At 53.7% G+C, this 57,671-nt stretch carries 49 protein-coding genes, 2 pseudogenes and 2 riboswitches (1 of these 53 running past the window's edge); of the genes and pseudogenes, 24 read left to right on the top strand and 27 right to left on the bottom strand.

Annotated features, from left to right (window positions below; genetic code table 11):
- Window positions 1-786: the end of a DHA2 family efflux MFS transporter permease subunit gene (locus IWX87_RS10830; protein ID WP_196863536.1), read on the top strand. It extends 789 nt beyond the left edge of the window; only the last 786 of its 1,575 coding nucleotides appear in the window; its start codon lies off the left edge, out of view; its stop codon occupies window positions 784-786.
- A gap of 118 nt (window positions 787-904) precedes the next feature.
- Here the strand turns inward: IWX87_RS10830 and IWX87_RS10825 are convergent, their stop codons facing one another.
- Both IWX87_RS10825 and IWX87_RS10820 read right to left on the bottom strand, forming a co-directional pair.
- Window positions 905-1,915 (bottom strand): LLM class flavin-dependent oxidoreductase, encoded by a 1,011-nt coding sequence (locus IWX87_RS10825; RefSeq protein ID WP_196863535.1) that lies wholly within the window; start codon window positions 1,913-1,915, stop codon window positions 905-907.
- A gap of 417 nt (window positions 1,916-2,332) precedes the next feature.
- Complete coding sequence (locus IWX87_RS10820; protein ID WP_196863534.1) at window positions 2,333-3,757, bottom strand: FAD-binding oxidoreductase; 1,425 nt, start codon at window positions 3,755-3,757, stop codon at window positions 2,333-2,335.
- A gap of 374 nt (window positions 3,758-4,131) precedes the next feature.
- Here IWX87_RS10820 and IWX87_RS10815 point away from each other — a divergent pair, with 374 nt between their 5' ends.
- The 4 genes from IWX87_RS10815 (at window position 4,132) to IWX87_RS10800 (ending at window position 7,699) form a co-directional block, all read left to right on the top strand.
- Window positions 4,132-4,527, top strand: a complete 396-nt coding sequence (locus IWX87_RS10815) for a nuclear transport factor 2 family protein (RefSeq protein WP_196863533.1) — start codon at window positions 4,132-4,134, stop codon at window positions 4,525-4,527.
- Window positions 4,528-4,669: 142 nt separating this feature from the next.
- Window positions 4,670-5,665: a TRAP transporter substrate-binding protein gene (locus tag IWX87_RS10810; RefSeq protein ID WP_196863532.1), complete on the top strand. Its 996-nt coding sequence runs from the start codon at window positions 4,670-4,672 to the stop codon at window positions 5,663-5,665.
- A gap of 120 nt (window positions 5,666-5,785) precedes the next feature.
- Window positions 5,786-6,337, top strand: a complete 552-nt coding sequence (locus IWX87_RS10805; RefSeq protein ID WP_196863531.1) for a TRAP transporter small permease — start codon at window positions 5,786-5,788, stop codon at window positions 6,335-6,337.
- A gap of 21 nt (window positions 6,338-6,358) precedes the next feature.
- A complete protein-coding gene (locus IWX87_RS10800; protein ID WP_196863530.1) occupies window positions 6,359-7,699 on the top strand; it encodes a TRAP transporter large permease in 1,341 nt (446 codons plus the stop codon).
- 15 nt (window positions 7,700-7,714) lie between these two features.
- Here IWX87_RS10800 and IWX87_RS10795 read toward each other — a convergent pair.
- A pseudogene (locus IWX87_RS10795) lies at window positions 7,715-8,476 on the bottom strand (PLP-dependent aminotransferase family protein); the annotation flags it as partial.
- Window positions 8,477-8,538: 62 nt separating this feature from the next.
- Between IWX87_RS10795 and IWX87_RS10790 the strand changes: the two are divergent.
- Window positions 8,539-9,066 carry a transposase gene (locus tag IWX87_RS10790; RefSeq protein ID WP_196863529.1) on the top strand — a complete coding sequence of 176 codons (528 nt, stop codon included), beginning with the start codon at window positions 8,539-8,541 and terminating at the stop codon, window positions 9,064-9,066.
- Entirely contained in the window at window positions 9,063-10,136 is a 1,074-nt protein-coding gene (locus tag IWX87_RS10785) for an IS3 family transposase (RefSeq protein ID WP_196863528.1), read from the top strand. Before IWX87_RS10790 ends, IWX87_RS10785 begins: the two co-directional genes overlap by 4 nt.
- A 42-nt stretch (window positions 10,137-10,178) precedes the next feature.
- Here IWX87_RS10785 and IWX87_RS10780 read toward each other — a convergent pair.
- Window positions 10,179-10,955: pseudogene (locus tag IWX87_RS10780) on the bottom strand (GntR family transcriptional regulator); the annotation flags it as partial.
- Window positions 10,956-11,098: 143 nt separating this feature from the next.
- Window positions 11,099-12,595, bottom strand: coding sequence for a PLP-dependent aminotransferase family protein (locus IWX87_RS10775; protein WP_196863527.1), 1,497 nt, complete (start codon window positions 12,593-12,595; stop codon window positions 11,099-11,101).
- Between the two features lie 131 nt (window positions 12,596-12,726).
- On the opposite strand from IWX87_RS10775, the gene hisD reads away from it, so the two are divergent.
- Genes hisD through IWX87_RS10760 form a run of 3 tightly spaced genes read left to right on the top strand, consistent with a single transcriptional unit; the run spans window position 12,727 to window position 16,794 of the window.
- The gene (hisD, locus tag IWX87_RS10770) at window positions 12,727-14,046 is read left to right on the top strand and encodes a histidinol dehydrogenase (RefSeq protein ID WP_196863526.1); all 1,320 of its coding nucleotides are present in this window, start codon (window positions 12,727-12,729) and stop codon (window positions 14,044-14,046) included.
- A 1-nt stretch (window position 14,047) separates the two neighbouring features.
- Window positions 14,048-15,307 carry a DegT/DnrJ/EryC1/StrS aminotransferase family protein gene (locus tag IWX87_RS10765; RefSeq protein ID WP_196863525.1) on the top strand — a complete coding sequence of 420 codons (1,260 nt, stop codon included), beginning with the start codon at window positions 14,048-14,050 and terminating at the stop codon, window positions 15,305-15,307.
- Window positions 15,304-16,794: a pyridoxal-dependent decarboxylase gene (locus IWX87_RS10760; RefSeq protein ID WP_231374736.1), complete on the top strand. Its 1,491-nt coding sequence runs from the start codon at window positions 15,304-15,306 to the stop codon at window positions 16,792-16,794. Before IWX87_RS10765 ends, IWX87_RS10760 begins: the two co-directional genes overlap by 4 nt.
- Window positions 16,795-16,958: 164 nt before the next feature.
- Here IWX87_RS10760 and IWX87_RS10755 read toward each other — a convergent pair whose 3' ends face one another.
- The 4 genes from IWX87_RS10755 to IWX87_RS10740 are packed head-to-tail and all read right to left on the bottom strand — an operon-like array spanning window position 16,959 to window position 21,363.
- Window positions 16,959-17,750 carry a sulfite exporter TauE/SafE family protein gene (locus IWX87_RS10755; protein WP_196863524.1) on the bottom strand — a complete coding sequence of 264 codons (792 nt, stop codon included), beginning with the start codon at window positions 17,748-17,750 and terminating at the stop codon, window positions 16,959-16,961.
- Window positions 17,751-17,780: 30 nt separating this feature from the next.
- Window positions 17,781-19,526, bottom strand: a complete 1,746-nt coding sequence (locus IWX87_RS10750; RefSeq protein ID WP_196863523.1) for a cobalt chelatase — start codon at window positions 19,524-19,526, stop codon at window positions 17,781-17,783.
- The gene (locus IWX87_RS10745; protein ID WP_196863522.1) at window positions 19,523-20,515 is read right to left on the bottom strand and encodes an AAA family ATPase; all 993 of its coding nucleotides are present in this window, start codon (window positions 20,513-20,515) and stop codon (window positions 19,523-19,525) included. The genes IWX87_RS10750 and IWX87_RS10745 overlap by 4 nt, the downstream gene beginning before the upstream one ends.
- Before the next feature lie 23 nt (window positions 20,516-20,538).
- Complete coding sequence (locus IWX87_RS10740) at window positions 20,539-21,363, bottom strand: IclR family transcriptional regulator (protein WP_196863521.1); 825 nt, start codon at window positions 21,361-21,363, stop codon at window positions 20,539-20,541.
- A 169-nt stretch (window positions 21,364-21,532) separates the two neighbouring features.
- On the opposite strand from IWX87_RS10740, the gene xsc reads away from it, so the two are divergent.
- From xsc to IWX87_RS10710, 6 genes are all read left to right on the top strand, one after another.
- Window positions 21,533-23,347 (top strand): sulfoacetaldehyde acetyltransferase, encoded by a 1,815-nt coding sequence (gene xsc, locus IWX87_RS10735; protein ID WP_196863520.1) that lies wholly within the window; start codon window positions 21,533-21,535, stop codon window positions 23,345-23,347.
- 79 nt (window positions 23,348-23,426) lie between these two features.
- The gene (locus tag IWX87_RS10730; protein ID WP_196863519.1) at window positions 23,427-24,413 is read left to right on the top strand and encodes a bifunctional enoyl-CoA hydratase/phosphate acetyltransferase; all 987 of its coding nucleotides are present in this window, start codon (window positions 23,427-23,429) and stop codon (window positions 24,411-24,413) included.
- Complete coding sequence (locus IWX87_RS10725) at window positions 24,410-25,450, top strand: YeiH family protein (RefSeq protein ID WP_196863518.1); 1,041 nt, start codon at window positions 24,410-24,412, stop codon at window positions 25,448-25,450. Before IWX87_RS10730 ends, IWX87_RS10725 begins: the two co-directional genes overlap by 4 nt.
- A gap of 357 nt (window positions 25,451-25,807) precedes the next feature.
- Window positions 25,808-26,260, top strand: coding sequence for a DUF302 domain-containing protein (locus tag IWX87_RS10720; RefSeq protein WP_196863517.1), 453 nt, complete (start codon window positions 25,808-25,810; stop codon window positions 26,258-26,260).
- A gap of 361 nt (window positions 26,261-26,621) precedes the next feature.
- Complete coding sequence (locus tag IWX87_RS10715) at window positions 26,622-27,509, top strand: NUDIX hydrolase (RefSeq protein ID WP_196863516.1); 888 nt, start codon at window positions 26,622-26,624, stop codon at window positions 27,507-27,509.
- A 36-nt stretch (window positions 27,510-27,545) separates the two neighbouring features.
- Complete coding sequence (locus IWX87_RS10710) at window positions 27,546-28,421, top strand: alpha/beta fold hydrolase (protein WP_196863515.1); 876 nt, start codon at window positions 27,546-27,548, stop codon at window positions 28,419-28,421.
- A gap of 12 nt (window positions 28,422-28,433) precedes the next feature.
- On the opposite strand, the gene IWX87_RS10705 is transcribed toward IWX87_RS10710, so the two are convergent.
- The 7 genes from IWX87_RS10705 to IWX87_RS10675 all read right to left on the bottom strand — a co-directional run bounded on the left by IWX87_RS10705 (window position 28,434) and on the right by IWX87_RS10675 (window position 36,657).
- A complete protein-coding gene (locus IWX87_RS10705) occupies window positions 28,434-28,835 on the bottom strand; it encodes an FKBP-type peptidyl-prolyl cis-trans isomerase (RefSeq protein WP_196863514.1) in 402 nt (133 codons plus the stop codon).
- 143 nt (window positions 28,836-28,978) lie between these two features.
- Window positions 28,979-31,873, bottom strand: a complete 2,895-nt coding sequence (gene gcvP / locus IWX87_RS10700) for an aminomethyl-transferring glycine dehydrogenase (RefSeq protein WP_196863513.1) — start codon at window positions 31,871-31,873, stop codon at window positions 28,979-28,981.
- A gap of 32 nt (window positions 31,874-31,905) precedes the next feature.
- Window positions 31,906-32,274, bottom strand: coding sequence for a glycine cleavage system protein GcvH (gcvH, locus tag IWX87_RS10695; protein WP_196863512.1), 369 nt, complete (start codon window positions 32,272-32,274; stop codon window positions 31,906-31,908).
- Window positions 32,275-32,330: 56 nt separating this feature from the next.
- Window positions 32,331-33,485, bottom strand: coding sequence for a glycine cleavage system aminomethyltransferase GcvT (gene gcvT / locus IWX87_RS10690; RefSeq protein ID WP_196863511.1), 1,155 nt, complete (start codon window positions 33,483-33,485; stop codon window positions 32,331-32,333).
- A gap of 47 nt (window positions 33,486-33,532) precedes the next feature.
- Window positions 33,533-33,634, bottom strand: a riboswitch (glycine riboswitch).
- 23 nt (window positions 33,635-33,657) lie between these two features.
- Window positions 33,658-33,761, bottom strand: a riboswitch (glycine riboswitch).
- Window positions 33,762-33,825: 64 nt separating this feature from the next.
- Entirely contained in the window at window positions 33,826-35,103 is a 1,278-nt protein-coding gene (locus tag IWX87_RS10685; protein ID WP_196863510.1) for a TRAP transporter large permease, read from the bottom strand.
- Complete coding sequence (locus tag IWX87_RS10680) at window positions 35,100-35,594, bottom strand: TRAP transporter small permease (RefSeq protein WP_196863509.1); 495 nt, start codon at window positions 35,592-35,594, stop codon at window positions 35,100-35,102. The genes IWX87_RS10685 and IWX87_RS10680 overlap by 4 nt, the downstream gene beginning before the upstream one ends.
- 91 nt (window positions 35,595-35,685) lie before the next feature.
- Window positions 35,686-36,657 carry a TRAP transporter substrate-binding protein gene (locus tag IWX87_RS10675; protein ID WP_196863508.1) on the bottom strand — a complete coding sequence of 324 codons (972 nt, stop codon included), beginning with the start codon at window positions 36,655-36,657 and terminating at the stop codon, window positions 35,686-35,688.
- A 378-nt stretch (window positions 36,658-37,035) separates the two neighbouring features.
- On the opposite strand from IWX87_RS10675, the gene epsA reads away from it, so the two are divergent.
- The 8 genes from epsA (at window position 37,036) to IWX87_RS10635 (ending at window position 45,781) form a co-directional block, all read left to right on the top strand.
- Entirely contained in the window at window positions 37,036-37,824 is a 789-nt protein-coding gene (gene epsA / locus IWX87_RS10670; protein WP_196863507.1) for an XrtB/PEP-CTERM-associated transcriptional regulator EpsA, read from the top strand.
- Window positions 37,817-39,241, top strand: coding sequence for an undecaprenyl-phosphate glucose phosphotransferase (locus IWX87_RS10665; protein WP_196863506.1), 1,425 nt, complete (start codon window positions 37,817-37,819; stop codon window positions 39,239-39,241). Before epsA ends, IWX87_RS10665 begins: the two co-directional genes overlap by 8 nt.
- 136 nt (window positions 39,242-39,377) lie before the next feature.
- Window positions 39,378-40,568, top strand: coding sequence for an XrtB/PEP-CTERM-associated polysaccharide biosynthesis outer membrane protein EpsL (epsL, locus tag IWX87_RS10660; protein ID WP_196863505.1), 1,191 nt, complete (start codon window positions 39,378-39,380; stop codon window positions 40,566-40,568).
- A gap of 187 nt (window positions 40,569-40,755) precedes the next feature.
- On the top strand, window positions 40,756-41,568 hold the full coding sequence (locus IWX87_RS10655; protein WP_196863504.1) for a glycosyltransferase: 813 nt from the start codon (window positions 40,756-40,758) through the stop codon (window positions 41,566-41,568).
- 258 nt (window positions 41,569-41,826) lie between these two features.
- Window positions 41,827-42,678, top strand: a complete 852-nt coding sequence (epsE, locus tag IWX87_RS10650) for a polysaccharide export protein EpsE (protein ID WP_196863503.1) — start codon at window positions 41,827-41,829, stop codon at window positions 42,676-42,678.
- A 6-nt stretch (window positions 42,679-42,684) separates the two neighbouring features.
- Window positions 42,685-44,082, top strand: a complete 1,398-nt coding sequence (gene epsF, locus IWX87_RS10645) for a chain length determinant protein EpsF (protein ID WP_196863502.1) — start codon at window positions 42,685-42,687, stop codon at window positions 44,080-44,082.
- Window positions 44,079-44,987 carry a chain length determinant protein tyrosine kinase EpsG gene (gene epsG / locus IWX87_RS10640; protein ID WP_196863501.1) on the top strand — a complete coding sequence of 303 codons (909 nt, stop codon included), beginning with the start codon at window positions 44,079-44,081 and terminating at the stop codon, window positions 44,985-44,987. Before epsF ends, epsG begins: the two co-directional genes overlap by 4 nt.
- A gap of 23 nt (window positions 44,988-45,010) precedes the next feature.
- Window positions 45,011-45,781, top strand: coding sequence for a WecB/TagA/CpsF family glycosyltransferase (locus IWX87_RS10635; RefSeq protein ID WP_196863500.1), 771 nt, complete (start codon window positions 45,011-45,013; stop codon window positions 45,779-45,781).
- 101 nt (window positions 45,782-45,882) lie between these two features.
- On the opposite strand, the gene IWX87_RS10630 is transcribed toward IWX87_RS10635, so the two are convergent.
- From IWX87_RS10630 to IWX87_RS10580, 11 genes are all read right to left on the bottom strand, one after another.
- Window positions 45,883-46,458 (bottom strand): serine O-acetyltransferase, encoded by a 576-nt coding sequence (locus IWX87_RS10630; RefSeq protein ID WP_196863499.1) that lies wholly within the window; start codon window positions 46,456-46,458, stop codon window positions 45,883-45,885.
- Complete coding sequence (locus IWX87_RS10625; protein ID WP_196863498.1) at window positions 46,446-47,462, bottom strand: NAD(P)-dependent oxidoreductase; 1,017 nt, start codon at window positions 47,460-47,462, stop codon at window positions 46,446-46,448. Before IWX87_RS10625 ends, IWX87_RS10630 begins: the two co-directional genes overlap by 13 nt.
- Entirely contained in the window at window positions 47,459-49,156 is a 1,698-nt protein-coding gene (locus tag IWX87_RS20035) for an FAD-dependent oxidoreductase (protein ID WP_196863497.1), read from the bottom strand. The genes IWX87_RS10625 and IWX87_RS20035 overlap by 4 nt, the downstream gene beginning before the upstream one ends.
- Window positions 49,153-50,325, bottom strand: a complete 1,173-nt coding sequence (locus tag IWX87_RS10615) for a glycosyltransferase family 4 protein (protein ID WP_196863496.1) — start codon at window positions 50,323-50,325, stop codon at window positions 49,153-49,155. The genes IWX87_RS20035 and IWX87_RS10615 overlap by 4 nt, the downstream gene beginning before the upstream one ends.
- 16 nt (window positions 50,326-50,341) lie before the next feature.
- Window positions 50,342-51,397, bottom strand: a complete 1,056-nt coding sequence (locus IWX87_RS10610; RefSeq protein ID WP_196863495.1) for an acyltransferase — start codon at window positions 51,395-51,397, stop codon at window positions 50,342-50,344.
- Between the two features lie 29 nt (window positions 51,398-51,426).
- Window positions 51,427-52,503 (bottom strand): glycosyltransferase, encoded by a 1,077-nt coding sequence (locus tag IWX87_RS10605; protein ID WP_196863494.1) that lies wholly within the window; start codon window positions 52,501-52,503, stop codon window positions 51,427-51,429.
- Between the two features lies 1 nt (window position 52,504).
- Window positions 52,505-53,479 carry a glycosyltransferase family A protein gene (locus IWX87_RS10600; RefSeq protein WP_196863493.1) on the bottom strand — a complete coding sequence of 325 codons (975 nt, stop codon included), beginning with the start codon at window positions 53,477-53,479 and terminating at the stop codon, window positions 52,505-52,507.
- On the bottom strand, window positions 53,476-54,963 hold the full coding sequence (locus IWX87_RS10595) for an O-antigen ligase (protein ID WP_196863492.1): 1,488 nt from the start codon (window positions 54,961-54,963) through the stop codon (window positions 53,476-53,478). The genes IWX87_RS10600 and IWX87_RS10595 overlap by 4 nt, the downstream gene beginning before the upstream one ends.
- An 11-nt stretch (window positions 54,964-54,974) precedes the next feature.
- Window positions 54,975-56,504 carry a lipopolysaccharide biosynthesis protein gene (locus IWX87_RS10590; RefSeq protein WP_196863491.1) on the bottom strand — a complete coding sequence of 510 codons (1,530 nt, stop codon included), beginning with the start codon at window positions 56,502-56,504 and terminating at the stop codon, window positions 54,975-54,977.
- Entirely contained in the window at window positions 56,501-56,893 is a 393-nt protein-coding gene (locus IWX87_RS10585; RefSeq protein WP_196863490.1) for a hypothetical protein, read from the bottom strand. Before IWX87_RS10585 ends, IWX87_RS10590 begins: the two co-directional genes overlap by 4 nt.
- Before the next feature lie 683 nt (window positions 56,894-57,576).
- Window positions 57,577-57,671, bottom strand: a 95-nt coding sequence (locus IWX87_RS10580) for a 4Fe-4S dicluster domain-containing protein (RefSeq protein ID WP_139347019.1), incomplete at its 5' end; no start/stop codon positions are given.

The following is a 57,671-nucleotide window of genomic DNA, read 5'->3' as shown; positions in this document are numbered from 1 at the left end:
ACTGAAGAGCATCCGATTGTGGACCTCAGCCTGTTCAAAAGGCGCAACTTCTGGGCCGGTGCGCTCGCGCTTTCCGTCGGTTATGGCCTGTTTTTCGGCAATGTGGTGCTGCTGCCGCTGTGGCTGCAGCAATACATGGGCTACACCGCCACGCAGGCCGGCATGGTCTTGGCGCCTGTCGGGGTGTTGGCCTTGCTGCTGTCACCGCTGGTTGGCAAGAACATCGGCAAGACCGACCCGCGCCACTTTGCCACCGTGGCGTTCGCCGTGTTTGCGCTGGTGCTGTGGATGCGCTCGAACTTCAACACCCAGGCCGACATGGGCACCATCTTGATTCCGACCGTTATCCAGGGTGTGGCGATGGCCTGCTTTTTCATTCCACTGGTGACCATCACGCTGTCGGGCCTGCCGTATGACAGGATTCCTGCCGCTTCGGGGCTGTCCAACTTCGTGCGTATCCTGGCCGGCTCGTTCGGCACCTCGATTGCCACCACGGTCTGGCAAAACCGTGCCGCCATGCACCATTCGCAACTCAGCGAGTATGTCAACCCGGGCAGCGTGGCTGCCAACACTGCACTTTCCGGTCTGGCCAGCGCCGGGCTGTCAGCCGAGCAGGCGCTGGGCGCCATCAACCGGCTGGTTGATCAGCAGGCTTACATGCTGGCCGCCAACGACGTGTTTTATGCGTCAGCGCTGATCTTTTTGCTCTTGATTCCGCTGATCTATCTGACGCGGCCGACACACGCAGGCGCGGGCAGTGCCGACGCAGCGGCCGGTGCGCACTGAAGAGAGCTTTTTCAGTCAGTCAAGCATCAAACAGGCCGCTTGCGCACAGTGGGTATGCGCGAGCAGCTATTTATTAAATAGCAACACTGCACGACGCCTTGAAAACCTTGGTTGAAAGTCAGGCCGTTTGGGCCTGCAGCGCGGCAGCGGCAATGTCCAGCGAGCGCAGCCGCAAAGCCGGATCGTAGATGTCGCAAACCAGCATGAACTCGTCGGCGTTCGTGGCCTCGGCCAGTGCGCTCAGTCCTTCATGCACCGTGTCGGGGCCGCCAATCACGGCGGCGGCCAGAAAATCGCTGATGGCTGCGCGCTCCTGCGGATGCCGCTGGGACAGGAAATTGGCCGTCGGCGGCAGCAGGCCGCGCCGCTCGCCCGTCAGGATGCCGAGCACGCGCTGATAGGTGCTGCTGGCCAGGTAATCTGCTTCCTCGTCGGTGGGGGCGGCGATCAGCGGCACGCCAATTGCCACGTAAGGCTTGGCCAGTGTGGACGACGGGCGGAAGTGCTGGCGGTACAGGGCAATTGCCTGCAGCAGCATGCGTGGCGCGAAATGCGAGGCAAACGCATAAGGCAGGCCACGCTCGGCAGCCAGTTGCGCTGAAAACAGGCTCGAACCCAACAGCCAGATCGGCACATTGGTGCCGGCCCCGGGCATGGCGATCAGGCGCTGGCCGGGTTGGACTGGTCCCAGCAGCCTCTGCAGCTCGGCCACGTCCTGCGGAAAATCATCTGCCGTCTCGGTGCGTTCGCGCCGCAGCGCCCGCATGGTGGCCTGGTCCGTGCCAGGCGCACGGCCCAGGCCCAGGTCGATGCGGTCCGGGTACAGCTCGGCCAGCGTGCCAAAAGCCTCAGCCACCACCAGCGGTGCATGGTTGGGCAACATGACGCCGCCCGAGCCAACGCGAATCGTGTGCGTGCCGCCGGCAATGTGGCCTACCAGCACGGCAGTGGCCGAGCTGGCAATGCCCGGCATGTTGTGGTGTTCAGCCAGCCAGTAACGGACAAAGCCGAGCTGCTCGGCATGCTGCGCTGTGCGCAAGGCAATCGCCAGCGCATCGGCCACCGAGCCGCCTTCGCGGACCGAGACCAGATCGAGCATGGACAGGGAAATGGTGTGGAGGTCTTTCATGAAATTGATTGTCGTGCGTTGTGCCGGACGGTGCTGGAGTGGGGTTTGTCGCGGTTCCGCCTGCCCCACCACGAGACAGTAAACGTTTGACTCCAGGCGCTTGATGGCCAATGACAGCCCGGCAATCCGCAATGCATTGGTCCATGCTGACCGTTTGATTGACCGCACTACAGCGCATGGGGTATTTTGAGCTTGGCCAAAAAATAGAAAAAGTCACGCGTTTACGGCTACATAACCAGAGCAAAAGGTTTGTTTGCCGCGAACCGAGACAACACTGGAAAAATCCAGAACTCCTCAATAGTCGTCGTTAGACGATGGCGCCTCGTCATGGGGTGTCGTGTTGGCCCTCGTTGCGCTGGAAGCAGATCACCTGAGTGTTTTGGACATGCAGGTGTCTTTGCCTTGTGAAATGCACGTTCAGATTTTTTCGTCGCGCAGCCAGTACCACTTGTAGAGGAAAAACTGGCCGAAGCGGCGAAAAGGCGCGAAAGCTTCCGAACGCACCATGTTCAAGACATTCGGGTATTCAAGTGGCGAGTTGTAGATCGGCAGGTTGAACACCTCGCGGCCAGCGTCCTTGCCTGCAACGCGCTCGGCAATTCGCTTTCCCGCCCAGGTGGATGCGGCGACACCGTTGCCGCCATAGCCTAGCGCGTGCCATACGGTCTCTTTCGGGTCCGGGCGGGCAATTCGCGGCATCATGTCGTGGCTCACGTCGACCCAGCCCCACCACGAGTGGTCAATCTGGATGCCGGCCAGCGGGGGGAATTTCCGCGCGATCGCGTCGGTGAGCAACTTCAAATGCACCGGGTCTTCGGCATCGGCGCCTGTGATCGAGCTGCGGCTGCCCAGCTGCAGACGGTTGCCTTCGAGCAGACGGTAATAAAAGCGCAAGGTGCGGGTGTCCGTCATGAAGGTCTTGGAGTGGAACTGGCATGCCGCCATCTCGGCGTCAGTCAAGGGGCGCGTCACCACCGAATTGGAGAGGATGGGCAGGATTTTGTTTTTTAACGTGGGTGTGAGGTTTTGCCCGGTATAGCCGCCGGTACACACCACCACACGCTTGGCACGCACGACACCGCCGGGCGTTTGCAGGTGATGCACGCCGTTGACCGTTTTCCAGCCTTGTACCGGGCTGGCTGGGTGCACTTTCACACCCAGCTCACGCGCTTTGCGGATCAAGCCGAAGGTGAATTTCAAGGGGTGGATTCCCACGCCTTCTTCTTCAAACATGGCGCCCAAGTGCTCGCGCTCGTCGCAGTGTTGTTCGCGCACTTCCTGCGGCGTCAGCATGCGCGTCTTGTAGCCAAACACCTCGTTGCGCACGCGCATCATCTCGCGCAGGTAGTCGAGTTTTTTCGGGCGGTGCGCCATGTAGAGGTGGCCGCCGTCAAAGGCCTCGCACTCGATTTCTTTAGTCAGCACCTTGAAGTTTTCAAAGCCGGTGCGCACTTCGGTGTCAAGCCGCTTGGCCACTTCCAGGCCCCAGCGCTCGATCCACTGCGAACGACTCAGGCGGCCATTGGCATTCTGCCCCTGGCCGCCGCTGCGGCTGGAGCAGCCCCACGAGGTCTGTGCCGCTTCGAGCACGGTCGCGACAATGCCGTGTTCACGTGCCAGGTAAAGCGCGGTGGACATGCCGGTGGATCCCGAGCCGATCACGACCACGTCAGCATCGACGTCGCTGCGGATCGGACCATCGTCCGGTGGCGGGCTGCCCGCCGAGGCGACCCAGTAGCTGGGCGCATATCCGGTGCCTTGGCCGGGCGTGGCGTTCACCAGCGGATCGTAGGTGGGTTCATAGGGCCGCATCAGGTGGCCGCCATTTGTTGTCGAGTTCATGAATTGTCTCCGGAGTTTGTAGCGAGTGCGCAGGGCTGTCGGCAAGAGTTGGTGGCACGACAGCGTGCAGGTCTTGAAAATCATGTTCTTTTGACCACACCGAAGCGTAGGATAGGCAGGAGAGGCGAACTCTGGTTAGGACCAGTTGCAACCATTCCATGGAACCAGCAATGGCTTCGCGAATAACCCAAAAAAAGACTGTTTAGGGTTAACCCATGTGCTTGGCTCTAACGATTCTGCGAGGCTGGTTCTACAGCCCGAAGTGGTTTGGCTTCAACAATACAGTCCGCTCGCAAACAGGTTGCACTGGCGACAAACGTCGAATCCCGATGTCGCGACATGCGAAGACCTTGACACAAACCGCAGGAGACAAGATGACAGCGCCACAAATGACCATCACACCGCAAACCCTCGCCGCCTTTGCAGACGCCTGGAATCGTCACGACCTTGACGCCCTGATGAGCTTCATGCACGACGACTGCTTGTTTCATGCCGTGGCGGGCCCGGATTTGCTGGGTCGCACTTTCAGTGGCCGTGCTGAAGTCAGCGACGGATTCAAGGCTGCCTGGACCAACTTCCCCGACGCCGCCTGGCTTGATGGCGAACACTTCGTTGTGGGCGATCGGGGCGTGTCGGAATGCACCTTCAAGGGTACCAAGGCCGACGGCTCGCGCATTGAGGCCCGCATGGTCGATGTATTCACCTTCAAGGATGGCAAGATTCTGGTGAAGAACGCCTACCGCAAAGACCGTCCGGCACTGGCCGCTTGAGTTAGTCCGCATTTATCGTTCAGCACAGTTTTAAGTTGGACCGAAGCGGAGCGCAATCTCCAAAATTTGGTCTGATTCTTGCGTTATCAAGATCGGCATCAAGTCGACGGTTTTTTTGCCTTAATCATCTTTGGAGATTTTCATGAAATTCAAAACCACCACCCTGGTATCGTTACTGGCAGCCTCTTTCGTCTTAGTGGGTGGCAGTGCGTTGGCCACCACGTTCAAGGTCGCCGTGGGCGATGCCCAGGGCAGCGCCCAATGGGAAATGGCCAACAAGTTCAAGTCGTCCTTTGAAGCCAAGACCGCTGGCAAGCACAAGATCGACCTGTTCCCCAATGGCCAGCTCGGCAGCGAAGAAACCACCATCAACAGCGCTTCGATGGGCACGCTGGACTTTTCCGTTTTGGCGATCAACAACGTGACGCCGTTTTCTCCTACCGTGGGTGTGCTCACACTGCCTTATGTGATCCAGAGCGCTGAAGAAGCCAAGAAGCTGGTGACTGGCGATGTCGGCAAGGAACTCACTGCCAACACCGTACGCGATGCGGGTGTGCGTATTGTCGGCTGGACCTTCACTGGTTTTCGTGTATTGACCAACTCGAAGAAGCCGGTGAAGACCCTGGCGGATCTCAAGGGCCTGAAGATCCGTGTGCCCAAGAATGAAATCATGATCGCCTCCTACCAGGCATGGGGTATCAATCCGACGCCCATGGCATGGTCAGAAACGTTCACTGCTTTGCAGCAAGGCGTGGTCGATGGCCAGGACAACCCGTACATCACGGTGAGTTCGATGAAATTCAACGAAGTGCAGAAGTACATCACCAACATCCGCTATGTGTTCTCGCTCGAACCCATCATCGTCGGCGAGGGCTTGTTCAAGAAGCAGCCAGCCGATGTGCAGAAAGCGATTCTGGATGCCGGTGCCGAAGCCACCGAACACAGCTACAAGTGGCTGGCTGAGACCGAAGACAAAATCAAGAAAGAGCTGACAGCCAAGGGCATGCAGATCACCGACCCGGCCGATAGCGAAAAGGAGTGGATTGCCAAGGCCACGACGACAGTGTGGCCGCAGTTCTATAAAAGCATTGGCGGCAAAGACAAGCTCGACAAAGTTCTGAAAACTTTGGGACGTTGATAGCTTGAGAGCAGCGGCCACCCGGTGTGGCTGCTTTTTTTTATGAATTTGTGTTGCAGTGCACGTCATGAACGCGCCTGCCCTGGCGCTCTTTGCGCGCTGTTTGTTGAGGAAAATGCCATGACGCTCCTGCGCAACTCGCTGGCCTGGTTAAACGATATCGAGACACTGCTGTGCGAGTGGTTGCTTGCACTGTTTGTGGTCCTGCTGTTCGCGCAAATCGTCTCGCGCCAAGTGTTCAACCACTCGCTCGCCTGGTCAGAGGAGCTGTCCACCTATATGTTCGTCTGGTTTGCCTATCTTGGCGCCGTGGTAGCGGCCAAGATGTCGGCGCACAACCGGGTCACGGTGCATTTTCAGTTCATGCCCAAGTGGCTGGCCACGACGCTGCTGACTGTGGGCGATCTTCTCTGGGTCGCCTTCAACATGTATTTCGTCTGGCTCAGCTATGACTTCGTGTTCAACCGCATGAACCTGTTCTGGAAGTCGCAGACGCTGGGTGTGCCGATGAAATACATCTACATGATTTTGCCGATTGCTTTCACCCTCATGTCGATCCGCGTGCTGTGGACTATTTACCTGCGCGTCGTCAAAGGCGAGGAGTTGCTGGATCCGGAAACGGCCGGGATCAAGAAAATGCAGAAGAACAATGACGCGCGGGCCACAAGCTGAACGCGCACCGGAGACAACACCATGGAAATGTACTTACCTGAGATTTTGTTTGGCGGCTTTATGCTGCTCCTGCTTCTGGGCGCACCGATCACGGTGGCGCTGGGTGGTGCCGCCATGGCCGCCTATATGGTGCTCGACAAGGACCCGATTGCATTGGTGCAGATCGCGTTCAATTCGGTTGGCAGCTTTCCGCTAATGGCTTTGCCTGCTTTCGTGCTGGCTGGCGCGTTGATGGAAGCCGCTGGCATTTCACGGCGCCTGGTCGACATCGCTGAAGCAATGGCCGGTCCCATTACCGGTGGCCTGGGTGTTGCCACGGTGCTGGCATGCCTGTTTTTCGGAGCCATTTCCGGCTCGGGCCCGGCGACTACCGCAGCGGTAGGCATGTTGATGATTCCTGCAATGACCAAGCGCAACTATGACCGCGCTTACGCCTCGGCGGTAACTGCCGCGTCGGGAGGGCTGGGCATTATCATTCCGCCCTCAATCCCGATGGTGATTTTTGGCATCGCTGCGCTGGGGATGGCCCCGCCGCCCGAAGCGGTGGAAAAGTTCGGCACGTTCGCTTCTTTGTCCATCCCCAAGCTGTTTGTCGCTGGCGTGATGCCCGGATTCTTGATGGCGGGCAGCCTGCTGCTGATGAACTACTTTATTTCGAAGAAGAGCGGTTATCGCGGCCTGTCGGATAACTGGTCGGGCGGTGAACTCCGCGCTGCGCTCAAACGGGGCGTCTGGTCCATTTTGGCTCCCGTGATTATTCTGGGTGGTATTTACGCAGGCATTTTCACGCCGACCGAGTCCGCCATCGTTGCGATCTTCTACACGCTGTTCGTTGGTTGTTTCGTGCATCGCGAGATGCGCTGGAAGGCGATCAAGACGGCGCTGCGCACCACCACCTGGATCACCGGGCGTGTGTTGTTGATCCTGTTCACTGCCACGGCGTTCGGGCGGCTGTTGGTGGAGCAGCGCATCCCCAGCGATATTGCCGAGGCGATGCTCAACATGACATCCAACCCCTACATCATCTGGGCGCTGGTGATCGTGTTCCTGCTCTTTGTGGGCATGTTCATGGAAACGCTGGCGGCCATCCTGATTCTCGTGCCGGTGCTGCTGCCAGTGATGTACATGACCGGCGCCGACCCGACCCATGTGGGCATCGTCGTGATCTGCACCTTGTCGATCGGCTTCATGACGCCGCCACTGGGGGAGAATTTGTTCGTCGCCTCTGGCATTGGCGGGGAGCCTGTGGAAAAGATCATCGTCAAGGTGTTGCCCTTCGTGCTTGTGACCACCATTGCGACGTTCATCATTGCCTATGTGCCGCAAATTTCGCTCTGGCTGCCCTCGCTGATGGGATATTGATTAAAACCAGTCACTTCAACAGACTTTCAAGCTTGTCAATGTTGGCGGACAGCGTTTTTGAAGGGCGTCGATCACAGCCGCCAGGGTTGCGATGCCTTTATCGATTACGCGTGCATTGATCGACTGAAAACCCAGTCTGACAAAGTTGCCTGCGGGATGTTCGGCCTGAAAAAATATATCGCCCTGTTCGATCAAAACACCGCATTCTGCAGCACGTTCAGCAAGCTCGGTGGCTGACACATTATTGGGAAGTTGCACCCAGCAGGAGCCGCCGCCATTGAACGGCGTCACCGTGCACTGAGGGATATGGCGCGCCAAGGCGTCAAGCATCAGGGCTCCGCGCTCCTTTTGCGCTTGCGCCAGACGTTTGAGGTGTGCATCGTTATAGCCCAGCGAGATGAACAGCGAGAGGCTGCGCTGTATGAACGATGACGGGTGGCGGATCATGAGGCGCCGCAGCGCACGGAGTTCGGTGATCAGTTCGGGCGCTGCCACGATGTAGCCAACGCGCAGGCCCGGTGCCATGCTTTTCGAAAGGCTGCCGATGTAGATCACGCGGTCGTTGCGGTCCAGGCTTTTGAGCGCTGGAATCGGATTGCCTGCGAAATTGTTCTCGCTTTCAAAATCGTCTTCAATAATGACCAGGTCTGATGCATCGGCCAGACGCAGCAGTTCCTCGCGTCGGTGCAGGGGCATGGTCACGCCGGTCGGACACTGGTGGCTGGGTGTGGTGTAAAGGTAGTCGAGATCGCGCAGCCTGTCGTCCACAATCACCCCGGGTGTCAGAATTGTTGTCGCGTCCAATTTTTCAATGGCTAACTGCCCGGCAGCGACATTTCATGACCAGAACACCGCATTCACATCACTCTCCCGAATTCAAAGAGCAGGCACTGCTCAAAGCCAGGCATCGCGGCACGCGTTCCGTTATCAGCGTTGCCGGCGAGCTCAACATGTCCGCCGGCACGCTCAGGAAGTGGCTGCAAAGCGCAAGCAAGAAAACCGCCACGATAGCCTACCCGGTGCCCGCTGCAACTGCTGCACTGGACGGCCCGGCGTCTGCCTGGATGCCCGCACAGCGTTTGATGGCGCTGCAGCAGAGCTATGCACTGGACGACATGGCCCGGGCCGGCTGGTGCCGCGAGCATGGCGTGTTCGAGCATCAGCTGGCGCAGTGGCACCAGGAGTTTTGCACGCCGGCTGTGCCGGCTGCCGCACGCGAGGCGAGCGGCGCTTTTCGCGAGTTGCAGCGTCAGCACGAACAGCTCCAGCGTGAATTGCGGCGCAAGGAAAAAGCGCTCGCCGAAGTGGCGGCACTGCTGGTGTTGCAAAAAAACTTCCAGGCGCTGCTGGAGGGCGCGGACAAATGACGTCCGTCCAGCAGCGCCAAAAGTTGCTTTGTCTGATAACCCAAGCCTGCGCCGACGGGGCGCGTTTGCAACCGGCTTGCCGCCAGATCGGCCTGTCCTGCCGCAGCGTGCAGCGCTGGCAGCGCACGCAGGCGGCCGAGGGGGACCAGCGCCCTTCGGGCAAGCGGCGCTACGTGTGCCCACCGAACAAGCTGCGTGAAGAAGAGCGCCAAGCCGTGATGGCCGCGCTCAGCAGCGAAGCATTCAAGGACTTGCCGCCGAGTCAAATCGTGCCTCGCCTGGCGGACACAGGCGTCTATGTGGCCTCGGAGTCCACGATGTACCGCCTGCTGCGCCAAGAGGGCCAGCTGGCCCACCGACGATCGGAGCGTGCAGCGCAAAAGCGCAGCCGCCCGCGCGCCCTGGCCGCGACCGGGCCTGATCAGGTGTTTTGCTGGGACATCACCTATTTACCAACCCAGGTGCGCGGCCAGCACTTTTACCTGTACCTGTTCGAGGACTTATTCAGCCGCAAGATCGTTGGCTGGCAGGTGTTTGACTGCGAGAGTGCCGAGCTGGCCGGCCAGTTGTTGCGCGACATCTGCACGCGCCAGGACATCGCTCCAGGCCAGCTGACGGTGCATTCGGACAATGGCGCGCCCATGAAAGGCGAAACCATGCTCGCCACGATGCAGCGCCTGGGCGTGGCCCACACGCGCAGCCGGCCGTCCGTGAGCAATGACAATCCCTATGTCGAATCGGCCTTCAGAACGCTGAAGTACCGCCCCCAGTTGCCCGTCAAGCCGTTTGAAAACCTGCTGGCCGCGCGGCGCTGGGTCACGGAGTTGGCGCACTGGTACAACCACAAGCATCGCCACGGCGCCATCAGCTTTGTGACACCGGCGCAGCGCCATGCCGGCCTGGACCGGGCTCTGCTTGAGCAGCGCGCGCTCGTCTATAAACGGGCCCGCCAGGAAAATCCTCAACGCTGGTCAGGGCAGGCCCGCCAGTGGGCGCATGTCGATGTCGTTCACCTCAACCCAGAAACCACACAAATCAAGGAGCCTCAACACGCGCAAAAAGCGGCCTGACTCACTTCACTTTAGGCGACAACTTCCTTGACAGCCACCGATCAGGCCATTGTCGTCCACAGGCAAAGGCACAATTTGTTTGGTGCGTCGACTGAAGATATTGCGTGCATCGGGGTAGCAAGGGTCTTCAATGCCGACCTTTGTGCGTTCGCGCATCAACAGGTCAGCCACCATGTAAAGCGCATGCTGCGCACCCACTGTGATCATGAGCTGGTCTGCAGTGGCCCAGACGCCACGTCGGGGCAACACACGGGTGCATATTTGCTCTACCAAAGATTCGTCGTCGCGAGTGATCTGATCGGGTGCCCAATCACGTATGTCAAGCACGCTGAGTGCCTTGAGGCAGCACTCACGCCAGGCAGCGGTGGGAAACAGGGATTCATCAAACTGGCCATAGAGAAACGGGTAGGCGCTTTTCTGCCAGTTCGCAGGTTTGACAATGCTGCGCTGCGCACTGGGTCGCTGGTGCAGGCGTTGCGCCCAGGTGATGGAAGGGGCGCGCTGTTCACTGTCGGCTGGGTTGCGGGCCTGGACACGTTCACCCAGCAAGGCTGAGCACACGAAGTGGCCTTTGCGTTCGCGCGAGACCAGATAGCCGTCGTCCACGAGTTGTTGATAAGCGAGCACGACGGTGATGCGTCCCACGCCCAACTCGATGGCCAGCTCGCGGCTGGAGGGTACTGGCGTGCCTGGTTTGAGCTGTGCGTCCAGAATCGCAGAAACCAGCATTTCCCGGATTTGACCTTGCAAGGTAAGGTTTTCACGCGCACTGTGTTGCAGCAGCTGTTTCCACATTGCGCCTTGGAGCGGTTGGGCCATGTCAGAAAATCCTAAAGCTGTTGTAAGTCGAAAAAATCAAAGAACGAATTGTGCGCCAAGGGTCATCAGGGCCAGTTGATTCTGGTTGCATTCGACGCTCTCAAAAGGCAATGCCAAGGGCGAGATTCTCTGTTGATAAAGGGCTAAACGCCTGCCTGCTTTCGCGCTTCGCACAGTTCACGTACGCCCGCTTCAATAGCAGCACTGCCAATCGCCGAGTAACCCATGCGAAAGAATCGACGGCTTGCAACGTTGGGCTGCGCGAAAAACACCTGCCCTGATTCAATCAGCACACCGCGTGCCTGTGCCTGCCGTGTCACCGCCAGCGAATCAAAACCAGCCGGTCCCTGAACCCATGCGCCTGATCCTCCCTGGGCTTTGCTTATAAAACAGTCCGGCATCCAGCGCTGCATGGCCGTGAGCAACACCAGGCGCCGGTCCCGGTAGGTGACATTCAACTTGCGAATAAATGCATCGTGGTGCCCTTGCGCTATGAACAAGCTGGCAATGTGGGCATTGTTAGAGGGCACATGTCGCATCATCAACCGGCGCACCGCCCGCAGTTCGCGAATCAATTCCGCAGGCGCCACGATGAAGCCCAGTCGCAGGCCATGGGCCAATGTTTTGGACAGGCTGCCCAGGTAGATCACTCGCCCCTCGGTATCCATGCTTTTGAGTGCAGGCAGTGGGCGCCCTGAAAAATTGAGCTCGCTCTCATGGTCGTCTTCAAACAGCACCACATTTTTCTTTCGCGCCAAATCCAGTAGAACCTGGCGGCGCGCCAGCGGCATCGTCACACTGGTGGGACATTGGTGGCTGGGCGTCACATAGACGTAATCGCACTGGCCCAATTTGCGAGACGGCACCAACCCCTGTTCGTCTACGGCCAGCGGCGTTACACGCGAACTGCGTGCTTCAAAATTATTACGCGCATCAGCGTAACCCGGGTCCTCCATGCCCACCACCGTCTTATGCCCGATGAGCACTTGGGCGAGCAAAAAACAAGCCATTTGCGCGCCGGCAGTTACCAGGATCTCGTCACGCTGGGCCACGATACCGCGCGCAGGCAGCAAGCGATGCTGGATCTGGCTCACCAGACCTTCGTGATCTCGGTCCACATGGTCTTGGGACCATGTCCTGACCGCTGGCGTCAGCAAGGACTGTTGAGAGCACGCACGCCAGTCGGCCAAAGGCATGAGGCTGGCATCGAACTGCCCATATACAAAGGGATAAGCAAAGTCCTGCCAGTGGGTCGGCTTGGCAATGTTGCGCTGACTGGCGACATCGCTTTTCAAGCGGCTTGCCCAGGACAGCGGGTCAACAACGCCGCCAGGGACGTGTGCTTGGCGCGCCTGCCCCATGACAATTTCAGGATTGACGAAGAGGCCACTGCGCTCGCGCGCCACCAGAAAGCCTTTGTCTACCAGCATCTGCAAAGCGAGCGTGACCGTGTTGCGCGACACACCCAACGCTACTGCGAGCGAACGGCTGGGAGGAATGGCTGCAGCGGCAGGGATCAGCCCCGTCAGGATACTGTGGACCATCATTTCCTTGATTCGCCCTTGCAGTGTGGCGCTGCTACCTGCGAAGCGGGGCAAGAGGCCGGCCCATATATCCGCAATGTCTTGCGCTGGGCGCATGAATTTTCCTTGTGATCGATTCGATTGAAATTGAATTCTGGCACCAAACAAATGTGATTATGGATCTAACACCAAAGAAGGTGCAGGCCTAGCATCAGCAACATTCCTCAACACCACCACCAAGGCACTCCATGAGCACCGAATACCTGAAGAAAGCCACCCCGCCTGTCGAGACAATTAATACAGCCACCGGCGAGACCGTTCAGCGTATGCTGGCTGAAATCAAGCGCGAAGGGCGAGAAGCCGTGGAGCGCTATGCACGCGATCTGGATGGTTACAACGGCAAGATCGTGCTCGACGAAAGCGACTTCGCCGCGGCAGCCAAAGCCGTTCCACAAGGTGTGCGCGACGACATCACTTTTGCGCACACCCGTGTACGTGATTTCGCCCGGCGCCAACGTGGATCGCTGAGCGAGTTTGAAGTGGAGTTGATGAGTGGCCTGGTGGCCGGACAAAAGCTCATCCCGGCTAACACCGCAGGCTGCTATGTGCCCGGAGGACGGTACGCCCATGCCGCCTCGGCCATCATGAGCGTCTGTACGGCCAAGGTGGCTGGCGTGCCCAATATCATCGCTACGTCCCCGGCTCACAAAGAAGCCGGCATGAACCCCGCCATCCTCTACACCATGCAGCTCTGCGGTGCACACACCGTGCTGGCGCTGGGCGGCGTGCAAGGCATTGCAGCCATGGCCTATGGGCTGTACGCAGCCCAGCCTGCCGACATCATTGTGGGCCCGGGCAACCGCTTTGTGGCCGAAGCCAAGCGCACTCTGTTTGGCAGTATTGGCATTGATGTGGTGGCAGGCCCCACCGAATCGGCCGTGATTGCCGATCACAATGCCGATGCAGAAATCGTGGCTGCCGACCTGGCCGGCCAGGCCGAGCACGGACCGGACTCGCCTGTGTGGCTGTACACCACGTCGCGTGAGCTGGGCCACAAAGTGATCGAGATCATGCCGCGTGTCATTGCCGCCCTGCCAGAGCCGGCTCGTTCGGCAGCCACGGCAGCATGGCGCGATTACGGCGAGGTGGTCTGGGCCTCCAGCCGCGAAGAAATATGCGAGATCAGCGACCGCTATGCGCCCGAACACCTGCAGGTGCTGGCAGACGACCTGGACTGGTGGCTGGACCGCCTGACCAACTACGGCTCGCTGTTCCTTGGCGAAGAAACCACCGTGGCCTATGGCGACAAGTGCGCAGGCCCCAACCACATCCTGCCCACGCGCGGCGCAGCGCGGTATTCCGGCGGTTTGAGCGTAGGCAAGTTCATTAAGACCGTGACTTACCAGCGCCTGAACCGCGCCGCCAGCCGCGATGTGGGCCAAGTGGCCGCCCGCATCTCGCGGCTGGAAGGCATGGAGGGCCACGCGCGCACGGGGGACATTCGACTGAAGAAATATTTTCCCGAAGAACAGTTTGAACTGGGCACGCTGCAAGGCCACCAGCACTGACATGAACAGCACCAACCCCCCCCCCCGCGCCGCAGACGGCCTCTGGTTCGGCAAAGACCTGAGCCAGTCCGAGCCCATCCCTGAGACGGCCATTGAACAGGCTGTGGCACTCATGCGCAGCGGCAGGCTGCACCGTTATGGAGAACAGGGGGCTGGCACGCCCGATCCCTCGTTGCTGGAGCAGGAATATGCGGCCTATGTGGGCAGCAAATACTGCGTGGCCGTGAACTCTTGCGGCGCTGCCATGTTTCTCGCTCTAAAGTCACTTGGCGTCAAACCAGGTGACAAGGTGCTGACCAGCAGCTTCACACTGGCCCCCGTGCCAGGCGCCATCGCCCACGCGGCTGCATTGGCGGTGCTGGTCGAGACGCGTGACGACTACACCACCGACCTGTCGGACCTGGAACGCAAGGCGGCCACCAGTAGTGCCAAGGTTTTTCTGCTCTCGCACATGCGGGGTCATATCACCGATCTGCGCGCGGTGCGCGAGATCTGCGACCGCCATGGCATCGCGCTGGTGGAGGACTGCGCCCACACCATGGGTGCGCGCTGGGACGGTCAGCACACCGGGACTTTTGGCCACATTGGTTGCTTTAGCAGCCAGACCTACAAACACATCAACTCTGGCGAAGGCGGTCTGCTGGTTACCGACGACGACGACATCGCCGCCCAGGCGATCCTGATGTCGGGCTGCTACATGATGTACGACCAGCATATCCTGCGCCCAGAGCTCGAGGTGTTCGAACGCTGGCGCTATGTCACACCCAACTTCAGCATGCGCATGTCCAATCTGGCAGCCGCGTTGCTTCGCCCCCAACTGGCGCTGCTGCCCGAACGCGGTGCGCGCTGGCGTCGCATGTATGGTGACTTGGCCCATGCGTTCGCGAGTGTGCCCCATGTTTCACTGCCGGTGCGCGATGAACGCGAAGACTTTGTGCCCAGTTCCATCCAGTTTTCCCTTGATTTGTCGGCCTCGCAAATTCAGCACTTCTTGCGCGAATGCGAAGCCCGTGGCCTTTACGTCAAGTGGTTCGGCTTGACCGTTCCTACCGCGTTCACCAGCCATTTTGGACACTGGCACTACCTGCCCGAGCAAGCGCCGATGCCGCAGTCCCAAGCGGTGCTCCGCCAATTGCTTGACCTGCGCACGCCGCTGTCGTTGACCCCAGAGGACTGCCAGTTGATCGGTCAGATTGTACAAATCGCCACCACGATCGCAGCTGCCCAACCGGTCGGCGAACAGGCGAAAGACAAGCCATGAATTCTTCGCAATACGCAAGCGTTCCGTTGGAACAAACGCTGGACCCCGCTGACTGGAACGCCTTTCGTGCCCAGGCCCACCGCTTGCTCGACGCCTCTATTGGCCGTATGGAGGGCTACAGCGAAGGCCCGGTCTGGACGCCGCTGCCACCGGATATTCAAGCCGATTACCAAGCACCTTTGCCCAGCAAAGGCATTGGTCCTGAAGCCATCCAGTCCCATTTGACGGCATTGTTGCCCTACGGTGTCGGCAATACCCATCCGCGCTTCTTCGGCTGGGTCCATGGTTCGGGCACGCCGGGAAACCTGCTGGCCGACATCACCGCTGCCGCCATCAATGCCAATCTTGGCGGCCGCGACCATGGCGCGATGTATGTGGAAAAGCAGGTGGTGAACTGGTGCCGAGAGATGTTTCAATTCCCCGAAACATCGAGCGGTTTGATTGTCAGCGGCACATCCATTGCCACCATCGTCGCCTTGAAAGCGGCGCGTGATCGCTGCTTTGACTTCACCAGCCGCAAAACCGGACTGCAAAAAACAGCATTGGGCCAACTGGTGGGCTACACCTCGGCGCAAACCCATTCCTGCGTTGCCCGCGCCTTTGACATTCTGGGACTGGGCTCGGACGCATTGCGCAAAATTGCGGTCAATGAAAACTTCGAAATCGACACTTCTGTGCTGCAAGCGGCGATTTCACAAGATCGCGCTGCAGGCCTTACGCCCTTCGTCATTGTGGGTACTGCGGGGGCCGTGAATGTGGGTGCCATCGATGACCTGGAAACACTGGCTGATATTGCAGAGGACGAAAAGCTGTGGCTGCACATTGACGGTGCGTTTGGTGCCTTGGGCGTGCTGTGCGAACAGTTGCGTCCCAGATTGACGGGCATCAAACGGGCCGATTCTCTGGCCTTTGATTTCCACAAGTGGCTGCATGTCAATTACGACGCGGGCTTTATTTTGATGCGCTCGGAGGAGCTGCATCGCCGTGCATTTTCCGAACGCCCCGAATACCTCAAAGGCGCTGAACGCGGTCTGGCAGCGGGCAACTCCTGGCCTGTCGAATACGGTCCAGAGCTTTCGCGCGGCTTTCGGGCACTCAAAATCTGGACGCAACTGGCTGAACACGGCACTGACAAGCTGGGCTCACTGATCGCACAGAACTGTGCGCAGGCGGCGTACCTGAAGACGCTGGTTGATGCCCATTCCTGCATGACCATGGTGGCGCCCGTGGCCATGAATATTTGTTGCTTTCGCTACCTTGCCTCGGGAAAGGAAGAGCCGGCGGTGGACCGCCTCAATGACGAGATCGTGGTGCAGCTACAAATTCAGGGGCTGGCCGCACCTTCCACGACCATTGTGCACGGCCGCAACGCCATTCGGGTGAATATCACCAACCACCGCACCACCCGGGCCGACCTGGACATGCTTATCCGGGAAATCGACCGCATCGGCCAGGTCCTCCTGAGTGCAACCCACCAGCAGGCCTGAGTGGTAAACGCATGAACGGCAAGTGCAGCGCGCATTTCGCCTGTCGCTCGCGATACAGGAATGGCGATGACCACAAGGCGCCCACCTGCGCCATCATCCAGCACCGTGACAAGGCGTTGCATGTGATTGAAGATCTTTGCCAGTGTATGAATCCACTGACGCGTTCACCCCAGCAGGGCGTAGAGCGAGCGCCCCAAGCTCAACGCGGCCAGCACGATCAGAAGGTTCAGTACATGGCTGCGGAATTTTTTCTGTGACACGCCGCTGAACGAGCGTTGACCGACGGCGATGCCTGCCAGCATGGCAGGCGCCAGCCAAAGTACCCATTTCAGTGTTCCACTGCCAAACAAATGACCCGTCGCCGAGGCGGAGGAGGGGATTAGCGCGGCGCCGGCCAGCGCCACCACGTCGCTGAACAGGATCAGCGCAATCAATGTGGCACGCAGCGCTGCTGGCGCCATGCGAGTGGCACTGAGCAGCACGGCCAGCGCAATGCCCCCTATCGCCGCCACGCCAGTGATGAAGCCCGACGCCAATCCAGCCGCAAATTTCATCGGCGCGGTCGGTGTCAGCGCTGCATGGCGACCGCTGCGCAGCAACAGGGCAGCCATCAACAACAAGAAGCCAATCAGCAGCCGCAATTGGGTTTCCGGCAGCCAGGCAAGCAGCACCAGACCCAGCGGCGTCGCCAGCAAGGTGCCCAGCGCCAGCCACTTGAACCACGGCATGTCGATGTCACGCGCCACGCTGCGCAACTGGCTCAAACTGGCCAAAATTTCAAGCATGAACAGCGCTGGCACCACCATTGCGGGCGAGACCACCAGCGACATGCCCGCCACCGTGACAGCCGAAAATCCGAAGCCGGCAAAGCCGCGCACCATTCCTGCGGCAAACACCACGCACAAGCTGAAGGCCAGCAGCAAGGGTGCCAGCGGGGGTGTCAACAAGTCAGCCATGGCGCGGCGTGGTGGCTTGTTGCATGGTGTTCAGCGCCGGCGCTGGCTGGCGATCAGCGTGAAAATGTCGCGAAAGACTTCGTTGGTGACCGACGCCGATAAATCCAGCGCCTGGCTTTTGCTGTAGTACGGGCTCAAATCCAGCCCCACGCCCACACCAAAAATCTCTGCTTGTCCGCTCTGCTCCAAATGCGCCACCACCTGTCGCAAGTGGTGGTCGAGGTAATGCTGGTCGTTGGCCTGATGGGTCGCGCCGTCCATGGGACAACCGTCGGAGATGACGATCAGCAACCTGCGCCCCTCGCTGCGTCCCTGCATGCGCTGGCAGGCCCAGTTCACGGCTTCGCCGTCGACGCCTTCTCGGAACAGGTCGGCCTTGAGGAGGGCGGCAATGTCGGGCCGGGCGCGGCGCCAGGGCGTGTCGGCGTTCTTGAACACCATGTGGCAGGCTTCGTTCAGCCGCCCTGGGTTGGCTGGCCGGCCGGCGCGCAGCCAGTCACGCCGGGCGCGTCCGCCATTCCACGCACCGGTGGTAAAGCCCAGCACCTCGTTGTCGACGCCGGCCTGCTCCAGCGCGCGCACCAGCACGTCGACAATCATCGCTACCGACTCGATATGCTCGCGCATCGAGCCCGAGCAGTCGATCAAGAAATTCACTTGGCTATTGGACACCGCCTCGTGACGCTCGATGCGAAACAGTCGCCGCTCGGTGGGCGAAGCCACCAGCTGCGCCAGCTGGCGGCCGTCGATATAGCCTTCTTCCTGGCCACCGTCCCAGCCGTCCCGCGTCGGCACGGCCAGCAGGGCCTTGAGTTGCCGCGCTAGGCGCGCCACATGGATGCCCTGGCCGGCAATGCGCTGGTCCAGCCGCTCACGGTATTCGCGCAGCAGCTCCGCGCGCACCAGTTCGCTCGCCCGTACCTCACGGTCATAGGCCATGGTAAACACGCGGTAGCCGTCTTCGGACTCTTCCAGCACACGGCTGTTGCCAGAGGCTGGCGTGGCAATGCCTTCGCCCGCTTCTTCGTTGTCAAAATCCGTCCAGAGTTGAAAGGCGTTGCGCGGCAGTTTGCTGCGGTCTTCTTCCGACGTATCGCGCTGATCGTCGCCGGCTTCCTGCGTGCTGTGCACCATGTCGGAGACAGCGCGGGCAATGGCGAGGGCATGTGGCGCGTAGGCCTCCTGGTCAAAACGCGTGCGCCGCAGCCGCGACAGGTTGTGGCCCAGCTTGGGCGCCAGGCTCATGCGCGTGGCCTCGATGAAGTCCTCGGTGTCGTGCAGCACCGGCTCGGCGGTTACGCGGGCGCGGCAGATTTGCGCCACGGTGTAGAGCAAAACGCCGCTAGTGGATTCGGTCAGGCCGCTGTGGTGAAAGGCCAGCGACCACTGCTCATGGCGATGCCTCAGGTTTCGGACCAGGCCCGGCATGTCCGGTGTCGCCAGCGCTTCACAGCGAAATTGCTCCAGTATCTCGAACAGCATGCGCGCCAATGGCTCCACCGGGCTCAAGTTTTGGTGCAAGTCGGCGTTTGAATGCGCCAGGCGCAGTGCCATGCCATCGGCTGCGCCACGGAACGAGCCAAAGTCATCGGTTTCCAGCGACGGGCTCAGGTGCGGAGCAAACAGCGGCAGCGCCTGCTCGCCCCGGTGCAGGCGGCGCCCGCGAAAGTGCAGGTCAGCTTCACCGCTGATGGCGCGAATGGACGCCGCGCACAACTCCTCGACCCGCTGCTGCTGCCTGGAAGCGGCCTGGACATCGACAGGCGTGGGTGTCACGGTATGGCCGCGCCAGCACCAGCGCCAAGCGCGTAGGATTCTTCCAGTTCCCGGTCAAAGCAGCGCTGGAAGTATTCGGCCACGATGGAGCGTTCGGCCTCGTCGCACTTGTTCAGGAAAGACAGGCGAAACGCCACAGCCGCGTCGCGAAAGATTTCTGCGTTTTCGGCCCAGGTGATGACAGTGCGCGGCGACATCAGCGTGGAAAGGTCGCCGGCCGTGAAACCCTTGCGTGTCAGGTCGGCCACGGTGACCATGGACTCAATCAATTTTTTGCCCCTGTCATCGGCGAAATGCGGCACACGTGCCTGAACGATGGCCACTTCCTCGTCGCGCGGCAGGTAGTTCAGCGAGGCAAAGATGTTCCAGCGGTCAATCTGGGCATGGTTCAGGCGCTGCGCGCCGTGGTACAGCCCGCTCAGGTTGCCCAGGCCCACGGTGTTGGCCGTGGCAAAGAGGCGAAAGAACGGATGCGGTTTGAGCACACGGTTCTGGTCCATCAAGGTGAATTTCCCGTCGCGTTCCAGTAGCCGCTGGATCACGAACATCACGTCGGGGCGCCCTGCGTCGTACTCGTCAAAAATAAGGGCCACCGGCCGCTGCAGTGCCCAAGGCACGATGCCTTCCTGAAACTCGGTCACCTGCTGACCGTCTCGCAGCACCACGGCGTCCTTGCCTACCAAGTCCAGGCGGCTGATGTGGCCGTCGAGGTTGACGCGCACGCAAGGCCAGTTCAGCCGCGCCGCCACCTGCTCGATGTGGGTGGACTTGCCGGTGCCATGCAGGCCCTGAACCATCACGCGGCGGTCGCGGCTGAAGCCGGCGAGCAGCGCAAGTGTCACGTCCTGGTTGAAGCGGTAGGCCGGATCGATGTCCGGCACATGGTCTTCGGTTTCGCTGAAAGCAGGGACCTGCAGGTCGGTGTCGATGCCGAAAACATCGCGCACGGAAACCATGCGGTCGGGACGAATATGGGGCAGTTCAGTCATGGTCATTCTTTTTGAAAACGGGGTCACGCGCTCACGCTGGCGGGCAGGGCTGGCGCGGCGTTGGCTTCAATCCGGCTGAGCGCTTCGGCAGCGCGCTGGAGTGCCGGCAGCAGTTGCAGTGCTTTCTCAAGCGTCAGCCGCATGATGGGCGCCTGCGCCGCCACGCACAGGTTCGAACGGCCGCTGGCGTTGGGCACCAGCACGGCCACGCACAGCAGGCCCGGCAGAAATTCCTCGTTGTCCAGCGCGAAACCCTGGCGCTTGATCTGCTTGAACTCCTGCTCGAGCTGCTCCATGTTCGTCAGCGTTTTGGGGGTGTATGCCTCCAGCGGCGAATGGGCCAGCAGCCGCTGACGCTGCGAAGGCGTCATTTCAGACAAGAACACCTTGCCGCTGGCCGAACAGTGTGCTGGCACGCGCGATCCCGGATGCAGATAAAAGCGCAGCGGCGCTGCTGTCTCGACGCGATCCAGATAAATCACCTCGCTGCCGGTCAGTGCCGTCAGGTTGCAGCTTTCACCGATCTCATCGACCAGGTGACGCAGCACTGCATGGCGCGCGCCATGCAGGATATCGTTCAACAACAGGTTTTCGGCCAGCCGGCGCAGGCGCGTGCCGGTGCCGTAATGGCGTCCGTCGGCGCTGCGTTCCAGCAGTCCTGCAGTTTCCAGTTGCTGGAGCATGCGATGAAGCGTTGGTTTTGGAATTTGCGTTTCATCTGTCAACGTTTGCAGCGAAAACAACTGGTCCTTGGTCGCAATGGCTTCCAGCAACGAAAACAATCGCATCGTTGGCGTGTCGCCGTTGATTTCCACGGGGTCTGGCTTGAGGGTTTTCACGATTTCCATGCATCGATGATAGTGGAATTACAAAAAATGAGATGAAATATTCTATTTTTTGAATTTTGTTGACGTTTATAAAAAAATTTCATACCATTCAGTTCAATTCCGGATAAATGGAATTAAACGTATCGATTTTTTGATTAATCAGATGTAAACCTAACCGTAGGAGACTTTCATGAGCCAGAACAAGCCTGCCAATTCTGCCGTCACCGGCATCCAGAAGATGACCCCGTCGGAAGCCTTTGTCGAAACCCTGGTTGCCAATGGCGTGACCGAGATGTTCGGCATCATGGGCTCGGCCTTCATGGACGCAATGGACATCTTCGCACCTGCCGGCATCCGCCTGATTCCTGTAGTGCATGAGCAGGGCGCTGCCCACATGGCTGACGGCTATGCCCGCGTGTCGGGCCGCCACGGCGTGACCATCGGCCAGAACGGCCCTGGCATCAGCAACTGCGTGACCGCCATTGCCGCCGCCTACTGGGCCCACAGCCCGGTCGTGATCATCACGCCAGAGACCGGCACTACCGGCATCGGCCTGGGCGGCTTTCAGGAAGCCAACCAGTTGCCCATGTTCGAGGAGTTCACCAAGTACCAAGGACATGTCACACACCCCAAGCGCATGGCTGAATACACGGCACGCTGCTTTGACCGCGCCATGTCCGACAACGGCCCGACGCAACTGAACATTCCGCGTGACTACTTTTACGGCGAAATCGAGTGCGAGATCCCAAAGCCCATGCGCGTCGACCGTGGCGCGGGTGGCGAAGCGTCGCTGAGTGCAGCTGCCGAACTGCTGGCCACGGCCAAATTTCCGGTTATCTTGTCCGGCGGCGGCGTGGTGATGGGCAATGCGGTGGAAGAGTGCAAGGCCCTCGCCGAGCGCTTGGGCGCGCCCGTTGTGAACGGTTATCTGCGTAACGACTCATTTCCTTCAAGCCACCCGCTGTGGGCCGGCCCATTGGGCTACCAGGGCTCCAAAGCCGCCATGAAGCTGATCGCCCAGGCTGACGTGGTGATCGCGCTGGGTTCGCGCATGGGCCCGTTCGGCACTTTGCCGCAACACGGCATGGACTACTGGCCAAAGAACGCCAAGATCATCCAGGTCGAAGCCGATCACACCAACCTCGGTCTGGTGAAGAAAATCACCGTCGGTATCTGTGGCGATGCCAAGGCCACTGCCGCCGAGCTGACCAAGCGCCTGACGGGCAAGACCCTGGCCTGCGATTCCAACAAGGCCGAACGTGCCGCCACCATCAAGTCCGAAAAAGACGCCTGGGAAAAGGAACTGGACGAATGGACGCACGAAAAAGATGCTTACAGCCTGGACATGATCGAAGAGAATGCCAAGGAAAAAACCTTTAACGGCGGTGATTACCTGCACCCCCGTCAGGTTCTGCGCGAACTCGAAAAGGCCATGCCACCGCGCGCCATGGTGTCTACCGACATCGGCAACATCAACTCGGTCGCCAACAGCTACCTGCGCTTTGAAGAGCCACGCAGTTTCTTTGCGCCGATGAGCTTTGGCAACTGCGGTTACGCATTGCCCACCATGATTGGTGCCAAGCTGGCCGCGCCTGAACGTCCGGCCATTGCCTACGCTGGCGACGGCGCATGGGCCATGAGCATGGTCGAGATCATGACCGCCGTGCGACATGACATCCCGGTCACTGCCGTGGTCTTCCACAACCGCCAATGGGGCGCCGAGAAGAAGAACCAGGTTGACTTCTACAACCGCCGCTTTGTGGCGGGCGAGCTTGAAAGCGAAAGCTGGGCCGGCATGGCCAAGGCCATGGGCGCCGAAGCCATCATCGTGGACAAGCTGGAAGACGTTGGTCCGGCACTCAAGAAGGCCATCGACATGCAGATGAACGAAGGCAAGACCTGCGTCATCGAGATCATGTGCACCCGTGAACTGGGCGACCCGTTCCGCCGCGACGCCCTGGCCAAGCCAGTGCGCCTGCTTGAGAAATACAAGGACTACGTCTAAGTAAGTCTTCCAGCGCGCCGCATGGTCCATTCAGGCCATGCGGCGCGTTTTTGTTTATCTTGTGTGGAGACTCTGAACCATGACTCTTTCCGAGCTTGCCCCCCGCGCTGACAGCGTGTCGTCATCGGGCGACGCCACCCACCCGCATCTGCACGCATTGGTGCAGATGGCCAAGGCGCGCGGCCCGGTCCGCGTTGCTGTGGCCTACCCGTGCGATGCTTCTTCTCTGAGCGCCGCTGTCCAGGCGTGCCAAGCCGGTCTGATCACCCCCATCCTGGTCGGACCTACCGCCCGCATCCAGGCCTTGGCTGAAGCCGAAGGCCTGGACCTTTCGAATATCGAGTTACACGACACGCCCGACAATCCCCGCATCACCGCCGCCAAGGCTGCCGCATTGTGCGGTGAAAGCCAGGCCGCTGTGTTGATGAAGGGAAGCCTGCACAGCGACGATCTGCTGGCCGCCGCTGTTTCACGTGATGCCGGACTGCGCACCGCGCGCCGCGCCAGCCATGTGTTCGTCATGGACGTTCCCGGCTATGAGCGGCCGCTGCTGATGACCGATTGCGTCGTCAACATTGCGCCCACGCTGGCAGAAAAGCGCGACGTTGCGCAAAACGCGATTGATTTGGCACGCGCCATTGGCATCAAGCTGCCGCATGTGGCCATCCTGTCGGCGGTGGAAACCGTCAACCTCGCCATTCCCGGCACGCTGGATGCTGCCGCACTGTGCAAGATGGCCGAGCGCGGCCAGATCACGGGCGGCGTGCTAGACGGCCCACTGGCGCTTGACAACGCCATCTCGGCTGTTTCGGCGCGTAACAAGGGCATTGTTTCCGCCGTGTCCGGCCGACCCGACGTGCTGCTGATGCCTGGCCTGGAAACCGGTAACGTGGCCTACAAGCTGCTGGTTTACCTGGCGGGCGCCGAATGTGCCGGGCTGGTGCTTGGCATGCGCGTGCCCATCGTGCTGACCAGCCGTTCCGACTCGATCTCCAGCCGCATCGCCTCCTGCGCGCTGGCCGTGTTGATGTGCCCGCCCGCCAACTCCAAAGAGCGTGTGGCATGAGCGCCAGCAACGACCCGCTGGCCGCTGGCCCGCCTTCCGGTTTGCGCAAAGTGCCCTACCTGCTGCCAGGCGTCGGTCTGTCGGCTGTGATTGCCATGGCCGCCACCACAGTGTCAATACTGCACGGCGGCCCGCAATTCCTGTACGCGCTGTTTTTCGGCATTGCGTTTCATTACCTCAGCCAGGAAACCAAGACCCGGCCGGGTATCGAGTTTTGCGCGCGTGGCGTGTTGCGACTCGGCGTGGGCCTGCTGGGGGCGCGCATCACCGCTTCGCAAATCGCCGGATTGGGCTGGGAAACGGCGGCCATCGTGGTAATTGCGGTGGTATCGACGCTGCTGTGCGGTACGTTTCTGGGCAAGCACTTTGGCATGACGCGCGCCCAAGGCGTGCTGTCAGGCGGCGCAGTCGCCATTTGCGGCGCTTCGGCCGCGCTGGCGATTTCGGCGGTGCTGCCGCGTGACAAGGACAGTGACCGTTCCACACTGATGGTGGTGGTCACCGTGACCGTGCTGTCCACGGTGGCCATGGTGGCCTATCCGCTGATCGTCAAGGCACTGGGACTGCCGCCCGAGCTGGCCGGCCTTTTCCTGGGCGGCACGATTCATGATGTGGCGCAGGTGGTGGGCGCAGGCTACATGGTGAATCCGGAAACTGCCGATTACGCCACCATCGTCAAGCTGTTTCGCGTGTCGATGCTGGCCGTCGTGGTGGTTATCGTCTCCAGTGTGTTCAAGAAGCAGCGCGAACTGATGGCCGAAGGCAACGAGGCCAAGAAGCAGCCGCTGGTGCCGTGGTTCCTGTGGGTTTTTGTCGCGCTGGTGGTGCTCAATTCCCTGGGCGGCGTGCCTGCCATCGTGCAGACCGGACTGAACGATGTGTCGCGCGCCTGCCTTGTGGTGGCGATTGCCGCGCTGGGCGTGAAAACATCCTTCATGCAACTGGCGCGTGCCGGCTGGAAGCCGTTTGCGCTGCTGTTGATCGAAACGGTGTGGATGGCTGCGTTTGTGCTGGCCGTCATCCTGCTGCGGCGTTGAGCAGCAAGTATTTTGTTTTGCATCCTTTATTGCCCAACCTGGCCAAGCCGGGTGTGAAAAACTGAAAACCCACCAGCGAAAGCTGCTGGGTTCGGGACTGAGCCGCAAAGACTCGAAATGTGGGGCAACGCAACAGTGACTGCAACGCGTCATCGCTGAAACTTACGGTCGATGAGGTAGCATTTTTTCATCAAGCCAGTTTGAAAAATTCAAAGATTGAAAGCGAACTCTCCGGTTCGGCAGGATATGTTGAGGTGTGGAGTCAAATCACCCGCAGCGAACTTCTCAGTGCGCGGCGGGTCTCATTCTTATCGTGGCAAATAAAGCTGCGCCAACACCACTCAGGAAAACACAGCCATGAATCTCTTGCGAACCTTTGTTGCCCTTGTTTTGTTTGCAACCCTTGGCGCCGCCAATGCTGCCGATGGACTGGTGGCCGTCAAAAGTCCCCATGATGCCAAAGTCACCATGGACAGGCTTGAACAAGTCGTGAAGCAACGCGGCCTGACCGTCTTCGCGCGTATCGATCACGCGGCTGGCGCTAAGAAGGTAGAAAAAACCCTGCGCCCCACCGAAGTGCTCATCTTCGGCAACGCGCAGGGAGGCACCCCGTTTATGGAGTGCGCGCAGACGGTTGGCATTGATCTGCCGCTCAAGGCATTGGTGTGGGAAGATGCCGCCGCTCAGGTCTGGGTCGGGTACAACGATCCCGCATTCATTGCCCAGCGCCATGGCGTGGCGCAGTGCCCTGTGGTCGAGAACCTGAGCAAGGCTCTTGGCGGCTTGGTTGGGGCGGCGGTTGCCAACTGAGGACAGCACTGGCATTCAGGCATTGACACGGCAAACTTGTGCTGTGTGATCAAGGTTTATTCGACCTGATAGAACGCAACCAAAGTTCGCAGACAGGCGCCTGAAATGCATTCTGTATGACTGCCAACTTCTGCTTGTGCATTACCCGTCTTGATCGCTCCTGAATTAATAGCTGCTTATGCATATTCTGATTGCGCCAGAGCAGGATTTGATGATTTTTTATACCTGATTGGAATCCTTGGAATGTGGTTGCCGCGTCGTTCCTGTCACGCTCGAAACGTCTCGAGTGCAGAGACTCTGATAGCCTCTGCTGTCTGGCTGTACGGACTGGTCCGCGCGGCGTTTCCCCTGAAAGCAGACGATGGAATTGAATCTGGAAATTGTCACCACGCCCTTGCGCCCGGCGGCCACGGTGGTCATGCTGCGCGATGCGCCGGCGGGGCTGGAGGTGTTCCTGATGAAACGCCACACCTTGTCCGATGTGCTGGGCGGCGCCTATGTATTTCCGGGCGGCAAGGTGGATGCGCTTGATGCCGAACTGGACATGGATGCGCATCTGGACCAGCCTTTGCAGGTACTGCATGCCGGCCTGAACGAAGCCGACATCAGCGAACGCACGGCGGGTGGGTTGTATGTGGCGGCCCTGCGGGAAGCGTTTGAGGAGTCGGGCATCTTGATGGCGCAAGGCATTGCATGCGAGGGCGTTGACTGCTCCCGGGCAGCGGCACTGCTGCGCGAAGGCCATGGGTTCAACGATGTGCTGGCGCAAATGGCGCTGCGCCTGCAGACCCGAAGCCTGGTGCCCTGGGCGCGCTGGGTCACGCCGACAGCGCCGTCGGTCACGAACAAGCGCTTTGACACCCGGTTTTTTGTGTCTGCCGTGCCCACCGGGCAGGTGGCGATTCACGACAACCATGAAACCACCGACAGCATCTGGCTTGCGCCGCGCACGGCGCTGGAACAGTACTGGGCCGGCCTGATCGCGCTGGCGCCGCCGCAGATCATGAGTCTCGCCCATCTGGCGCGCCACACCAGCGTGGACAGCGTGATGGCGCAAGCCCGCAGCCGCCTGCCCCCATTAATCCAGCCCGAGCCGTTCGATCTGGAGGGGAACCGGGTGATTTGTTATCCCGGCGATGTTCGCCACTCGGTCCGCGATCTGGCCATGCCGGGACCAACGCGGCTGTATTACCAAGCCCTTAACAAGCGTTTTGAGCCTGATGGTGGTTTTGACCGGCTGTTCGATTGACGCCGCCGCGTTGCGGCGCAAGGGTATAAACAGGCGATGACTTTTGAATCTTCCGTTGAATTGCCGCTGCAAGCGCAAGCGCTCCTGAGAACCGCCACCTGTTCCGAAACCCCTTGTGAGACGGGCGCCATGGTCTGGCACCACTGGGGCAAGGCGACGCGCCATCCGGCCCTGGCACCGCTGGTGTTGCTGCACGGCGGCAGTGGCAGCTGGATGCACTGGCTGCGCAATATTGACGCACTCGTCGATTCGGGCCGCTGGGTGCTGGTGCCCGATCTGCCGGGTTTTGGCGATTCGTCTGCGCCCCTGCACGGAACCGACGCCGATGCGCTTCCCGGTCTTGTCGAGCAGGGGCTGCAAAGCCTGTTGGGCGATGCAGCCTGCGACCTGGTCGGATTTTCATTTGGCGGCATGGTCGCCGGTTTTCTGGCGGCGCAGTATTCGGCACGTGTGGCGCGTCTGGTGCTGGTCGGCGCGCCCGGCTTGGGCATTGCGCCCGACACGCCGTTTCATTTGCGGGCCTGGCGCCATTTCAAGGACGCCGGCCAGCGTGACGCCATTCACCGTGGCAACCTGGCTGCGTTGATGCTGCACCACCCGACGTCGATCAGCGATCTGGCGCTGCGCCTGCATGTAGCCAACGTCTTGCGCGACCGCATGCAGGGTCGCAACCTGTCGCGCACCGATGTATTGGCCTGCACGCTGCCGCTGCTAAAGTGCCCGCTGCATGCCATCTACGGCCGTGAAGACGCGTTGTTCAAGGGGCAACTGGCGGCGGTGGAGACGGCTATGCGGCAAGCACCCCGTTTCAAAGCCTTCACCCTCATCGAAGAAGCCGGCCACTGGGTGCAGTTCGAGCGGACAGAAGCATTTGACGCCGCGCTCCTTGCCGCATTGAATGCAGCCTTGTAAGCCAAACGCAGCTTACTTTTCAATCGCCAGTAACTCGACTTCAAACGTCAGTGTGGCGTTGGGTGGCACCGCGCCGCCGGCGCCGCGATCACCATAGGCCGTGGCCGGTGGGCAGGTTAACGTCGCCTTGCCGCCAACCTTGATCTTTTGCATGCCTTCGGTCCAGCATGGCACCACACGGTTCAACGGGAACGAGGCCGGCTGGCCGCGTTTGATGGAGCTGTCAAATTCCTTGCCGTCGGCCAGCGTGCCGCGGTAATGCACCTTGACGGTGTCCGATGCCTTGGGCTGCGCGCCTGTGCCGTCTACCGTGTGGACGATCTTTACACCCGATGGCAGGGTTTCAGGCGGCGCCACGGCGAAGGCGCTGGTCGCAAAAGCGGCGAGGGCGAGCAGGGAGAAGTTTGATTTCATGGTTTTCCTGTGAATGATGGAGGGATTGAAATGGGGTTTAGCGCTGCCGTCACTACAGGTCCTTACCCCAAACTTCTCTCAAAGAGAGAAGGAGGAGTTGAGGCGTTAAGGCGTTAAGGCGTTCAGGCAGTGTGCAGTGCGCGTCAAGCGTAATCTGCAATCGGAATGCAGCTGCAGGACAAATTGCGGTCGCCGTAGACGTTGTCCACACGGCCCACCGGTGGCCAGTATTTCACCGCTTTCAGGCTGGCCAGCGGAAAGGCACCGGTTTCGCGTGAATAGGGCCGGTCCCAGTCCGCGCCCAGCAGGCTGGCGGCGGTGTGCGGTGCATGTTTCAGCGGGTTGTTGTCTTGTGGCCAGTGACCGTTTTCGACTTGGCGGATTTCTTCGCGGATAGCAACCATGGCATTGATGAAGCGGTCCAGTTCGGCCAGGGACTCGCTTTCGGTGGGTTCAACCATCAGCGTGCCGGGCACCGGGAAGCTGAGCGTTGGCGCATGAAAGCCGTAGTCCATCAGCCGCTTGGACACATCTTCGGCGGTCACGCCGCTGGTTTCCTTCAGCGGACGCAGGTCCAGGATGCATTCGTGCGCAACATGTTTGTTCTCGCTGGCATACAGCGTCGGATAATGGTCTTGCAGGCGGGCGCTGATGTAGTTGGCGCTCAAAATTGCCACTTCGGTCGCGCGCTTCAAGCCTTCGGGCCCCATCATGCGGCAGTACATCCAGCTGATTGGCAGCACCGCTGCATTGCCCAGCGGGGCAGCTGAAATCGCACCCACGCCGTTCACGGGCATGCCAGCCGTTGCATGGCCGGGCAGGTAGGGCACCAGGTCCGCCACAACGCAGACCGGGCCGACGCCGGGGCCGCCTCCGCCATGCGGAATGCAGAAGGTCTTGTGCAAATTGAGGTGGCTGACGTCGCCGCCGAACTCACCCGGTGCGGCGGTGCCGACGAGCGCATTCATGTTGGCGCCATCGACATAGACCCGGCCGCCGTGCGAATGCACCAGCTGGCAAAGCTCCTTGACATGCGTCTCGAACACACCGTGGGTGCTGGGGTAGGTGATCATCACGCAAGCCAATTTCTCGCTGTGCTTTTCGCACTTGGCCTTCAGGTCGGCCATGTCGACATTGCCCTGTGCATCACAGGCCGTGACCACCACGGTCATGCCGGCCATCTGGGCGCTGGCCGGGTTGGTGCCGTGGGCTGACGAGGGAATCAGGCAGATATTGCGGTGGCCCTGGCCATTCGCCTCAAGATAAGCCTTGATGACCAGCAGGCCGGCGTATTCACCCTGCGAGCCGGCGTTTGGCTGCAGGCTGATGCCGGCATACCCCGTGGCCTCGCACAGCCAGTCACGCAACTGCTGGTCGAGTTCGGCATAGCCCAGCAACTGGTCATGCGGCGCAAATGGATGGATGTTGGCGAATTCCGGCCAGGTGATGGGAATCATCTCGCTGGTGGCGTTCAGCTTCATGGTGCAGCTGCCCAGCGGGATCATGCTGCGGTCCAGCGCCAGGTCCTTGTCGCTGAGCTTGCGGATGTAGCGCAGCATGCTGGTTTCGCTGTGGTGGGTGTTGAACACCGGATGCGTCAAAAATTCGCTGGTGCGGCGCAGCGCAGCTGGAATCAGGGATTCGATGCCTTGCTCGAAACTGCTCACCACCGGCACAGTCTGGCCGGGCTGGGCGAAGAAAGACCAGAGCAGTTCAATGTCGCTGCGGCTGGTGGTTTCGTCCAGCGACACACCCAAGTGATTTTTCAAGCGAAATCTAAGGTTTGCGCACGACTGGCTTGCACGCTTAGCTATTGAATTAGTAGCATCACCGGTTTTGACGGTGACCGAGTCAAAGGCGCCTTTGTTGGTGATGTCAAAACCCATCTGGCGCAATCCATTCACAAAAATGGCGGTGTAAGTGGCCACACGTTCGGCAATGCGCTTCAAGCCCTGAGGGCCGTGGTAGACGGCGTACATGCTGGCTATGACCGCTGGCAGCACCTGTGCCGTGCAGATATTGGACGTGGCCTTTTCACGGCGGATGTGCTGTTCGCGGGTTTGCAGCGCCAGCCGGTAGGTCGGATGACCATGGGTATCGATGCTGACACCGACCAGGCGGCCCGGCAACGAGCGTTTGAATTCATCCCGACACGCCAGATAAGCAGCATGCGGGCCACCGTTGCCCATTGGCATGCCAAAGCGCTGGGTGCTGCCCAGCACGATGTCTGCATCCCATTCGCCCGGTGGTGTGAGCAGCGTCAGCGCCAGCAAATCGGCTGCGACGCACAAGGCTGCGCCATCGGCATGCGCTTGTCCCGCCAGCGGCCGAAGGTCATGAATGGCGCCGCTGGTGGCCGGGTACTGGGCCAGTACGCCGAAGTAATTGCCCTCTGCCATCAACTGCGGCACAGTGCGTGAAAGGGTGCTGACCTTGACCTCGATGCCCAGCGGTCGGGCGCGTGTCTGGATCACTTCGATGGTTTGCGGATGGCAGTCGCCAGCCACGATGAACACATTGCTTTTGCTCTTCACGCTGCGCTTGGCCAGCGTCATGGCTTCGGCGGCGGCAGTGGCTTCGTCGAGCATCGACGCATTGGCCATCGGCATGCCGGTCAGGTCGCAGACCATGGTCTGGAAGTTGATCAGCGCTTCCATGCGGCCCTGCGAAATCTCGGCCTGGTAGGGCGTGTAGGCGGTGTACCAGGCGGGGTTTTCCAGCACGTTACGCAGGATCACGCCCGGCGTGTAGGTGCCGTAATAACCCTGGCCGATGAAGCTCTTGAATACCTTGTTCTTGGCGGCCATGGCCTTGAGCTGCTTGAGCGCGGCCGCTTCAGACACCGGCGGCGGAATCGCCATGGCGCTGCTTCGGGCAATCGAGCGCGGCACGATGCCGTCAATCAGCGCCCGGAGCGAATCAGAGCCGACAACGCCGAGCATGTGGACTTCATCCGTTTCATCAATGCCGATGTGCCGGGCAATGAATTCGGCAGGGTTTTCAAGCGCGCCCAGCGGCGTGGCGGATGGCATCAGCATGTCAGGATTCCGTATCAGTCTTGATGAAAAATTCAGGCGGCAGAAAAGGCGGTGTAGCTGGTTTCATCCATCAGCGCGTCGAGCTGCGACGGGTCGGAGAGCTTGACCTTGAAGAACCAGCCGGCGCCCAGCGGGTCGGAATTGGCCAGTGACGGGTCATCACGCAGTGCTTCGTTCACTTCAACGACTTCGCCGCTGACCGGCATGTAGACATCCGCTGCCGCCTTGACTGACTCGACCACGCCAGCGGTGTCTTTTTGGGCAAATGTCGTGCCGACTTCCGGCAGCTCGACAAACACCACATCGCCTAGTGCGTCTTGCGCATGCACGGTGATGCCGACAGTGGCCATGTCGTCTTCAATCTTGAGCCATTCGTGGTCTTCGGTGTACTTGACGGTCATGCGGTTTCTCCGGGAGTTTGTATGAAAAAGGGAAGTGAACGAAAGAGATAGATGAATCAGCCACGGTGGTAGCGTGTGGGAACAAAGGGCGTGGTCGACACGTGCATGGGCACGGGTTTGCCGCGCACCATGGCAAACAACTCGGTGCCAACCACCGCATAGTCAGGATGCACATAGGCCAGCGCAATCGGCTGGTTCAGCGTGGGGCTGAGCAGGCCGCTGGTGACTTGGCCGATTGCCTGGCCGTCCATGTTTTCCAGCATGGCGGGTTCGCGGACCGGAACGCGCGTACTGGCCATCAAGGCAACTCGTTTACGGCTCAAACTGGCCGGTTCGGCCAGCTGCGCCAGGATTTTGTCTGCGCCCGGAAAGCCTCCGGCACGAGCGCCGCCGGTACGGCGAACTTTTTGAATCGCCCAGTTCAGGCTGGCTTCGACCGGCGTGGTCGTGGTGTCGATGTCGCTGCCATACAGGCACAGGCCGGCCTCTAAACGAAGTGAATTGCGCGCGCCCAGGCCAACAGGCTTGACTTCTGGCTGGGCCAGCAGGGTTCGAGCCAGGGTGTCGGCCTGCGCGGCGGGCACTGAAATCTCGAAACCGTCTTCCCCGGTGTAGCCGCTGCGGGTGATGAAGCAGTCGCAGCCCGCCACGGTGAACTCACCGCCGGTCATGAACACCAGCTTTTCAACGCCCGGCGACAGGCGTTGCAGAGCGTTCACGGCCAGCGGGCCTTGCAACGCCAGCAAGGCCATCTCGGGCATGGGGATGACTTCGCAGCGGCTGCCAATTTTTTCCTGGATATGGGCGATGTCGCCGGTCTTGCACGCGCCATTGACGATGACGAAGATATCGCCGCCATTCGCGTAGTCGCGGTTGAAGAACATCAGGTCGTCGATGATGCCGCCTTCTTCATTGAGCAGCAGGCCGTAGCGCTGTTTGCCCGCAGGCAGGTCGATCACATCGACCGGCATCAGGCTTTCCAGTGCGGCGGCGGCATCCGGGCCAACGAGCCGCAACTGCCCCATGTGCGACACGTCAAACAGACCGGCGCTGCTGCGGGTTTGCAGGTGTTCGGCCATCAGGCCGGCCGGGTATTGCACCGGCATGGAATAACCGGCAAACGGCACCATGCGGGCGCCAAGTTCCCTATGCAGGTCATGCAGCGGTGTGCTGAGCAAAGGGGCAGGGGCGGCAGACGGGTCGTGGGACATGGCGTTCTCCAAAGGGGCAAACATGATTCCGTGGCCAAACGCCACGGGCTGCCCCTTCTGTCCACTTTACCTGAGAGATTCGCCTGGCGATGCAGGGTTGCTCCTTCGGTGGACCGCCTTCAAAGCGGTCTCTCTCCAGTTGGGAACGCCCCTTGGCAGTTGATGCGCCTAGGGGCGGTTGCCAGTCCTTTTGCCTGAGCGTTCAGTCCACCATTGGGGGTGGCGCATGCGCCTTCGGCGGTTTTCTCTGGGAAAACTCTCTCCTGACGCTGCCAAGTGTAGCCGAGCAAAGCCGCTCTCTTGCGCGCTCCTTCAGGCTTTTCGGGGCTTTCCCAGGCTTCTATTTCGCGTACAACAGGTCACGCAAACCCAGCGACAACTGCGGCACGTAGGTGATCACCAGCAGGCACGCCAGAATCACCAGCACGAAAGGAATCAGGTGACGGATGATGCGGTCCAGGGAGACCTTTGCCACCGTGCAGGCGGCAAACAGGTTCACGCCAAAGGGCGGGGTGATCATGCCCAGCGCCAGATTGACCACCATGACCATGCCGAAATGCACCGGGTCGATGCCGAAGTGCATGGCCACAGGTGCCAAAATCGGCGCCAGCACAATGATTGCGGCGCTGGTTTCAATGAACATGCCAATGAAAAACAGCGCAACATTCACCCCGAGCAGAAACAGCGCGGGTGACTGCAGCACAGCCTCGAGCCAGTGGCCAATCGCGTCAGGCACACCAGCACGTGTGATCAGAAAGGCAAACAGCCCGGCGTTGGCAATGATGAACATGATCACGGCGCTGGACAACACCGACTTGCGCAGCACCACGATCAAACTGGCCAGGCTGATTTCCCGGTAAATCACCACGCCCACCACCAGTGCATAAAACACCGCGACGGCTGCTGCTTCGGTTGGCGTGAAAATGCCACCGTAAATACCGCCCAGGATGATGACCGGCATCAGCAACGCCCAGCCAGCCTGCCAGCTTGCCTTGAAAAAACCGAGTCGCCCGTCGCCGTCGTTCTTGCCCCAGCCTTTGAAGCGGCAATACACGTAGACAAAAATCATCAGCGACAAGCTGATGAAGATGCCCGGCCCTATGCCAGCGACGAAAAGTTCGCCAATCGAGACCTCGGCGCTCACGCCATACAGGATCAGCGGAATCGACGGTGGAATGATGACACCCAACTCGGCACTGGTCGCCTGCAGGGCTGCGGCATAGGTTGTCGGATAGCCATGCTTCACCAGTGCCGGAATCAAAATGGCGCCAACGGCAAAGGTGGTTGCCACCGACGAGCCTGAAACCGCTGCAAAAATCATGCAGGTGAGCACGCAGGTCATCGGCAGGCCGCCCTGTACGCCGCCCACGATGCTTTTTGCAAACTCCACCAGCCGGCGCGAAATGCCGCCGGTTTCCATCAGATTGCCTGCCAGGATGAAGAAGGGAATGGCAGCCAACGGAAATTTGTTGATTGCAGAAAACATTTCCTTGACCGAAATCAGCATGTTGGCATTGGTCGCCTGAATGCCCAGAACCGACGCAAGTCCGATGGAAACGGCAACGGAAATGGTCAATGCAAAGCACAGCACCATGGTCGTCAGCATGACGGCGGTCATTGGGCTGTTTCCAGTTCTTGGCGTTGTGGATCGATCAGGTTGCCAATGATTCCCATCACGCAAAAGAGCCCGCCAACCGGCATGGCCACATATCCCCAGAACATTGAAATGGATTCAAGCCCGGCCATCGACTGAACGCGACCGCGCAGCGAATAGTCCCAGCCCCACCAGATGATGACACCGATCAGGGCCAGCGCCGCAAGGCAGACCGCCCAGTCGAGCACACGCTTGATCCGGGGTGGGCTCCAGCGATAAAGCACATCGACACTGACCATCGCCCCTTGGCGAAAAGCCGCCGGGATACCCATGAAAACCATCCAGATCAGACTCAGCCTGATCAGGATTTCGCTCCATTCTGCGGGTTGCTCCAATACAAAACGGGTCACGATCTGGAACATTCCCAGCGACGAGGCAATGACCAGCATCAGGCATGCCACCAGCATGGAAAATCCGGTCGTCCAGCGTTCGACGGTTAAAAAGGCGTGTTTCATGAAATGACACCGATATTTAAAGAAAACGCCCGTTAGCGCAATAGCTACGGGCATATCAAGCTACCGAAAACGTAGCAAAAAAGATATTGGCTTATTTGTAGTTTCGAATTTTGTCGAGCGCAACCTTGCCGAATTGCTTTTCGAACTCGGCGTTCACCGGTGCCAGTGCGGCCACGAACTTGGCCTTGTCAATCGTGTCAATCACGGTCACTCCCTTGGCGCGCAGGTCGGCTACGCCCTTGGCATCGTCTTCGTCCACCCGGGCGCGATTGGCCTTGGTTCCTTCTTTGGCGGCATCAAGAAAGGCTTGCTTGTCGGCTGCGCTGAGTTCGTCGAACTGCGCCTTGTTCATCACGAAGATGCAAGGCGAATAAACGTGGCCCGTCAAGGTCAAGTGCTTTTGCACCTGATCAAACTTGGCTGAAATGATGACCGACAGAGGATTTTCCTGTCCATCTACGGTGCCCTGCTGAAGTGCAGTGAACACTTCGGGAAAGGCCATAGGTGTGGGAATGATGCCAAAGCCCTTGTAGGCAGCAATATGCACCGGGTTTTCCATGGTGCGCATTTTCAAACCTTTGAGATCTTCAGGTGTCTTGACGTCGCGCTTGCTGTTGGTCATGTGGCGAAAGCCGTTTTCGGCCCAGGCGAGTGCCTTGAAGCCTTTGGCATCGAATTTGGTCAGCAAGTCCTGGCCAATTGGTCCGTCGAGCACGGCACGTGCATGGGCCTTGTCCCGGAAGAGAAACGGTACATCCAGGATTTTGGTTTCAGGAACAAAGTTGGGAATGGGGCCCGACGACGAGAATGCCAATGCCTGCGTCCCCAGCTGTACCGCTTCAATCGACTCCCGCTCGCCGCCCAAAGCACCGTTGTAGAAGGTCTGAACCTTATATCTTCCTGCCGTGCGCTTTTCAACCTCCTTGGCAAAAGTGTCTATCGCCACACCTTGGTGTGAGTTCTGAGCTGTTGAGATGCTGATCCGCATGGTGGTCTGTGCAGTGGCCGAAGCCATGAATCCCAGGCCCAGGCTCAGGCAAATGAGAAGTTTCGAAAGCTTCATGCTGTCTCCGGAAAGTAATTGCGATAAAAATTATGGATTAGGGCAAAGCGCCGTAAACATTTTGATTATTGCTGCTGACAGCGGTCGAACGTGCGCGGGTTTTCGCTTAAAAATCAGATAATTTCAGGGCTTGGCAGGTCGTTCATGCTCTGAATAGGGATGTTTTTACGGGTTGCTTGGATCCATCTGCAGATTTTGGATGACAAGCAACGCGGACAATGACGGAGAAGCTTCCTGAATTTTTCACAGCATGCTTGATGACTTGTAAATTGTTGTACATCCTGCGTGAACGCTTGATATAAAGTAGCTTTAGGCTTCGCATTCCATCGATGCAATCGGTAGCGCAAACGACAAAACGTATTCAGGGAGAATAAAAAAATGCAAAGTCATACGGTGCCCGTGTCTGGTAATTCCAGCCACTATCTCAGGCTGATTGAAAGTGCAACTGCTATCCGGCGTCATATCGACTTGCTTCATTGGTTGCAGGGCGATGTGCAACAGTGCATGCCGCACGAAATCCTGCTGGCAGGATGGGGAAACTTTCAGGAAGGGTCCATCCGACACGACATTGTGTCCAAGTTGCCAGGTGTGCGGTCTTACGCCGTGGGTACGGATGGCCTTCCTTTCCTAATGGGAAAATTTCACGAAAGTTGGGTTTTTGGAGGCCGCCAACCAAGCTCACTTGACTTTCGCAATTTCGAATATCTGTTGGGTAATGCCAGTTTGCCTGGATCTTTCAGCAGTGCGTTACGCAGCATGCGATCAGGAATGATTCACGGTATGCGCGATGAGCGTGGGCAGTGTGAGTGCCTATATGTACTTTTAAGCAGCCAGAAAATTTCACCAGAGCCAACCAGCACCGCCATGAAGGTGCTGATGCCCGTAATTGACAGCGCATTGCGTCAGATCTCTCAACTTCCACAACAGCAAAAACCGTTTTCGAAATCACTACGTGCGGGACAAGACGAAGTCTTTGGTTTGAGTGATCGCGAAATCCAGATCATGGATTGGGTTGCCATGGGAAAAACAAATTCCGAAATAGGTACTATATTGAATATTAGTGGATTTACTGTAAAAAATCATATGCAAAGAATTTTCCAGAAATTGAATGTATTTAACCGTGCGCAAGCTGTTTCAAAAATAAACGGGGTGACATTCAATGGTTGAAATTACCAGGGAAAAGTCGGCAGCTGTATGGAAAAACAATCTGGATTCACGATCAAGTCTGGGGCGAAGCTATTTTTTTAGAATAGTCGAAAGTATTCTTGATCCAATTATTTTAATTTCATCACTCTGGATTTTGGCATTTAATTTCGAAGGTGCAATCAATCCGCCGTATCTAATTCTTTCAGTAGTTGTTTTTTCTCTGACATTCCCAGGCGCTGCACGGTTACGGCTTTCTGTAGAGCGTTTAATTTTTAATATACTGCTTAACTGGTTATGGATAGCCGGAATCTTGATTCTCGTCGGATTTGCAACCGATTATATCTATAGATTCCCGACATTTTTAATAATTAATTGGTTGTGGATTGTTCCAATCGCCCAGATTGTTGGAAACCTGACCTTGGGAGCAGCAAGCACAAAATTATTGAAAATGCAAGGACCTGCACAACGGGTCGTTATTGTGGGCATGAATAACCAAGGTGTATCGCTGGCTGAAAACATTGGGGATGCAGCGTATTCAGGAATGGAGCTGCGGGGATTTTTCGATGATCGCAGCGAAGTGCGACGTCACCAACAGGACAAATACAAGCTTTTGGGAAAGATAGATGATCTTGCCGGTTATGTAAAGAAGCACAGAATTCAAAACATATATCTATCCTTGCCAATGATTGCCCGTCCCCGTGTTCTGCAAATCCTTGACGATCTCAAGGACACCACTGCGTCTATCTACTTTGTACCAGACATGTTTATAACTGACTTGATTCAAGGAAGAAGCGGATCTGTCTGTGGTGTGAATGTGATTTCAGTGTGTGACACACCCTTTAGAGGTTTTAATGGGATATTGAAACGTACAAGCGACATTTTGCTTTCTCTGATAATTCTTCTCCTTGTTTCGCCCATCATGGTTTTTATTGCCATCATGGTCAAAATGGGATCGTCAGGACCCGCTATATTCAAGCAGCGTCGCTATGGGCTTGATGGCGAACAGATACTGGTTTACAAATTTCGGTCGATGGCGGTGGTTGAGGATGGTGGAATCATTCAACAAGCGAAAAAAAATGATCAAAGGATTACTAAATTCGGGGCGCTTCTTAGAAAAACGTCGTTGGACGAACTGCCTCAATTTTTTAACGTGTTGCAAGGTCGAATGAGTATTGTGGGTCCGCGACCACACGCAGTAGCACATAACGAAATGTACAGAACTTTGATAAAGGGATATATGGTGCGGCATAAAGTCAAGCCAGGAATCACTGGTTGGGCTCAGGTAAATGGTTACCGTGGAGAAACCGATACATTGGATAAAATGCAGGCACGGATCGATTACGATCTCGATTATTTAAGAAATTGGTCCTTGCTGCTTGACCTGTTCATTGTAGTGAAGACTGTTCGTTTGGTATTTAAAGATAGCGCAGCGTATTAAAATTTATCAATGGGGCAAAAGAACTATTGCAAAACAGCTAAAATATATTATATAATTGAAAATATTACAATAATGTAATATTTAGATCGCATTTGGCTTTTTGAAGTTGCTTAATTTTTGAAAAAGGATTTCCACAATGTTGCTTCGTAAATTGCTAGTGATGAATTTGGCCTTGGCTGGGGTGATTTCTTTAAACGTGCATGCAGATGAACTTGATACGCTTCAGTTCAGAGTGGGTCAAACGTGGCAATATGACAGCAATATATTCCGGTTGTCGGATGCAGTGTCAGGTCCTCGTTCAGACCACTTTGGTGTTACCACCTTAGGTGCGAAGATTGACAAGAGTTACGGACTGCAGCGTTTCGAGTTGGATGTTAATGCGAATCGGTATACATATAAAAATTTTTCGACACTTGACTTCACCGCTGTTAACTACGCGGCAGCATGGCGCTGGAGTCTTACGCCATCGTTCTACGGAAATTTCACAACAGATCGTCAGGAATATACTGATAACACAGCGAATTTCCTAAATCAGAATCAAAATCAAGATCAACTTAACCGACGCACGGATAGATTGACTTTATTGGACGCTGAATATGCTGTAGATGGTCCATGGCGCATTGTCGGGGGTGTATTCGAGAGAAGCAGTTCAAACAGTCAGCCTCTCACATTTGAAGGTGATTCAAAAATACGAGGAGTCGAAGCTGGCGCACGATATGTTTTTGCATCGGATAGCTCATTGGCATACCGGCTCAAGCAAGGAAGCGGTGAATACCCAAATCGGATTCTTTCTTCTGTGTTTGCAAGTGATTTCAAAGATCGCGAGCATGAATTCAAGCTCCTATGGCCTATCACTGGAAAAACTACGATTCAATCACGTCTATCATATTTTGATCGAAAACATGAAGGGCTTGAAGTAAGAGACTTTTCTGGATTTATCGGACAACTTGAGGCCACTTGGAAGCCAACTGGAAAAACCAGTATTAATGGCGGAATTGCAAGAGACTTGGGTGATTATCAAACAAATAACATAAGTTATTATCAGGGCAATCGATTTTTTATAGCACCAACCTGGAAGCCTACAGAAAAAACTTCTCTTAAGTTTCGCTATGACCATGGTGTCAGAAATTATAGAGGTCCGTTAACTGGATTTGTATCAACTGATCGACGCGATACGACTAATCTGAGTGTCTTGGGCTTTGAATGGAATGTAATTCGTTCTTTAAAGTTGACAACATCAGTATTTTCTGATCGACGAAAATCTAACGAATCTGGTGCTGATTATAAAAGCCACGGTATAAACTTTAGTGTTCTCGCCAGTTTTTAAATTGTATTGTGATACGAATATACATTCTCCCATAATAAAATTTTGATAATTCTTGCCTGATCTTATTAGGCAAGAATAAATTTTATGGGAATTTCAACTTTCTTGTGTTGCTTGCTGTTGCATTTTATAACGTTAATTTTTTTAATTAGCGTGCACCATATCGATGATGAAAGCCTATATAACTCTATTGAGTACACCAAGTTATTTACCAGGTGTGATCGTTTTACATGATTCTTTGAGGAAAACCCAAAGTCACTATCCATTTTGGGTTGCTGTTTCATGGAATATTTCTCAAGATATTATTGACAAGTTGGAGGGCAGGGGAATGGATGTTTTGAGACTTCCCATGCCTATTGAAATTCCTGCAACTTTCAAGGAAGAATCGGGTCACTGGGGAAATACATTTGACAAGATTCATCTTTTTGGACTGACAAAATTTTCAAAACTTGTTTATCTTGACAGCGACATGATTGTTCTCAAAAACATAGATGTGTTATTTGAAAAACCCCATCTTTCTGCTGTTGCAGCAGGTCAGTTAGAACACCCCGATTGGACGCGGCTAAATTCGGGATTGATGGTTATAGAGCCTGAAGAAAATCTTGCACAAAAAATTGGCAATTTATCCAGTCGTGCTGTAATAGAAGTTCAAGCGTTGGGTGGTAATAAAATAGGCGACCAAGACGTGATAAATGCTTATTACGCTGATTGGCCTGATCGTAAAGACCTTCATCTTGACGAGGGGTACAATATTTTTTTTACAGACCTTGATGTATATATTGGCCAGCATGGTTATCGTACTTCAGATAATTTTAAAGCTGGCTTGAAAGATATTAATGTTATTCATTTTGTTGGAGCTCAAAAACCTTGGATGAAATGGGCAAACCTCAAACATTTAGTCAAAATTTATAAAAGCAAAAAACCTTATCAATTGGAGCGAAAATATTTTTTGATTTATCTTGAAAATTTTAAAAGATTAACTACATTTAAAAATTCAAAGTAATTTTTATACTAATGTAGTATTTAGTTTAATTGGTATAAATCCCGGGTTTAATAATGCAAATATTTGGCTTTTAATAGTAGCGTTAAATAAACTACTATTTAATATATTATTAAGATCAAATTTTTTATAAGTAGTACTAAAAAATTTCTTTTTCGCATCTAAATAGCTAAAGCATTAGGAAGAAAGGGCTATTGCAGATTTTTTATGTGTCGTTTTAAGATGTAACCTTACTTTTATGGTTCATCCAAAGGCGCAACGATGAATATCTTCATTCGCTCTCTTGCTTCGGTTTTTTTCTTACTATTTGCCCTGACTGCATTTTCACAGTCTAGCCAGCCTTCTGTTTCTGGAGGATCCGCGGGAAGCGGAGACCCCCAAACGCAGCAAGATTACAAACTTGGAGCGGGCGATTCGATCGGCGTTCAGGTTTATCAAAGTCCTGATTTGTCAGTGGATGCGCGCGTTTCCGAAACTGGCGTCATTAGTTATCCTTTGGTTGGTACCCTTCAACTTGGCGGGTTAACCATATCCGAAGCAGAGAAAAAAATTGCTGATGCCTTGCGAACTGGCGGTTTTGTTAAAGTTCCTCAGGTAAACATAGTACTTCGCCAGATTCGAGGTAGTCAGGTAGCCGTTTTAGGTCAAGTAAGTAAACCTGGTCGATTTCCTTTGGAAACACTCAATACCCGGGTAAGCGATATGCTTGCAGCGGCGGGGGGTATAACTGTTCTAGGCGATGACGTGTTAATTATTACAGGTCAGCGCAACAACAAGCCTTTTCGTAAAGTTATTGATATACCGGCATTGTTTTTGAACGACAAGTCAGACAATGATGTTGTCTTGTCTGGTGGTGATACCCTATATGTTAATAAAGCACCGGTTTTTTATATCTATGGTGAAGCACAACGTCCTGGTCCATATCGTATTGAGCGTGGCATGACGATGATGCAAGCGCTGGCTTCGGGCGGTGGACCCACAGTGCGTGGTAGCCAAAACCGCTTGCGATTGCATAGACGAGATCTGAATGGCAATGTTGTTGAAACTACGCCAAATTTAACTGATGCAATTCAAGCAGAAGATGTTATTTACGTGCGTGAAAGCCTGTTTTAAGTTGCTATGAATCTATACCAATTTTTTCGGATACTTCGGGCGCGATACAGTGTTGTTCTTTCAATACTGGTCTTGGCATTGGCTTTAGCATTGGCAGTTAGTTTGTTAATTCCTAATAAATACGCTGCCCAGACTTCATTATTGGTTGATGCAAGAACTCCAGATCCAGTTTCTGGCGCAGGAATGTCAGGCGTCACTTCCCCTAATTACATGGCAACTCAGGTTGATATTATCAGTGGCGATATGGTTGCTCAACTAGTGGTAAAGATGCTGAAGCTAAATGAAGACGCTGAAACAAAAGCTGCATGGTTGAAAGCTACAGAAGGTAGAGGCTCACTTGATTCATGGATAGCTAAGGATATTCAAAGTGGCCTTCTGGTTCAACCGGCCAGAGAAAGTAATGTTATCAATATTACATACAAAGGCCGTAATCCAGAAAATGTTGCTAAATTGGCAAACGCTTTTGCACAAGCCTATATGGATATAAATTTATCATTAAAAACAGAGCCTGCTCGTTTGTATGCAACTTGGTTTGACGAGCAGACAAAAGTTTCACGTGCGAAACTTGAAGATGCACAGTCACGATTATCTGATTATCAACAAAAAGCGGGAATAGTTTCATCAGATGAAAGAGTGGACTATGAAACCGCCAAGCTATCGCAAATTTCGACACAACTTACAGCCGTACAAGGTGAAACCACCGATAGCCAGAGCAAGCGAAATGCTCGTGGAGACACAGTTGCAGAAGTCATGCAGAGTTCATTGATAAATGGACTTAAGTCTGATATTGCTCGACTTGAAGCAAAAGTAAATGAAAATAATGTAAATTTAGGCGTAAATCATCCCTTACGCCAGCGTGCTGAAGCTGAACTTGCATCTCTTAGAAACCGACTTTCTACAGAATCTAGTCGAATTTCTGCTTCCATAGAAACAGCTTACCGTGTAGGCAAAGACCGTGAACGCGAACTGCAGTCAGCCGTTAATACACAAAAGACCAAGGTACTCGGATTGAACAAACAGCGTGACGAACTTAATGTTTACCGACGTGACGTAGAGGCTGCACAGCGTGCTTATGAAACAGTCAGTCAAAGTGCATCACAGACTCGTTTGCAAAGTTTGACCAATCAAACAAACACAGTTCGATTGAATACTGCTTTAGTTCCTATTGAGCCATCTGGTCCAAAACTATCGTTGAATTTGCTTATAGCCGCATTTGTTGGAACTCTGCTTGGTGTTGGATTTGCATTACTTTTTGAACTTATGAATCGCCGTATCCGGTCAAGTGAGGATCTTATGCAAATGCTTGACCTTCCAGTTCTTGCAAAAATTTCTTCCACCGGTTCAAAAAGTCGATTGAACGGTAGTTCAGGTCGGCTTGCGTTGTCAAATGGAAGTCCAGCATGAGTTTACAAAATTCACAAATAGTGAGGTCTGTTCCTTTACCTGAAGCTAGCAATAATTTACTTGTAGAAACAGGCCAAGCCAGACCTATTGGTTCAATATTAATTGACTCAGGTAGGCTTTCAATAACAAATGCTGAAAAAATATTGACTTACCAAAGGCAAAACGGAGTTAGGTTCGGTGAGGCGGGAAGAGCGCTCGGATTATTGACTGAAGACGATGTACGTTTTGCTTTGTCAGTTCAGTTCAATTATTCGTACATTCCCACAGGGAGTAGCTTGAGTCATGAACTTATAGCGGCGTACCAGCCTGATAGTTTGCCTGTTGAAGAGCTTCGCATGCTTAGAAGTCAGCTTATGCTGCGCTGGTTCAACAAAAGCTTTGATCAGAGATGTCTTGCTGTTGTTAGTGCCGGTACCGGCGATGGTCGTAGTTATATTGCTGCTAATTTGGCGATCGTTTTCTCACAGCTTGGAGAGAGAACATTACTGATCGATGCTGATATGCGATCACCTCGTCAACACAATCTTTTTAATCTGGGAAAACGGGCTGGGCTTTCCGATATCCTTGTTGGGCGCGCTGGATTAGATGCTATTGTAAGTATCGAGGTATTGCAGAACTTGTCAGTTCTTGCTTCGGGCGCTAATCCGCCTAATCCGCAAGAATTACTTGGACGTCAGAGTTTTTCTAAGTTATTACTTTCATTGGGAGAAAACTTTGACGTGATCATTATTGATACGCCACCAGCTGATGTATGTGCTGACGCTCATACAGTAGCGGTTCGTACAGGTGCTGCTCTTGTTATTGCACGTCAAGATAAAAGTTCAATGGTTCAGCTTGGAAAATTTACAAACAGTTTGCGTGAATTTGGCGTGACATTGGTTGGTTCAGTGCTTAATGATTCTTAAGAATAGTATATTCAGGTTTAATAATGAAGAGTAGTGTAAATTGGAAAATTCGTTGGCGTAAGTTAATTGATAAGACCAATATAATTCATACTCAGGATAGCAAGCAAGAATTATTACAAAAATTATGCAATCCGGAAGAACCTGAGGTTCTTTCGTTTGTAAATGCTCATGCAATGAATCTTATTGCTGAATCAGAATCTTTTTTTGAATCAATTTACACTTCCGATACCATCCTTCGAGATGGCTCTGGTATTGTAATACTTTTAAATCAGCTTAATATTTTACCAGGCTTTAATCTGAACGGAACAGACCTGATTCCAGTCCTAGTTAAAGTGTTCAATGGTCGCCCAATTGCTTTATTTGGTACTCAAACACCCTATTTAGAAGAAGGTGTTAAGTTTGTTAAAGGAGATCTTGCTCCAAAAAGTGATTTTTTTTACGCCAATGGATTTCTGGATAATGATGACTATATGTCGTTATCATACAAATTCCGTCCAGCATTGATTATCTTGGGTATGGGGATGCCACGGCAGGAAGAAGTTGCTATCTACCTGCGATCAAAAATTACACATCCTTGCCTGATAATTTGCGGAGGCGCGATCATTGATTTTTGGGGTGGCAAAACATCGCGAGCTCCCTTGTGGATGCGTGAGAATGGGATTGAATGGCTATATCGTTTGCAAATGGAACCAAGAAGACTTTTTAGGCGTTACGTCATTGGTAATATTATTTTTCTTTTTCGAGTTTTAGTTTTATCCATATCAAAACGTAATTTAGATCGTAACTATTTATAATAGTTGATTATGAAAATTTATAGTTATATATTTTTTTTGTAAAATATGATTTACAAGTAAATTAAAAATTTACTGAACCCAATTTATACAGATTTTCAAGACTAATAAATTATCCATGGGTTTATAACGTCAGCTATACAATTAGTTTTAACAATTTTTCCAGGATTGCCTATTACTATACAGTGTGGCGGCACATCTTCTAAAACGTATGCACCTCCTGCAATACGACTTCCTTCTCCAATCTTTACACCCGCAATAATTGCATAAGGCCCAATCCAAACATTATTTTCAATAACTGGATAGCTTGTTTTTCTAGTTCCATCTTTTGCAATCGAGTCACGTTGCCCTAGTGTGACACCCTGGAATAGGGTTACATTACTTCCTATTGACGAATTGACATTCACGACAATACCTCTGCCATGTGTCAAAGTTAACCCCGGATTTATGGAGGTTTTCCATGGAATTTCTGCCCCCATAATATGTCCTGCTAATAAGTGCAGAAGCCTTGCAGGAAATAATAATGTCTTTCGCAAAATATACGACTGACGTTGTGCTGACTGACAAAAACGTATTGTTGAAATTAAAAAAAATGCTTTATTGGATACTACAGTTTTGGCAATTAGTATCCAGCTAAAACGACCGCATAGTCGAAATATGTCTGCTTTCAATGCATGCATATAGCCCTGTCTTTCAAATTCATGCTGAAAACTGAATTGCTTGCCCAAGCTTGTGAGTTATTCAAACTTGTAATGTAATCAGTCCAAATCATACCAAGCTCCTGACTCGCGTGTATTGAGTCAAGATGAATGTGCTGTGCGAATAAACCCATTAATCCTGGCGGCATGTAATCAGGAAGTATTGCATGATTAGATCTTAAACGCTTGAAAATCATCTGTGCAAGCTTTAATGGTGGTCCAGCAATCAAACAGTCCAGTTGGAGTTGTCGGCGATTGATTCGTTTCACAGGCGTGAACTTCAGCCCAATCGCTAAATCTATAAAATAGGTATTCCAACGTGGACTGTCTGGCGCTGCCAAATTGAAAGTTGGCACATCTTTAGGTTCAATAGGTAACTTTAATGCTGCTATTATTGCTTGGCATACGTCATCTACATATACCAAATTTGACCATCCATCTCCATGCACGCCTAAGTCGCCTAATCTTCCTGACTGTAACCATCGTGCTATGCGGCCAACCCAGAGTTCACTGTTCGGACCAAATACGCAGCCTGGCCGCAATATCACTGCTTCACCACCTTTTAATGCATACTCGCGTATGTGTTGTTCTGCATTAAACTTGGATCGACTATACCAACCAAGATTCGGGTTAAGATGCGCATCCTCCCGAATATTTCCTTCTACAGATCCATAAACTGACATGGTACTCAAATGTACTATGCGCGGGTAACCTGCATGTATTGCAGCTTCTTTAAGAGCATGAGCTCCTTGCGAAATCGATTTGGCATTTCCAGCAACACAATTTACTACTGCATCGAATCCTTTTAAAACACTTGTTAACTCGTAAACGTTGCAAGTGTCAAGCTTTATCCAAGCCACTGTCGAGGAATTAGATAATTCTAGTCCCCTCGAAGCCCCAGTAAGTTTGTCAGGGTAAATTGTAGAAATTATTTCTAGTAAACGCTTTCCAATGTAACCCGAGCCACCTATTACCAGTACTTTCATGCGAACTCCCTGTCGATTACAGACGCTTGTTGAGGTGTCCCAAGTTTCTTTGCAAGTGTATGCCCGAGCCTGAGTGACAACGCGATGATCGTTAGAGTCGGATTAGCTTGGCTTGAAGTAGGAAAAACTGCGCTGCCAGAAATAAATAAATTATTCACTGTATGCACTTGGCACTCAGCATTCACAACGCTGAATCGTTCGTTATTGCCCATTCGCGCAGTACCGATATGGTGGCCTCCGTAAGCGCCAAAGCGTGTGAGGTCTTCTTCCAGATTTTCGTCATCATATTCAAATCGAGCAACGCCACTGGCAGCAAACTCTTGCGACAATACGTTCAGAGTGCCACGTATGGATTCGATATCTGAATTACTATATCGCCAGTCAATATGCAGTTTTGGCATACCAAGCGTATCAATTTTGTCGCTGAGCTTTACCCGACTGTTGCACTGAGGAATTTGCTCACCATGCATTTCGAGACTAAACCTATTCGTTCGATTTCGTAAAATAACTGATGGATATTTCCTGTCAGCCAGCGAACGATGGCTGAGCCAGTGCATCAGGAATGCAGTAGTGTCAACTGGATCAGTAGCTACATTCAATACATGTCTAGCATAGTCTGCTGATGTGGTAGAGCTATTGCCATCATTCAGTCGTTTGCCATACTCATAGCTGATCAGCCTACGCGCAAGAAATAGTCCTGAAAGTACACCGCTACGATGAACAGGATCCGTGATGCGAGGAAAATGAAGTCTAGCTACTGCGTTCGACAGACCTAGACGTTGTTGTTCTGCAGGTGCTACTGCCAATCTCCGACGACAATAAATTCCTTCGGGTGATAGCTCATAACCATGCTTAACATTCTCTGTAGGCCCTTTGATAGTGAGCCTACCAACGTTGCCTGCTATGTGACACATGTAATAACGACCCACTACATCATGAGAATTACCTATACCTTCAGGTGCAACATCATTTGATGCCAGTAGCAGGCGCGCTGTTTCTAGACCCCCCACTGCCAGGACGGTTATACGGCATGTAGCCGAGAAGCGAGTACCGGTGAGCGTTTGCACATCGACAGTACGAACCGCCATTTTATTTGGCTGTAGGCGAATACCCGTGCAATTAGCCCCTAACAAAACATTGACATAAGGTGTTAATTGAAGCTGTCTGGCATAACGATTTCCGAAGTGCGTAGGGCATGAAAAACGCTCTAATCCGTTGGTAAGAACGCGCTCGCTTTCAAAACCGCGGATCAGTGGCAAAGTATCTGCGCCCAGTGCATCTTCCGCACGGTAGCTGAATCGACCCGCTTCTGCTAAATCATTGGCTCGTGGATAGTAAGGAAGTAAATCATCATAAGAAATCGGCCAACCGCTGTGTTGGACATAGCTGCGCGCTTCAAAATCCAAAGGGTCGAAGGGCATACATCGCCCACCCCATATGGCAGTGGAACCACCAAAGCGACGCTGACGGTATTTGTCGGGTGGACTGTGCAGTTTTTTGTCGGCCACATCACCTTCATAGAGCCGCTGTGTTGTTGGGTTTTCTTCCATAAAACCTGATTCCAGCAATAGAACTGAAAATCCACGCTCTGAAAGGTCGAGTGCAAGTGCTATGCCTGCAGGACCAGCTCCAATGATACATACGTCAGCACGAAGGCATGAACCATTAGGAATGCTGTCAGCATTACAGATCACGATACTTCCTTATGATGTGCTGTGTTGTCTAAACGCACTTGACCTGCTATACCAAAGTGGCGTTGATGAACTTTAGCCACACTGTCAAAAAATTGATTCACCGAAAATTTTTCTTCATAAAGCCTACGTCCATTTTTTTCAAGTTCCAGCATAAATTCGTGATTGTTCAGCACACATTGGAGAGCACATGCAATTCCTTGCACATCACCAGGTTGGACAAAGCAGGCATTTAATCCATCGGTCAGCACAGACGGAATTTCACCTACGGGTGTACAAACGACTACGACGCTATTGGCCAGTGCTTCAAGAATTACAAGAGGCAGCCCTTCGTCATATGAGGGCAACACAAGCAGATCGGCATGTGACATTAACTCAGAAACCTGGTGCTGATTTGACCACCCGGTAAATCGCACGAACCCGTTAATTCCAAGCTTAAGTGCAGTTGCTTCGTAAGCCAATATATTGCCTCCTCCGGCAAGCGTGACTTCAAGGCGGGAAATGTCGAATCCTGGTAAGGCAAGTGCCTTTAAAAGGTCTGAAACACCTTTGCGTTCTGATAAATTCCCTAAAAAAAGCACACGCTTTACCCTTGAATTATCTGGTTTTCGCCTGGTGTTGATAGGTTCGGGAACTCCGTTGATAATGACTTGTACTCGATTTTCAGGAACAAGTAACTCTTCTGTTACGAAGCGATGTGATTCTTCACCAAGTACTAGACAAGTGGCAGGAAGTGAAAACACCCAGCGTGTGAGACTTTTCAATGGTAGTGGCAACTTTCGATAGAAAGCAGGGAGTTGTGCCGCGTGAAGGTGTAGCACTACAGGTATACCCAACATTTTGCAAAAAACCACTACAGCACTTTTTCTAAAAAGGCTAAGACGCTCAGCCATGTTGACATGAACCCCTGCCAACTGTCCGGTATATCGACCTCGTATTAGTTTCGTAAGAGCAGTTATCAAAATAAAGAAAGAATAAAGTGCATTGCTCCCACCACGTGTATCAAGCGGTCGTAATGTAGCCGCATTTATAGCATCTCTGTCTTGTGCTTGAATTAAATAATCTGCAACTTTAAACATGCCTCCACCCTTTGGCGTCCAAGGACAGGCTATATAAATATATTTTTCCATATGTTCGCGCAAGATTAATCCCCGAATTAATTCGTTTTGCATATTTATAAATAAATTTTTATAATGAATATACGGGTCTTTTAAAAAAAGCTTTGTTAAGAATTGTTATCATTGGCAATTCAATAAATTTATAAGACAGAAAGCCTCCTGCAATAACGGCCAGACTGATTAATGGAATAATTATAATGCTCTCCTGGAAGCCCAGGTTTTTAAGTACAAGAACACCAAAAGGAACTATAAAGGTATGCGAAAGATAAATTGAATAAGAACAGTCACCTAAAAACGACATTTTGGACGCGAGCCGAAATCGAACAATCCACGGTTCAATCCAAACTACAACAAGCACTGTAAAACCAGCACCGACTTCCCAGGTTGAAAATCCGTAAAGTAAGTCTTTCCAATTTATTGATAAAATAAGTATAACTCCGATAATTCCCACTATTAAACCTATTTTTGGTGGTGCATATGGATATTTAATATATAAGTGAGCAATGCTCATACCTAGGATAAACTCAAAAAGTAATGACTGACCGTAAAATTTTAAAGCTGCATATTCAGAAAAAACTTGTGCAGCAAAGAAAATTATTAAAAAGAAAATAAAGCAAAACCTAATACGTGCAGTTCCAAAAGCTATTGCAATAGAAAATACTATATAAAAGAGCATTTCAAAATTTAGTGTCCAACCTACAGGTAAAGTTGGTTGAACCATTCCCCATGGACTGATTGCTGGAATAAAAAATAGGGAAGCCAAAAGATGATCAGGATCGATTGAAGTTCTAAGAGCCAGACTTGGCAAAATTAGCACAAGTGCTGTCTTTAAAAACGTGTAGAACCAGTAAAGCGGTACAACTCTGATAAGTCTCCGCTTCATGAATATCCATGCTGAATAAAAATGAATTTTGTAGTCTGTAGGTAATTTTGCTGTAGACATAGCCATAACAAAACCGCTTATGACAAAAAATATATCTACCCCTATTGCTCCGCTACTCCAGTAATGATCTGGTCCTGCACCGGTTATGCGAACCGAGATGGCTTCAGTGGTGTGCATTATCACGACCAACATGGCCGCAATAAATCTTAAAATTTGAATACCTAGTAGTTGCTTTGCAGGCATATATGAACCCAGTGATTATTATTTCTGCTTTATCGCGGTACGCCTGATGTTGAATGTAATGATAAGTCATGGTAATCCCTGATAATCAGACTCGGAATTAATGAGTTTGCAGGTCGTTGCGGTTGCATAATGCCCCGCACCAGTCCTACGGCGTTAAAACACCATGAGACAATACTATAAAGTGCTTTAGTAAAGGAACGTTTGCGCCAACTCATCATGGCAAGTGGCGCTGTAAGTAACATGCCAAACCAAACGAATTTGGCCGATCCAGAAATTGGCCAAACAAGAATACTGAGCAATAATATCCACCAACCTAGAATACTCAAGTAAATCTTAAGTTCGTGAAGACCTTGAAACACCATTTTTAAACGATTGTGACCTGTTGAAGCTCTGACCAGCTCGCCCAAACCCCAAAGATATTTTGTCTCCCAACGTCGCCTAAGCAATTTATAGGGTGGAGCGTCATGTCCCATGTGACGAACAGCATCCAAGGAAAGGCGCCAGAGTTTCCAACCTCTGCTGCGTAGACGAATGGCCAAGTCAAATTCTTCATAACTGTGCAGATTCCGATCGGAAAAATATCCTACTGCTTCGATGGCTTCACGCCTGTATAGTCCGCCACCGTCAAGGCGGTCTACAATTCCTGGATTTACGTGAGCGCGCTTCTGTGCACTTCTGGCTATATATTCAAGGCTTTCGGTATTCAGTTCAACCAATTGGCCGCCTACGCCCGCGGCATCGGGATTCTTCATCATGAAGTCCAGTGCAACTTCCAGAAAACCTTCCAGCATCTCCATATCTCCGTCAAGAAGATAGATGAACTCCCCACGTGAGTGTTGGTAGCCCAGCTGCGGGCCCACTCCACAGCAACGATCTTCAGCGTTGGCAAGTTGCACAATGCGTATCGGATACGCCAAGGCCAACTCAATTGTTCTGTCAGTCGAATTTGAGTCAGCCAAGATTACTTCGCCGCCCACCTTTTCAATTGCACGCAGTGCGCTTTCTATGGCAAGTGAAATTCGTTGTTCTTCGTTTAATGACTTGATAATGATGGTTATCCGGCAGTCCATAGCCGAAAAACTATCAGAGAAATTTTCAGGTTTCATATCAGCCTCTGACATCCGTGATGTTGGAGTGACGGTATTTACGATTTGTGCGCCACTGTTCCCAACTTGTTACCAGGGCTTGCGGACAAAATAAAACCATGACCGCTGTCATCCACCAGCGTTTGCTGGTGATGGCATGGCGTCCCTTCATCAGCCATTTAATGCCTTGAATGCGCTCTCCCGATGAAAGTGCACTTCTGGCTAGAGTCAATTTGTGCTGTGCAATGAACCATAAAGCTGATCGACGTTGCGTCGCTGTCATTGAGCCCGATGTAGCGCGAACTTCCATCCGTTCTAGTGAACGGGGTATGGTGACTACTTTATGTCCGGCTGAAAGGCTTCCATCAACATCAATCCGGTACGCAACAAGTGGTGCATGTGCCAAAGCAATCGGAGTCTGCTCTGCCAAGCGAAACCAGAAGTCAAGGTCTTCGGCTTGGGATTCGCCATTTGGAAAGCATGGCTGCATCTGTTGTAATCGCTCTCTTCGTACTGCCACGGAACTGCTACAAAGCGATGGCCCGACCATCCACCGGCGTGGCAAATCTGTGATGAGTTCCACTTCGGGAATCTCTTTGCAGGTTGGCCAAGGCGGTGGCCAAGAACCATCTGAGTCTGAGATCAGAATGAAATCAGTTGCGACTGCATCTGCTACCGGCCAAGCTTTATGAGCATCCAGGAGGCATTGGAGGTGATTAGGATGATGCCAGTCATCGGCATCAAGAAAGGCTACCCATTCCCCTTGCGCCAGTGCAATACCCCGGTTTCGGGCTGCGGACACACCGGCGTTGATTTGATGTACCACGCGAATACGAGGATCAGTCATTACCCTGACTAATTCAGATCCACCATCACTCGAACCATCATCAACGATGATTACTTCAAAATCCGTAAAAGATTGGCTCAGTACTGACTGTACCGAGCAGCAGATGTAAGACGCTTTGTTATAAAGCGGAATAACTACAGAAAACTTCATGCACCTGTCCTTGCAGCATTCAGCGGATTTCTTGCTGGAGGATATTTCGAAAATGTACCTGTATATCTTGGTGTGAAGTTTCTTTGGTGCATGCGGGTACGAACCTCACTTGCACTTGATGCAAGTGCCATTAGTAACAACAGGTGAGCAATAAACTCTGGGCCATATCCAAAAAGAGACAGTGGAACCTCACTAACAGAACGCATCATCAATAAAATAAACAGTGCCAACGTCAGGCCCTTGCTTTCACGTGCATAGCGCACCGACATAGCTGTTAATACCAATATATAAAGTAAAAGCGCCGTTGAACCAACAATGCCGGAACGTGACAATGTATCCATAAATTGGTTGTGGGCATGTGTGGCATTAGGCATACCAATACTGATTCGAAAGTCCGTTTCCCAGATCAATGGGCCATAACCAAATATGGGATTTCGCTGCCATTCATCATAGGCAATGGCCCAAATTTTATCTCTTCCTGTCAATGAAGCAAGTTGGGCGCCTTCTGCACTGTTGAAGAAGATATTGATGCGAGTTCCCAAGTCACCAAACATCAATACCAGCCCCACAGCTAAAACGGATAGCATGAGAATTAAAATTGATGCAATTCCAAATTCTGGACGAGCCGGATCTCCTAAACGGCGCATAAATATAGGACCTTTTTGAATACTTATAAAGCATAGCCAGCAAATAAGAAAGGCTATCCAGGTTGTTTTGGATTGTGCTAGAAAAAGTACAGTTAGTCCTAATACCCAAGCCAAACGATTTAGCCATTTATTTTCATAAGGAAGTGTCAGTAAGCATATTAATCCAAGTTGCGCCAATATTGCCAAAGACACAGCGTGTGCGGCTAGACCAGCCAAACGTGGTACCCCCGGCAGCAAGCCTTGCGAATATGTTGTTTCTAAAACCATTCCAGTCTTAAACGGAATTAACGCCATGCTTGCTGTCATGAATAAAAATAAAATATTACGCGTAGCTTTGAATGCTACGTCGCGTTCAACTCCCGAAACCAGTATTGCTGCGACTCCAATAACCAGCGGATATACGTAATCGTGAGTGATGGTTGGATGTGCCCCCAATAAGGCAGGAGACACTACAGTACCTAACCAGAAAATGATATAGCTGAACAATAATACCAATGGTGCATTTAATGTTTTTTCTTTGTTAAACCAATAGCTGAGAATGCGTTCGCCTGCAACTGTAAGCATTAACAAGGAAAGCATAGGCTGGAGCCATCGCATGATGGGATGACGTAACGTGACAGGTGCTTCTTCAAAATTCAAATTGACAACAGACAGATCTCGTCCTGACAAAATCGTACTGAGCGCCACCATAACTACCATGGCATAAAAAATCAGGTGAAGATAGCCATGCGAACGATGGGATGTCAGATGAACAGTACCAACCATGACCGTGGTGGCCGCTAAGGCTGCCAAAATTGCGCCAGCAACCAGAATAAAAGTGATGAGTGTTTCTTGCATTACAACCGGCCTTAGAAACGCTGTTCGCTCGTTGAGTCAATGATGGGACTACGTTGAATGCCAAGACCATCCTGACTCAAAAACTGAGCCAGACCTGGAAAAAATCTGACTACCATGGACGCGCTTTGAACGCCCAGTAACTGTGGACGAAAAAATAGAAGTAACAACAGAATGGACAATGCGGCAAGTATGCTGGCTGCCAGTGACAGCAGAGGCATCTGATAATTAGATACGGCTGTCTGAGTTACCTTAACGGTTATTGCGCACAAAGAACTAAAAAGTATTCCGCGACCTACATCAGGCAGCAATTCAATCCAGCTTAATTTAAGTGCTCGAAACGCAGTAGTACCCACCACCGCTGAACGCAACACCAGCATCAATGCGGCAACTGACGCTGCAACTTGAATTCCTTGATCCGCAAAAAAGTAAAACCCGAGTGCACCGATTACCAGAATAGGCAACTGGAACAATGATTCGTAATATTTGCGGCCTGTGTTCCAGAGAACTGGCGTTGACAAACCCCAAATTACATAAGCCGGCATGCTCATGAACAGGAGACCTAAGACGGTACCTGCATCGCTCCATTTTGAACCGTACAGAAGCTTTATCAAGTCGTTTGAAACGAGTGCTAGAAAAACGAAAACTGGAAATACCAGTACAAAGATCGTCGCCAGCATTTGGAGGTATGCACGTCCCAACCGCTCACGTTCATCTTGCAAACGTGCACCTGCTGCCAGAAATGCAGGTTGCAATGCACCCAGCAGCAGGTTGTTGGGCATTGCTGCTAGGTTATAGGCTACGTTGTACAGACCCAGTGCTTGCGTATTGAGCAAGCGACCGATCATTACCCGGTCCAAGTTGTTTAACATCCAGTTAACGATATTAGTAAGGAATACTGCCCTTCCTGTACCGACCGCAGAGGCTGCATCCGCGTACCAGAAAAGAGGACGTAGTGGGTGCGGCTTGACTACATAACTTGCTACCAAGACTACTGCTGCCTGAACCAGCCATGCTGCAACCAGCGATGTGGCTCCCCAGCCCAAAATCGCCATGGGCACACCAACGGCGACGTAACCTGCCATGTAGCTACCTACTTGAATCAATCCACCAGCACGAAAGTTAAGATCGCGCTGCAAGAGATAAGTCGCGGGTGCGGAAGCCGCGGAAAGCAAGCAAGCAATTGAAAGCCACTCGATGACCGATTGCGCTCTGGGTTCCCTAAAGTAGTCGGCAAGTGCCGGCGCCAAAAAATAAACGCCAATCATGGTCACCAAACCGACAACAAGCTGCCATGTCCAGGCAAAACGCACATCCTCGTCACACAGCGAGGTGCGCTGAAGAAGGCTCCAACTAAATCCAAATCCTGAGAAGAAATTGGCAAAAGTAAGTACCACCATGCCAATGGCAAAAATTCCAAATATCTCCGGACCCAGAGTTCTAGCCAAAACCACCTGAGCGACTAGTTGCAGTACAAAACGTGCCAGCGTTGATACGGCGCTCCATTTAACCGCTGTAACGCCAGATTGTCCAAGTCCGCTCATGGCCAAGGCTCGCTTGGTTTCCGTCGGCGAACTGCAATTGTGCCGATGATGGCCATAGTGCCCAGCAATGCAGCTATGAAGCGCCACTCAGAGTCAACCTGATATGGCTGGATTGAAGCGGTATTAAATGCAGGTTTGGAAATTAGACGATCAACGTCACCAGAAGTTGAAAGAGCAATCTGACTTTGAATCGGATTTTCTTTGTAAGTCAATACCGCATTGGATTTTCTTACCTTGTCAATATCCAAACGCTCAGAAATGGGCAGACCGTTGTGGCTTCCAACCGTGGACTGTGCCAAGCCGACCGCTGTCGACTCGTGCGCCGACACATGAAATGCCGCGCCCAGCAAGACAGCCGAAAATACAATTGAAAACGGTGCTCTGCACATGAATTTCCCATTACTTGAACAGTCTGAAGTGTGTTTGCCAACCCTTCAATCTGCAATAGTCCGAATGGCCCACGAACTATTTTCAGTAGATGAATCCAAGATTTTTACCAACATAAAGTTGCATTTTTGTTTCTTTATTTTGCATTTTTGCAAATAAAAACTTTAGGAATTTGTGGTTTTTTCGCTAGGTAGTAGCTTTGATTATTGAAAGCGTACAAACGTGCCAAACGTTGTTTTTTTAGAAAGTTCACCAAACCGCGGGCTGGGGTGATGTTAAACACCACTTTCGCAATCGAAATGGCTTTTGCTTTGTACTGCTAGAAAAAGCTGACTTTCTCAGCTACTTACAACAGCCACGCTTTCATCACGACTGATAAACGATGACAGACGCCATCGCACTGATAATCTCGATTTTTTGGATATATCGAAACAAACCAGAAGCCTGTTTTGACGTTGGATCGCATTCAATCTGGCTTAAACAACTGTCTGGAATTCTGAAATAGCGCTCGATTAGGCCGCGCGAGGCGGCCGTGAGAGGGCTTGCGCACGAGGTGATGTTCAATGCATGCAAGCGGCCACGGAAAACGATTTATGGCAAAACCGCAGTAAGTTATTGACTTGTTCCCTGACTTCAAGTTAGGTTGAAGTGCTCTAAATACAAAAATTCAACGGTCAATTCTGAATTACATGCCGCTGTAGTTCGGCCCGCCGCCGCCCTCGGGAGTGACCCAGACGATGTTTTGCGTCGGGTCCTTGATGTCGCATGTCTTGCAGTGCA

Source organism: Polaromonas sp. CG_9.7 (assembly GCF_015752205.1).
Lineage (GTDB): Bacteria > Pseudomonadota > Gammaproteobacteria > Burkholderiales > Burkholderiaceae_C > Polaromonas.
Note: the sequence above shows the minus strand (reverse complement) of the source record. Positions and strands in the feature narration are given on the sequence as shown.

Coding starts and splice junctions, on each gene's coding strand:
- IWX87_RS10825 (WP_196863535.1), bottom strand. CDS start 1,915: ATGAAAGACCTCCACACCATTTCCCTGTCCATGCTCGATCTGGTCTCG.
- IWX87_RS10820 (WP_196863534.1), bottom strand. CDS start 3,757: ATGAACTCGACAACAAATGGCGGCCACCTGATGCGGCCCTATGAACCC.
- IWX87_RS10815 (WP_196863533.1), top strand. CDS start 4,132: ATGACAGCGCCACAAATGACCATCACACCGCAAACCCTCGCCGCCTTT.
- IWX87_RS10810 (WP_196863532.1), top strand. CDS start 4,670: ATGAAATTCAAAACCACCACCCTGGTATCGTTACTGGCAGCCTCTTTC.
- IWX87_RS10805 (WP_196863531.1), top strand. CDS start 5,786: ATGACGCTCCTGCGCAACTCGCTGGCCTGGTTAAACGATATCGAGACA.
- IWX87_RS10800 (WP_196863530.1), top strand. CDS start 6,359: ATGGAAATGTACTTACCTGAGATTTTGTTTGGCGGCTTTATGCTGCTC.
- IWX87_RS10790 (WP_196863529.1), top strand. CDS start 8,539: ATGACCAGAACACCGCATTCACATCACTCTCCCGAATTCAAAGAGCAG.
- IWX87_RS10785 (WP_196863528.1), top strand. CDS start 9,063: ATGACGTCCGTCCAGCAGCGCCAAAAGTTGCTTTGTCTGATAACCCAA.
- IWX87_RS10775 (WP_196863527.1), bottom strand. CDS start 12,595: ATGCGCCCAGCGCAAGACATTGCGGATATATGGGCCGGCCTCTTGCCC.
- hisD (WP_196863526.1), top strand. CDS start 12,727: ATGAGCACCGAATACCTGAAGAAAGCCACCCCGCCTGTCGAGACAATT.
- IWX87_RS10765 (WP_196863525.1), top strand. CDS start 14,048: ATGAACAGCACCAACCCCCCCCCCCGCGCCGCAGACGGCCTCTGGTTC.
- IWX87_RS10760 (WP_231374736.1), top strand. CDS start 15,304: ATGAATTCTTCGCAATACGCAAGCGTTCCGTTGGAACAAACGCTGGAC.
- IWX87_RS10755 (WP_196863524.1), bottom strand. CDS start 17,750: ATGGCTGACTTGTTGACACCCCCGCTGGCACCCTTGCTGCTGGCCTTC.
- IWX87_RS10745 (WP_196863522.1), bottom strand. CDS start 20,515: ATGACTGAACTGCCCCATATTCGTCCCGACCGCATGGTTTCCGTGCGC.
- IWX87_RS10740 (WP_196863521.1), bottom strand. CDS start 21,363: ATGGAAATCGTGAAAACCCTCAAGCCAGACCCCGTGGAAATCAACGGC.
- xsc (WP_196863520.1), top strand. CDS start 21,533: ATGAGCCAGAACAAGCCTGCCAATTCTGCCGTCACCGGCATCCAGAAG.
- IWX87_RS10730 (WP_196863519.1), top strand. CDS start 23,427: ATGACTCTTTCCGAGCTTGCCCCCCGCGCTGACAGCGTGTCGTCATCG.
- IWX87_RS10725 (WP_196863518.1), top strand. CDS start 24,410: ATGAGCGCCAGCAACGACCCGCTGGCCGCTGGCCCGCCTTCCGGTTTG.
- IWX87_RS10720 (WP_196863517.1), top strand. CDS start 25,808: ATGAATCTCTTGCGAACCTTTGTTGCCCTTGTTTTGTTTGCAACCCTT.
- IWX87_RS10715 (WP_196863516.1), top strand. CDS start 26,622: ATGGAATTGAATCTGGAAATTGTCACCACGCCCTTGCGCCCGGCGGCC.
- IWX87_RS10710 (WP_196863515.1), top strand. CDS start 27,546: ATGACTTTTGAATCTTCCGTTGAATTGCCGCTGCAAGCGCAAGCGCTC.
- IWX87_RS10705 (WP_196863514.1), bottom strand. CDS start 28,835: ATGAAATCAAACTTCTCCCTGCTCGCCCTCGCCGCTTTTGCGACCAGC.
- gcvP (WP_196863513.1), bottom strand. CDS start 31,873: ATGCTGATGCCATCCGCCACGCCGCTGGGCGCGCTTGAAAACCCTGCC.
- gcvH (WP_196863512.1), bottom strand. CDS start 32,274: ATGACCGTCAAGTACACCGAAGACCACGAATGGCTCAAGATTGAAGAC.
- gcvT (WP_196863511.1), bottom strand. CDS start 33,485: ATGTCCCACGACCCGTCTGCCGCCCCTGCCCCTTTGCTCAGCACACCG.
- IWX87_RS10685 (WP_196863510.1), bottom strand. CDS start 35,103: ATGACCGCCGTCATGCTGACGACCATGGTGCTGTGCTTTGCATTGACC.
- IWX87_RS10680 (WP_196863509.1), bottom strand. CDS start 35,594: ATGAAACACGCCTTTTTAACCGTCGAACGCTGGACGACCGGATTTTCC.
- IWX87_RS10675 (WP_196863508.1), bottom strand. CDS start 36,657: ATGAAGCTTTCGAAACTTCTCATTTGCCTGAGCCTGGGCCTGGGATTC.
- epsA (WP_196863507.1), top strand. CDS start 37,036: ATGCAAAGTCATACGGTGCCCGTGTCTGGTAATTCCAGCCACTATCTC.
- IWX87_RS10665 (WP_196863506.1), top strand. CDS start 37,817: ATGGTTGAAATTACCAGGGAAAAGTCGGCAGCTGTATGGAAAAACAAT.
- epsL (WP_196863505.1), top strand. CDS start 39,378: ATGTTGCTTCGTAAATTGCTAGTGATGAATTTGGCCTTGGCTGGGGTG.
- epsE (WP_196863503.1), top strand. CDS start 41,827: ATGAATATCTTCATTCGCTCTCTTGCTTCGGTTTTTTTCTTACTATTT.
- epsF (WP_196863502.1), top strand. CDS start 42,685: ATGAATCTATACCAATTTTTTCGGATACTTCGGGCGCGATACAGTGTT.
- epsG (WP_196863501.1), top strand. CDS start 44,079: ATGAGTTTACAAAATTCACAAATAGTGAGGTCTGTTCCTTTACCTGAA.
- IWX87_RS10635 (WP_196863500.1), top strand. CDS start 45,011: ATGAAGAGTAGTGTAAATTGGAAAATTCGTTGGCGTAAGTTAATTGAT.
- IWX87_RS10630 (WP_196863499.1), bottom strand. CDS start 46,458: ATGCATGCATTGAAAGCAGACATATTTCGACTATGCGGTCGTTTTAGC.
- IWX87_RS10625 (WP_196863498.1), bottom strand. CDS start 47,462: ATGAAAGTACTGGTAATAGGTGGCTCGGGTTACATTGGAAAGCGTTTA.
- IWX87_RS10615 (WP_196863496.1), bottom strand. CDS start 50,325: ATGCAAAACGAATTAATTCGGGGATTAATCTTGCGCGAACATATGGAA.
- IWX87_RS10610 (WP_196863495.1), bottom strand. CDS start 51,397: ATGCCTGCAAAGCAACTACTAGGTATTCAAATTTTAAGATTTATTGCG.
- IWX87_RS10605 (WP_196863494.1), bottom strand. CDS start 52,503: ATGAAACCTGAAAATTTCTCTGATAGTTTTTCGGCTATGGACTGCCGG.
- IWX87_RS10600 (WP_196863493.1), bottom strand. CDS start 53,479: ATGAAGTTTTCTGTAGTTATTCCGCTTTATAACAAAGCGTCTTACATC.
- IWX87_RS10595 (WP_196863492.1), bottom strand. CDS start 54,963: ATGCAAGAAACACTCATCACTTTTATTCTGGTTGCTGGCGCAATTTTG.
- IWX87_RS10590 (WP_196863491.1), bottom strand. CDS start 56,504: ATGAGCGGACTTGGACAATCTGGCGTTACAGCGGTTAAATGGAGCGCC.
- IWX87_RS10585 (WP_196863490.1), bottom strand. CDS start 56,893: ATGTGCAGAGCACCGTTTTCAATTGTATTTTCGGCTGTCTTGCTGGGC.